61 protein-coding genes (2 of these 61 running past the window's edge) are annotated in these 54,716 nt (G+C 56.3%); 25 read left to right on the forward strand and 36 right to left on the reverse strand.

Going from position 1 to position 54,716, the window contains the following annotated elements:
- From LKO31_RS02730 to rpsL, 8 genes are all read right to left on the reverse strand, one after another.
- Positions 1-25: the start of a 50S ribosomal protein L23 gene (locus LKO31_RS02730; RefSeq protein WP_227688547.1), read on the reverse strand. Its footprint begins 284 nt before the window's first position; the window shows 25 of its 309 coding nt (coding positions 1-25); its start codon is at positions 23-25; its stop codon lies off the left edge, out of view.
- Positions 18-644 (reverse strand): 50S ribosomal protein L4, encoded by a 627-nt coding sequence (gene rplD / locus LKO31_RS02735; protein ID WP_227688548.1) that lies wholly within the window; start codon positions 642-644, stop codon positions 18-20. The genes LKO31_RS02730 and rplD overlap by 8 nt, the downstream gene beginning before the upstream one ends.
- Positions 645-646: 2 nt before the next feature.
- Complete coding sequence (gene rplC, locus LKO31_RS02740; RefSeq protein ID WP_227689548.1) at positions 647-1,387, reverse strand: 50S ribosomal protein L3; 741 nt, start codon at positions 1,385-1,387, stop codon at positions 647-649.
- Positions 1,388-1,703: 316 nt separating this feature from the next.
- On the reverse strand, positions 1,704-2,015 hold the full coding sequence (gene rpsJ / locus LKO31_RS02745) for a 30S ribosomal protein S10 (RefSeq protein WP_227688549.1): 312 nt from the start codon (positions 2,013-2,015) through the stop codon (positions 1,704-1,706).
- A 158-nt stretch (positions 2,016-2,173) separates the two neighbouring features.
- Positions 2,174-3,364, reverse strand: a complete 1,191-nt coding sequence (gene tuf / locus LKO31_RS02750) for an elongation factor Tu (RefSeq protein WP_227688550.1) — start codon at positions 3,362-3,364, stop codon at positions 2,174-2,176.
- A gap of 119 nt (positions 3,365-3,483) precedes the next feature.
- Entirely contained in the window at positions 3,484-5,577 is a 2,094-nt protein-coding gene (fusA, locus tag LKO31_RS02755; RefSeq protein ID WP_227688551.1) for an elongation factor G, read from the reverse strand.
- Positions 5,578-5,682: 105 nt separating this feature from the next.
- The gene (gene rpsG, locus LKO31_RS02760; protein ID WP_227688552.1) at positions 5,683-6,153 is read right to left on the reverse strand and encodes a 30S ribosomal protein S7; all 471 of its coding nucleotides are present in this window, start codon (positions 6,151-6,153) and stop codon (positions 5,683-5,685) included.
- Positions 6,154-6,228: 75 nt separating this feature from the next.
- A complete protein-coding gene (gene rpsL / locus LKO31_RS02765) occupies positions 6,229-6,600 on the reverse strand; it encodes a 30S ribosomal protein S12 (RefSeq protein WP_227688553.1) in 372 nt (123 codons plus the stop codon).
- 309 nt (positions 6,601-6,909) lie between these two features.
- Between rpsL and LKO31_RS02770 the strand changes: the two genes are divergently transcribed.
- From LKO31_RS02770 to dapD, 3 genes are read left to right on the forward strand one after another with little or no spacing between them, the layout of a single operon-like run.
- On the forward strand, positions 6,910-7,434 hold the full coding sequence (locus LKO31_RS02770; RefSeq protein ID WP_227688554.1) for a DNA-deoxyinosine glycosylase: 525 nt from the start codon (positions 6,910-6,912) through the stop codon (positions 7,432-7,434).
- Positions 7,435-7,443: 9 nt separating this feature from the next.
- Positions 7,444-8,109 (forward strand): pyrimidine 5'-nucleotidase, encoded by a 666-nt coding sequence (locus LKO31_RS02775; protein ID WP_227688555.1) that lies wholly within the window; start codon positions 7,444-7,446, stop codon positions 8,107-8,109.
- A gap of 8 nt (positions 8,110-8,117) precedes the next feature.
- Positions 8,118-8,960 (forward strand): 2,3,4,5-tetrahydropyridine-2,6-dicarboxylate N-succinyltransferase, encoded by an 843-nt coding sequence (dapD, locus tag LKO31_RS02780; protein WP_227688556.1) that lies wholly within the window; start codon positions 8,118-8,120, stop codon positions 8,958-8,960.
- 91 nt (positions 8,961-9,051) lie between these two features.
- Here dapD and gpmA read toward each other — a convergent pair whose 3' ends face one another.
- Positions 9,052-9,738, reverse strand: a complete 687-nt coding sequence (gene gpmA, locus LKO31_RS02785) for a 2,3-diphosphoglycerate-dependent phosphoglycerate mutase (RefSeq protein ID WP_227688557.1) — start codon at positions 9,736-9,738, stop codon at positions 9,052-9,054.
- 229 nt (positions 9,739-9,967) lie between these two features.
- Between gpmA and LKO31_RS02790 the strand changes: the two genes are divergently transcribed.
- Complete coding sequence (locus tag LKO31_RS02790) at positions 9,968-10,429, forward strand: Hsp20 family protein (RefSeq protein ID WP_227688558.1); 462 nt, start codon at positions 9,968-9,970, stop codon at positions 10,427-10,429.
- Between the two features lie 82 nt (positions 10,430-10,511).
- Here LKO31_RS02790 and LKO31_RS02795 read toward each other — a convergent pair whose 3' ends face one another.
- The 11 genes from LKO31_RS02795 to LKO31_RS02845 form a co-directional block, all read right to left on the reverse strand.
- A complete protein-coding gene (locus tag LKO31_RS02795) occupies positions 10,512-11,633 on the reverse strand; it encodes a M14 family metallopeptidase (protein ID WP_227688559.1) in 1,122 nt (373 codons plus the stop codon).
- Positions 11,630-12,256 (reverse strand): DUF4136 domain-containing protein, encoded by a 627-nt coding sequence (locus tag LKO31_RS02800; RefSeq protein ID WP_227688560.1) that lies wholly within the window; start codon positions 12,254-12,256, stop codon positions 11,630-11,632. The genes LKO31_RS02795 and LKO31_RS02800 overlap by 4 nt, the downstream gene beginning before the upstream one ends.
- Positions 12,257-12,387: 131 nt before the next feature.
- The gene (locus LKO31_RS02805; RefSeq protein ID WP_227688561.1) at positions 12,388-13,053 is read right to left on the reverse strand and encodes a cell wall hydrolase; all 666 of its coding nucleotides are present in this window, start codon (positions 13,051-13,053) and stop codon (positions 12,388-12,390) included.
- Positions 13,054-13,256: 203 nt separating this feature from the next.
- Complete coding sequence (locus LKO31_RS02810; protein ID WP_227688562.1) at positions 13,257-13,595, reverse strand: DUF1491 family protein; 339 nt, start codon at positions 13,593-13,595, stop codon at positions 13,257-13,259.
- Between the two features lie 45 nt (positions 13,596-13,640).
- On the reverse strand, positions 13,641-14,105 hold the full coding sequence (locus tag LKO31_RS02815; RefSeq protein ID WP_227688563.1) for a PTS sugar transporter subunit IIA: 465 nt from the start codon (positions 14,103-14,105) through the stop codon (positions 13,641-13,643).
- 149 nt (positions 14,106-14,254) lie between these two features.
- Complete coding sequence (gene hpf, locus LKO31_RS02820; protein WP_227688564.1) at positions 14,255-14,827, reverse strand: ribosome hibernation-promoting factor, HPF/YfiA family; 573 nt, start codon at positions 14,825-14,827, stop codon at positions 14,255-14,257.
- A gap of 47 nt (positions 14,828-14,874) precedes the next feature.
- Positions 14,875-15,576 (reverse strand): DNA polymerase III subunit epsilon, encoded by a 702-nt coding sequence (gene dnaQ / locus LKO31_RS02825; RefSeq protein WP_227688565.1) that lies wholly within the window; start codon positions 15,574-15,576, stop codon positions 14,875-14,877.
- A 19-nt stretch (positions 15,577-15,595) separates the two neighbouring features.
- Positions 15,596-16,243: a dephospho-CoA kinase gene (gene coaE / locus LKO31_RS02830; protein ID WP_227688566.1), complete on the reverse strand. Its 648-nt coding sequence runs from the start codon at positions 16,241-16,243 to the stop codon at positions 15,596-15,598.
- A 56-nt stretch (positions 16,244-16,299) separates the two neighbouring features.
- On the reverse strand, positions 16,300-17,118 hold the full coding sequence (gene aroE, locus LKO31_RS02835) for a shikimate dehydrogenase (protein ID WP_227688567.1): 819 nt from the start codon (positions 17,116-17,118) through the stop codon (positions 16,300-16,302).
- Positions 17,115-17,720, reverse strand: coding sequence for a Maf family protein (locus LKO31_RS02840; protein WP_227688568.1), 606 nt, complete (start codon positions 17,718-17,720; stop codon positions 17,115-17,117). Before LKO31_RS02840 ends, aroE begins: the two co-directional genes overlap by 4 nt.
- Positions 17,720-18,529 carry a pyruvate, water dikinase regulatory protein gene (locus LKO31_RS02845; RefSeq protein WP_227688569.1) on the reverse strand — a complete coding sequence of 270 codons (810 nt, stop codon included), beginning with the start codon at positions 18,527-18,529 and terminating at the stop codon, positions 17,720-17,722. Before LKO31_RS02845 ends, LKO31_RS02840 begins: the two co-directional genes overlap by 1 nt.
- A 340-nt stretch (positions 18,530-18,869) precedes the next feature.
- Between LKO31_RS02845 and hemE the strand changes: the two genes are divergently transcribed.
- The 4 genes from hemE (at position 18,870) to LKO31_RS02865 (ending at position 22,385) form a co-directional block, all read left to right on the forward strand.
- Positions 18,870-19,892, forward strand: coding sequence for a uroporphyrinogen decarboxylase (gene hemE / locus LKO31_RS02850; protein ID WP_227688570.1), 1,023 nt, complete (start codon positions 18,870-18,872; stop codon positions 19,890-19,892).
- 36 nt (positions 19,893-19,928) lie between these two features.
- Positions 19,929-20,351, forward strand: a complete 423-nt coding sequence (locus LKO31_RS02855) for a CopD family protein (protein WP_265104526.1) — start codon at positions 19,929-19,931, stop codon at positions 20,349-20,351.
- Positions 20,352-20,642: 291 nt separating this feature from the next.
- The gene (gene rho / locus LKO31_RS02860; RefSeq protein ID WP_227688571.1) at positions 20,643-21,899 is read left to right on the forward strand and encodes a transcription termination factor Rho; all 1,257 of its coding nucleotides are present in this window, start codon (positions 20,643-20,645) and stop codon (positions 21,897-21,899) included.
- 81 nt (positions 21,900-21,980) lie between these two features.
- Positions 21,981-22,385, forward strand: a complete 405-nt coding sequence (locus tag LKO31_RS02865; protein ID WP_227688572.1) for a DUF1489 family protein — start codon at positions 21,981-21,983, stop codon at positions 22,383-22,385.
- 103 nt (positions 22,386-22,488) lie between these two features.
- Here LKO31_RS02865 and LKO31_RS02870 read toward each other — a convergent pair whose 3' ends face one another.
- Complete coding sequence (locus LKO31_RS02870) at positions 22,489-22,890, reverse strand: nuclear transport factor 2 family protein (protein ID WP_320443471.1); 402 nt, start codon at positions 22,888-22,890, stop codon at positions 22,489-22,491.
- Positions 22,887-23,585 carry a dienelactone hydrolase family protein gene (locus LKO31_RS02875; protein WP_227688574.1) on the reverse strand — a complete coding sequence of 233 codons (699 nt, stop codon included), beginning with the start codon at positions 23,583-23,585 and terminating at the stop codon, positions 22,887-22,889. Before LKO31_RS02875 ends, LKO31_RS02870 begins: the two co-directional genes overlap by 4 nt.
- A gap of 90 nt (positions 23,586-23,675) precedes the next feature.
- On the opposite strand from LKO31_RS02875, the gene LKO31_RS02880 reads away from it, so the two are divergent.
- From LKO31_RS02880 to LKO31_RS02905, 6 genes are all read left to right on the forward strand, one after another.
- The gene (locus tag LKO31_RS02880; protein WP_227688575.1) at positions 23,676-23,951 is read left to right on the forward strand and encodes a DUF6489 family protein; all 276 of its coding nucleotides are present in this window, start codon (positions 23,676-23,678) and stop codon (positions 23,949-23,951) included.
- Between the two features lie 11 nt (positions 23,952-23,962).
- A complete protein-coding gene (gene mnmE / locus LKO31_RS02885; RefSeq protein WP_227688576.1) occupies positions 23,963-25,279 on the forward strand; it encodes a tRNA uridine-5-carboxymethylaminomethyl(34) synthesis GTPase MnmE in 1,317 nt (438 codons plus the stop codon).
- An 81-nt stretch (positions 25,280-25,360) separates the two neighbouring features.
- Complete coding sequence (mnmG, locus tag LKO31_RS02890; RefSeq protein ID WP_227688577.1) at positions 25,361-27,223, forward strand: tRNA uridine-5-carboxymethylaminomethyl(34) synthesis enzyme MnmG; 1,863 nt, start codon at positions 25,361-25,363, stop codon at positions 27,221-27,223.
- Complete coding sequence (gene rsmG / locus LKO31_RS02895; RefSeq protein ID WP_227688578.1) at positions 27,220-27,873, forward strand: 16S rRNA (guanine(527)-N(7))-methyltransferase RsmG; 654 nt, start codon at positions 27,220-27,222, stop codon at positions 27,871-27,873. Before mnmG ends, rsmG begins: the two co-directional genes overlap by 4 nt.
- Positions 27,870-28,652 carry a ParA family protein gene (locus tag LKO31_RS02900; protein ID WP_227688579.1) on the forward strand — a complete coding sequence of 261 codons (783 nt, stop codon included), beginning with the start codon at positions 27,870-27,872 and terminating at the stop codon, positions 28,650-28,652. The genes rsmG and LKO31_RS02900 overlap by 4 nt, the downstream gene beginning before the upstream one ends.
- On the forward strand, positions 28,652-29,638 hold the full coding sequence (locus LKO31_RS02905) for a ParB/RepB/Spo0J family partition protein (protein ID WP_227689550.1): 987 nt from the start codon (positions 28,652-28,654) through the stop codon (positions 29,636-29,638). The genes LKO31_RS02900 and LKO31_RS02905 overlap by 1 nt, the downstream gene beginning before the upstream one ends.
- Positions 29,639-29,723: 85 nt before the next feature.
- Here LKO31_RS02905 and LKO31_RS02910 read toward each other — a convergent pair whose 3' ends face one another.
- The 3 genes from LKO31_RS02910 to LKO31_RS02920 form a co-directional block, all read right to left on the reverse strand.
- A complete protein-coding gene (locus tag LKO31_RS02910) occupies positions 29,724-30,980 on the reverse strand; it encodes a cytochrome P450 (protein WP_227688580.1) in 1,257 nt (418 codons plus the stop codon).
- Positions 30,981-31,097: 117 nt separating this feature from the next.
- Positions 31,098-32,387: an ABC transporter permease gene (locus tag LKO31_RS02915; protein WP_227688581.1), complete on the reverse strand. Its 1,290-nt coding sequence runs from the start codon at positions 32,385-32,387 to the stop codon at positions 31,098-31,100.
- On the reverse strand, positions 32,384-33,319 hold the full coding sequence (locus LKO31_RS02920) for an ABC transporter ATP-binding protein (RefSeq protein WP_227688582.1): 936 nt from the start codon (positions 33,317-33,319) through the stop codon (positions 32,384-32,386). The genes LKO31_RS02915 and LKO31_RS02920 overlap by 4 nt, the downstream gene beginning before the upstream one ends.
- A gap of 117 nt (positions 33,320-33,436) precedes the next feature.
- Between LKO31_RS02920 and queG the strand changes: the two genes are divergently transcribed.
- Positions 33,437-34,504 (forward strand): tRNA epoxyqueuosine(34) reductase QueG, encoded by a 1,068-nt coding sequence (queG, locus tag LKO31_RS02925; protein ID WP_227688583.1) that lies wholly within the window; start codon positions 33,437-33,439, stop codon positions 34,502-34,504.
- Between the two features lie 26 nt (positions 34,505-34,530).
- Here the strand turns inward: queG and LKO31_RS02930 are convergent, their stop codons facing one another.
- Positions 34,531-34,941 carry a hypothetical protein gene (locus LKO31_RS02930; RefSeq protein WP_227688584.1) on the reverse strand — a complete coding sequence of 137 codons (411 nt, stop codon included), beginning with the start codon at positions 34,939-34,941 and terminating at the stop codon, positions 34,531-34,533.
- 2 nt (positions 34,942-34,943) lie between these two features.
- The gene (locus tag LKO31_RS02935) at positions 34,944-35,618 is read right to left on the reverse strand and encodes an EI24 domain-containing protein (RefSeq protein ID WP_227688585.1); all 675 of its coding nucleotides are present in this window, start codon (positions 35,616-35,618) and stop codon (positions 34,944-34,946) included.
- 117 nt (positions 35,619-35,735) lie between these two features.
- On the opposite strand from LKO31_RS02935, the gene LKO31_RS02940 reads away from it, so the two are divergent.
- Positions 35,736-36,737, forward strand: a complete 1,002-nt coding sequence (locus tag LKO31_RS02940) for an adenosine kinase (RefSeq protein ID WP_227688586.1) — start codon at positions 35,736-35,738, stop codon at positions 36,735-36,737.
- Positions 36,738-36,838: 101 nt separating this feature from the next.
- Here LKO31_RS02940 and LKO31_RS02945 read toward each other — a convergent pair whose 3' ends face one another.
- The 3 genes from LKO31_RS02945 to tsaD all read right to left on the reverse strand — a co-directional run bounded on the left by LKO31_RS02945 (position 36,839) and on the right by tsaD (position 40,529).
- Positions 36,839-38,356 (reverse strand): lipopolysaccharide biosynthesis protein, encoded by a 1,518-nt coding sequence (locus tag LKO31_RS02945; protein ID WP_227689551.1) that lies wholly within the window; start codon positions 38,354-38,356, stop codon positions 36,839-36,841.
- Between the two features lie 140 nt (positions 38,357-38,496).
- Positions 38,497-39,492 (reverse strand): NAD(P)H-dependent glycerol-3-phosphate dehydrogenase, encoded by a 996-nt coding sequence (locus tag LKO31_RS02950; protein ID WP_227689552.1) that lies wholly within the window; start codon positions 39,490-39,492, stop codon positions 38,497-38,499.
- Positions 39,493-39,494: 2 nt separating this feature from the next.
- A complete protein-coding gene (gene tsaD / locus LKO31_RS02955) occupies positions 39,495-40,529 on the reverse strand; it encodes a tRNA (adenosine(37)-N6)-threonylcarbamoyltransferase complex transferase subunit TsaD (RefSeq protein ID WP_227688587.1) in 1,035 nt (344 codons plus the stop codon).
- A 61-nt stretch (positions 40,530-40,590) separates the two neighbouring features.
- Here tsaD and hemC point away from each other — a divergent pair, with 61 nt between their 5' ends.
- Genes hemC through LKO31_RS02970 form a run of 3 tightly spaced genes read left to right on the forward strand, consistent with a single transcriptional unit; the run spans position 40,591 to position 43,202 of the window.
- The gene (gene hemC, locus LKO31_RS02960; protein WP_227688588.1) at positions 40,591-41,538 is read left to right on the forward strand and encodes a hydroxymethylbilane synthase; all 948 of its coding nucleotides are present in this window, start codon (positions 40,591-40,593) and stop codon (positions 41,536-41,538) included.
- Between the two features lie 4 nt (positions 41,539-41,542).
- Positions 41,543-42,247, forward strand: a complete 705-nt coding sequence (locus tag LKO31_RS02965) for a uroporphyrinogen-III synthase (protein WP_227688589.1) — start codon at positions 41,543-41,545, stop codon at positions 42,245-42,247.
- A gap of 19 nt (positions 42,248-42,266) precedes the next feature.
- Positions 42,267-43,202: an MICOS complex subunit MIC60 gene (locus LKO31_RS02970; RefSeq protein ID WP_227688590.1), complete on the forward strand. Its 936-nt coding sequence runs from the start codon at positions 42,267-42,269 to the stop codon at positions 43,200-43,202.
- Between the two features lie 76 nt (positions 43,203-43,278).
- Here the strand turns inward: LKO31_RS02970 and LKO31_RS02975 are convergent, their stop codons facing one another.
- Positions 43,279-45,414, reverse strand: coding sequence for a S9 family peptidase (locus tag LKO31_RS02975; protein ID WP_407699248.1), 2,136 nt, complete (start codon positions 45,412-45,414; stop codon positions 43,279-43,281).
- 78 nt (positions 45,415-45,492) lie between these two features.
- Here LKO31_RS02975 and LKO31_RS02980 point away from each other — a divergent pair, with 78 nt between their 5' ends.
- The 5 genes from LKO31_RS02980 (at position 45,493) to LKO31_RS03000 (ending at position 50,239) form a co-directional block, all read left to right on the forward strand.
- Positions 45,493-47,319, forward strand: coding sequence for an aminopeptidase P family protein (locus LKO31_RS02980; protein ID WP_227688592.1), 1,827 nt, complete (start codon positions 45,493-45,495; stop codon positions 47,317-47,319).
- 10 nt (positions 47,320-47,329) lie between these two features.
- On the forward strand, positions 47,330-47,788 hold the full coding sequence (locus LKO31_RS02985) for an acyl-CoA thioesterase (RefSeq protein WP_227688593.1): 459 nt from the start codon (positions 47,330-47,332) through the stop codon (positions 47,786-47,788).
- A gap of 261 nt (positions 47,789-48,049) precedes the next feature.
- Positions 48,050-48,568: a hypothetical protein gene (locus LKO31_RS02990; RefSeq protein ID WP_227688594.1), complete on the forward strand. Its 519-nt coding sequence runs from the start codon at positions 48,050-48,052 to the stop codon at positions 48,566-48,568.
- 10 nt (positions 48,569-48,578) lie between these two features.
- A complete protein-coding gene (gene ribD / locus LKO31_RS02995) occupies positions 48,579-49,592 on the forward strand; it encodes a bifunctional diaminohydroxyphosphoribosylaminopyrimidine deaminase/5-amino-6-(5-phosphoribosylamino)uracil reductase RibD (protein WP_265104527.1) in 1,014 nt (337 codons plus the stop codon).
- Between the two features lie 5 nt (positions 49,593-49,597).
- Positions 49,598-50,239: a riboflavin synthase gene (locus LKO31_RS03000; RefSeq protein ID WP_227688595.1), complete on the forward strand. Its 642-nt coding sequence runs from the start codon at positions 49,598-49,600 to the stop codon at positions 50,237-50,239.
- Between the two features lie 30 nt (positions 50,240-50,269).
- Here the strand turns inward: LKO31_RS03000 and LKO31_RS03005 are convergent, their stop codons facing one another.
- The 5 genes from LKO31_RS03005 to LKO31_RS03025 form a co-directional block, all read right to left on the reverse strand.
- Positions 50,270-50,737: an MmcB family DNA repair protein gene (locus LKO31_RS03005; RefSeq protein WP_227688596.1), complete on the reverse strand. Its 468-nt coding sequence runs from the start codon at positions 50,735-50,737 to the stop codon at positions 50,270-50,272.
- Positions 50,738-50,754: 17 nt separating this feature from the next.
- Entirely contained in the window at positions 50,755-51,336 is a 582-nt protein-coding gene (gene ssb, locus LKO31_RS03010; RefSeq protein WP_227688597.1) for a single-stranded DNA-binding protein, read from the reverse strand.
- Between the two features lie 126 nt (positions 51,337-51,462).
- A complete protein-coding gene (gene feoB, locus LKO31_RS03015) occupies positions 51,463-53,343 on the reverse strand; it encodes a ferrous iron transporter B (RefSeq protein ID WP_227688598.1) in 1,881 nt (626 codons plus the stop codon).
- Positions 53,340-53,588 carry a FeoA family protein gene (locus LKO31_RS03020; RefSeq protein ID WP_227688599.1) on the reverse strand — a complete coding sequence of 83 codons (249 nt, stop codon included), beginning with the start codon at positions 53,586-53,588 and terminating at the stop codon, positions 53,340-53,342. The genes feoB and LKO31_RS03020 overlap by 4 nt, the downstream gene beginning before the upstream one ends.
- Positions 53,589-53,693: 105 nt before the next feature.
- A complete protein-coding gene (locus LKO31_RS03025) occupies positions 53,694-54,350 on the reverse strand; it encodes a COQ9 family protein (RefSeq protein WP_227688600.1) in 657 nt (218 codons plus the stop codon).
- A gap of 360 nt (positions 54,351-54,710) precedes the next feature.
- Between LKO31_RS03025 and LKO31_RS03030 the strand changes: the two genes are divergently transcribed.
- Positions 54,711-54,716: the beginning of an alkene reductase gene (locus LKO31_RS03030; protein ID WP_227689554.1), read on the forward strand. 1,077 nt of this gene lie beyond the right edge of the window; only the first 6 of its 1,083 coding nucleotides appear in the window; it begins with the start codon at positions 54,711-54,713; its stop codon lies off the right edge, out of view.

Genomic DNA, 54,716 nt, shown 5'->3' on the forward strand with positions numbered 1-54,716 from the left:
CTTCGATCGTCTTTGCCTTAGCCATTGAAACGGGCCTCCAGCTTTTCGACCGCCGCGCGGGTCAGAACCAGCGTGTCGGCACGGATGATGTCATAGACGTTGGCACCAATCGCAGGAAGCGTATCAACGCCCACGATGTTGGCCGATGCCTGCGAGAAGCTTGCCGCAACATTTTCACCGTCGATGAACAACGCGCGGTTGCCCAGTTCCAGCTTGCTCAACTGACCGACCAAAACCTTGGTCTTGGCGTCTGCCAGTTCCAGCGAGTCCACAACCAGCAGCTTGCCGCCCTGTGCCTTGTCGCTGAGAGCCATTTTCAGGCCGAGTGCGCGGATCTTCTTGTTCAGCGAGTGGCCGAACGTGCGAGCGCGAGGACCATGGGCCTTGCCACCGCCGATGAAGATTGGTGCCTTGCGGTCACCGTGACGAGCCGTACCGCCGCCCTTTTGGCGACCGAACTTCTTGCCAGTGCGCGCAACGTCGCTACGTTCGCGAGCCGCACGAGCGGGGCCGCGACGCTTTTCCAGCTGCCACGCAACAACGCGGTGCAGGATGTCAGCACGGGCATCAACGCCGAAAACATCGTCGTTCAATTCGATGTCAGCGCCGGCCTTGCCGTCGAGGGTCTGTACCTTGACCTTCATGATCAGGACTCCTGTGCGCCGTCGGTGACGACTGCTTCCGCGGCGTCAGACGAGTTGTTGCTGTTAGATGCGCTCTTGATAGCAGCCGGATAGGGCGCTTCAGGATGACGCGGCAGCTTCACCGCATCGCGAACGAGCAGCCAGCCACCCTTCGAGCCAGGGACCGAACCCTTGACGAAGAGCAGACCACGCTCGGCATCCGTGCGAACGATTTCAAGATTTTGCTGAGTGCGATTGCGCGCACCCATGTGGCCGGCCATCTTCTTGTTCTTGAAGACGCGACCTGGATCCTGGCGTTGACCGGTCGAACCATGTGCACGGTGGCTGATCGATACACCGTGCGATGCACGCATACCACCGAAGCCCCAGCGCTTCATAGCACCAGCAAAGCCTTTACCCTGGGTAACACCCTGGATATCGACCATTTGACCGGAAACGAAATGTTCTGCCGACAATTCGGCACCTACGTCGAGCGTGGCATCATCAGCAACACGGAATTCGACGACTTTTGCTTTCGGTTCGACTTCGGCTTTACCGAAGACACCGCGCTGCGGCTTGGCAACATTCTTTGCCTTGGCCGAGCCCGCACCGAGTTGAACGGCTACATAACCGTCACGTTCTTTATCGCGTACAGAGACAACCTGACAGCCTTCCAGGCTCAGGACCGTGACAGGCACATGGCGCCCATCTTCCTGAAACAGGCGTGTCATCCCCATTTTCTTCGCGATCACGCCAGTACGCATGATACACTCCTCAACAGAGGCCGGATGGACCATTCCAACCGGCTTGCGGACCTCAACATCGGCCATAAATGGCGTCGTTGCTGCCCACCCAACCCTTAAATTTGATTGATCGCCCCGTCCGGGCTGGGAGCTACCATGTCAATCATGGCAACAAGACGGGGGACCAAGCCCGACCACTAGTTAATTGGAATATATCCGAAAAACAGGACCGGTGGTATCCACCCTATCGTCGTTCCGAATATGTTTTCGGACACTTCGTCCCATGGGGACTAACGATAGAGACCCCAGCCGTAAAACGACTGGGGCTGCGTCGGCCTTAAGCCAACTTGATCTCTACGTTCACGCCAGCAGCGAGATCCAGCTTCATCAGCGCATCAACCGTCTGCGGGGTGGGCTGCACGATGTCGAGCAACCGCTTGTGGGTGCGAACTTCGAATTGCTCGCGCGACTTTTTGTCGATGTGCGGGCCACGGTTCACAGTGAACTTTTCAATGCGCGTCGGCAGCGGGATTGGTCCGCGAATGAGAGCGCCAGTGCGACGTGCGGTTTCTGCGATGTCCGTCGTTGCCTGATCAAGCACGCGGTGATCAAAGGCCTTCAGGCGAATGCGAATATTCTGCGTTTCCATGACTGTTCCAGTCGAATCCCGTATGACGATGCGAAAGAGCGGAAATGGCCACCCCGTTTTCCGCGCATTTCGCGCCGGAAACCGTGAAGGCCATCAAAAATCTCAAAGCGACAAGCCGCCCGAATCGATGTCCGAATCAGGCGGCTTGCGGCCCTATATTACTTTACGATCGAGGCTACAACCCCTGCGCCAACCGTACGGCCACCTTCGCGAATTGCGAAGCGCAGACCTTGGTCCATAGCGATCGGAGCAATCAGGCGAACCTGCAATTGCACGTTGTCGCCAGGCATAACCATTTCCGTACCTTCTGGCAGAATCACTTCGCCAGTTACGTCGGTGGTGCGGAAGTAGAACTGAGGACGGTAGTTAGCGAAGAATGGCGTGTGACGGCCGCCTTCGTCCTTCGACAGAACATATACTTCCGAGGTGAATTCGGTATGCGGGGTGATGGTGCCTGGCTTCGCCAGAACTTGACCGCGCTCAACTTCATCACGAGCAACGCCACGGATCAGCGCGCCAACGTTGTCGCCAGCTTCACCGCGATCGAGCAGCTTACGGAACATTTCAACGCCGGTAACGGTCGTCTTCTTGGTGTCCTTGATGCCGACGATTTCGACTTCTTCACCAACCTTAACAACGCCGGTTTCGATACGACCAGTAACAACCGTACCACGACCCGAGATCGAGAACACGTCTTCGATTGGCATCAGGAAGTTTTGGTCGATAGGACGTTCTGGTTGCGGGATCCAGCTGTCAACAGCAGCCATCAGCTTCAGAATTGCTTCCTTACCGATGTTGTCGTCGCGGCCTTCCAGAGCAGCCAGAGCCGAACCAGCGATGATAGGAATATTGTCGCCGTCGAAATCGCGCTTCGACAGTTCTTCGCGAATTTCCAGCTCAACCAGTTCCAACAGCTCAGGGTCGTCCAATTGGTCGACCTTGTTCAGGAACACAACCATGGTGGGAACGCCAACTTGCTTAGCAAGCAGGATGTGTTCCTTGGTTTGTGGCATTGGGCCGTCCGAAGCCGACACAACGAGGATCGCGCCGTCCATCTGCGCCGCACCGGTGATCATGTTCTTAACATAGTCAGCGTGGCCTGGGCAGTCGACGTGTGCATAGTGACGTGCGTCGGTTTCATATTCGATGTGCGAGGTCGAAATGGTGATGCCGCGTTCGCGCTCTTCAGGAGCCTTATCGATGTTTGCGAAGTCAACAGCAGCGCCGCCGCTGGCTTCCGACAGAACCTTCGAGATCGCTGCGGTCAGCGAGGTCTTACCATGGTCAACGTGACCGATGGTGCCGATATTGCAGTGCGGTTTCGTCCGCTCAAATTTAGCCTTAGCCATTTAAATGAACCTTCTTGTTCGATGTTTTGGGTTTGATCAGTCGTGGACGAACCCTGCTGAACAGGCTGCGCCCATAATCGTTCTTGCCGCGCGAAGCAAGTCCGCGCGGCAAAGTCCGATCAGGCCATCTTGGCCTTGAGGTCTTCCGCCACGTTGGTCGGCACTTCGTCATAGTGCGAGAACTGCATGGTGTACTGTGCACGGCCCTGCGTGAACGAGCGAAGCTGGTTCACATAGCCGAACATGTTGGCAAGTGGCACAACCGCTTCCACGGCCTGCGCGTTACCACGGCTGTCGGTGCCTTGAATTTGGCCGCGACGGCTGTTCAGATCGCCGATCACGTCACCCATATATTCTTCTGGCGTGACGACTTCGACCTTCATCACTGGTTCCAGCAGCTTAATGCCTGCCTTCGCAGCAACTTCACGCATGGCCGCACGGCCAGCGATTTCAAATGCCAATGCCGACGAGTCGACATCGTGATAGGCACCGTCCACCAACGTGATTTCAAAGTCGATGATAGGGAAGCCAATCATGTGACCATTGTCAGCAGATTCGCGGAAGCCCTTTTCAACGGCAGGAATATATTCGCGCGGAATGTTACCGCCCTTAATTTCCTCCTTGAAGACCACGCCCGAACCACGCTCGCCAGGCTTAACCTGAACCTTCACGCGGCCGAACTGACCGGTACCACCCGATTGCTTCTTGTGGGTGTAGTCCACTTCGACAGGCTTCGCCAGCGACTCACGATAAGCCACCTGCGGAGCGCCGACATTGGCTTCCACTTTGAATTCACGGCGCATACGATCCACGAGAATGTCGAGGTGAAGCTCGCCCATGCCCTTGATGATCGTTTGACCCGATTCATGGTCCGTCGAAACCCGGAACGAGGGATCTTCAGCAGCAAGACGATTGAGCGCGATGCCCATCTTTTCTTGGTCAGCCTTGGTCTTGGGTTCCACCGACAATTCGATAACGGGTTCAGGGAATTCCATGCGCTCCAGGATGATCGGCGCGTTAACGGCGCAGATGGTATCACCCGTGGTGGTTTCCTTCATACCAGCCAAAGCCACGATGTCGCCAGCGCGTGCTTCGTCGATATCTTCACGGCTGTTCGCATGCATCAACAGCATACGGCCGATCTTTTCCTTCTTGTCCTTCACCGAGTTCAGGTAGGTGCCCTTGGTAAGGGTGCCCGAGTAAATACGAGCGAAGGTCAGCGAACCCACGAACGGATCGTTCATGATCTTGAACGCCAGCAGCGACAGCGGAGCATCGTCAGCGGTCGCGCGGGTGTCGGGCTCATCGGTTGCAGGGTTGATGCCCTGAACGTCAGGAATATCCAGCGGCGAAGGCAGATAATCGACAACAGCGTCGAGCAGCGCCTGCACGCCCTTATTCTTGAACGACGAACCGCAAAGAACGGGAACGAACGATTGGTTCAGCGTACCCTTACGGATCAACTTCTTCAGTTCGGGAACCGAAGGAATGGTGCCTTCCAGATAAGCTTCCGTCGCAGCATCGTCTTGCTCAACAGCAAGTTCGACCAGCTTTTCGCGATATTCGGCGGCCTTTTCCTTCATATCGTCCGGAATTTCGACATAGTCGAAATTCGCGCCGAGGCTTTCGTCCTTCCAGACGATGCCGCGTTCGTTGAGCAAGTCAACGAGACCAATGAAGTCGCCTTCTGCACCGATTGGCAGATACAGAACCAATGGCACTGCGCCCAGACGATCGATGATCGTTTGTACGCAATAATAGAAGTTCGCGCCGGTACGGTCGAGTTTGTTGATATAGCACATGCGTGGAACGCCGTACTTTTCAGCCTGACGCCACACGGTTTCCGACTGCGGTTCAACGCCAGCAACGCCGTCGAACGCCGCAACCGCGCCGTCGAGAACGCGCAGCGAACGCTCTACTTCAATCGTGAAGTCAACGTGACCCGGGGTGTCGATGATGTTCAGGCGGTGTTCTGGACCCTGACCATCTTCGGCTTTCCACACGCAGGTGGTCGCAGCAGAGGTGATGGTGATACCACGCTCTTGTTCCTGCTCCATCCAGTCCATCGTTGCGCTACCCTCGTGGGTTTCGCCGATTTTGTAGTTTTTACCGGTGTAATAAAGAATACGCTCGGTTGTCGTGGTTTTGCCGGCGTCGATGTGCGCCATAATACCAAAGTTACGATACCGTTCGAGCGGATGGCTACGTGCCATGGTGATTTCCTTGGACTTAGGGGGATGCCGTGATGACAACCCCCGATATAGGAATATTTGTGACGATTACGAGACGCCGAAGCACCGCAATCGTCACAAGTGGCGTTACCAGCGGTAGTGCGAGAAGGCGCGGTTCGCTTCCGCCATGCGGTGCGTATCTTCGCGCTTTTTCACAGCATTGCCACGGTTGTTCGATGCATCGAGCAATTCACCAGACAAACGAGCAGCCATGGTGGTTTCGCTGCGGTTGCGGGCAGCCGTGATCAGCCAACGAATGGCCAAGGCTTGTGCACGTTCTGAGCGAACTTCCACAGGAACCTGATAGGTCGCACCACCAACACGGCGGCTGCGAACTTCGATGTTCGGACGGATGTTGGCCAATGCTTCGTGGAACACGCCAAGCGGTTCCTTCTTTGCGCGGGCTTCAACAGTTTCCAAAGCGCCATAAACAATCTGTTCTGCAACGGATTTCTTACCGTCAAGCATAACGCTGTTCATGAACTTGGACAGCACCACATCACCGAAACGGGGATCGGGCAGAATTTCGCGACGTTCTGGACGACGACGACGAGCCATGGGAAATTCCTTTTACAACATCATCCCAGCACAGAGTACATGGGATGGAAATAGCCGATAAAGTGGCCGAAATTCTTACTTCGGACGCTTCGCACCGTATTTCGAACGGCTCTGCTTACGATCCTTAACACCTTGGGTATCCAATACACCGCGCAATACGTGGTAACGGACACCGGGAAGATCGCGAACTTTACCGCCACGGATCAGGACAACACTGTGTTCTTGCAGGTTGTGGCCTTCGCCGGGGATGTAGGAAATGACTTCACGGCTGTTGGTCAGGCGAATCTTGGCAACTTTACGAAGAGCCGAGTTCGGCTTTTTCGGGGTCGTCGTATAAACGCGCGTGCAAACGCCACGCTTTTGCGGGTTTGCGTCCATAGCAGGCGACTTGGAGTTCGCCTTCTGTGGGGTCCGGCCCTTGCGGACCAGCTGGTTGATCGTGGGCATGAATGCTTCACCTTCAATTGCCCGCCCATAAGGGCGAACGGTTACTGTACTGCGGTGGATGGTGCTTCGTATCCCTGCCCCGCAAAACGGAACAAACGACCGACCTTGTAACAGCAAAAGACCCCGACAGACCCATAGGATCTTTCGGAGGCTCCATCCGCGCCAGCAATGTTCAAGCGCTGTTGTGACCGAAAAAAGATACAATGATCCCATCTCGAGCCGCGCGCCCACTATCGGGGATTCTTCTATGGGTCAAGGCCGAAAGCCTCTTGCGAAGCGGAAATCGGCTTTCTATCCAGCCTTGTGCCTATGCTTCGTCACACCAGCTTCGCCCCCATTTGGGATGAAAATTGCCATATCTTGATTTTGGGCAGCTTGCCGGGTGCGAAATCCTTGGCCGCCGGCCAATATTATGCCCACCCGCAGAATCAATTTTGGCGATTATTAGATCATGTCTTGCGACTCCAGCTATCACCATCAAACTATATAAATCGACTCGCCATTTTGTTAGAAAATGGTGTGGCGCTGTGGGACGTCATCGAAAGCGCCCAGCGGCACTCGAGTTTAGACAGCGATATCAAGGCCGTAGCGCCGCAGGATTTGCGGACGATACTCCCTGCCCTGCCCGCGCTGCGGGCCATTGCCTTTAATGGCAAAAAAGCCAGTGCCTTGGGGCGGCGTATTTTACACGCGCGCGGTGATTGGTTGCAGGATGGTGGTTCTTACCCCATCCGCTTGCTCGACTTGCCGAGCAGCAGCGCCGCCAATACCCAGCGCTTTGATGATAAGGCGGCGGCCTGGTCCGCCCTTGCACCTTATGCCCGCCCCGCATAGGCAGGGGCCATGACTCCATCGCTAGACCATATCACCCATTGGATTTTCGATCTCGACAACACGCTATATCCGCCATCGACGCGGTTATTTGATCTGATCGACATCCGGATGCGCACTTTCATCATGCGCTTGCTGGATGTGAGTGAAAGCGAAGCCCATGATGTGCAAAAAGATTATTTTCACCGCTATGGCACCACCATGGCCGGCTTGATGCAGCATCATGGCGTGCCGCCCGAAGATTTTCTGCTGGACGTTCATAATATCGAATTGGACCGGCTGAGCATCGACGAACGGCTGCGCGAAACTTTGAAGCGTCTGCCCGGTGAACGCTATATATATACCAATGCCGACGCCGATTATGCCGCCCGCGTGCTTGAGGCACGTGGGCTGAGCGACCTATTTTCCGGCATTTGCGATATTCGCGCGACGGATTATCAACCTAAGCCTGTGGCCAGCGCCTATGATGTGATGGTCCAACATCTGGGCGTCGATCCCACGCGCAGCCTGTTTTTCGAAGATATGGCGCGGAATCTGACCCCCGCAAAAGCCTTGGGCATGACCACGGTGTGGCTGGACAATGGCAGCGAAAGCGGCCATCGCGACCATGTGCCTGCCCATGTCGATTTTCATATCCATGAATTGACCGACTGGCTGGAATCGCTGCCTTTCAATTGAGGAATATCATGAGCACCGATCTGCAATCGACCATTGAATCCGCGTGGGAATTCCGCGAAACGCTGGGTCTGGATACCCAAGGCGAAGTCCGTGATGCTGTAAATGCCGCACTCGCTGGTCTGGATGACGGCAGCCTGCGCGTGGCCGAACGTGACGCCGACGGCAATTGGAACGTCAATCAATGGCTGAAGAAAGCGGTTCTGCTGTCCTTCCGCATCAACGATATGGAACCCATGTCGGGCGCGCCCAATGGTTCATCATGGTGGGATAAAGTTCCAACCAAATTCGAAGGCTGGACCGAAGAAGAGTTTCGCGCCGCTGGTTTCCGCGCTGTTCCCGGTGCCGTCGTTCGCCGCGGCGCACATGTCGCCAAGGGCGCGGTGTTGATGCCCAGTTTCCTGAACATCGGTGCCCGCGTTGGCGAAGGCACAATGGTGGACACATGGGCAACCGTGGGCAGTTGCGCACAAATTGGCGCGAACGTCCATATTTCGGGCGGCGCTGGCATTGGCGGCGTATTGGAACCCTTGCAGGCTGGCCCTGTGATCATCGAAGATGGCGCGTTCATCGGGGCCCGTTCGGAAGTGGCCGAAGGCGTGATCGTGCGCGAGGGCGCAGTTCTGTCGATGGGTGTGTTCCTCGGCGCATCCACCAAGATTGTGGACCGCGCAACCGGCGAAGTGTTCATCGGCGAAGTGCCCGCTTATTCGGTCGTCGTCCCCGGCTCCCTGCCCGGCAAGCCCCTGCCCGACGGCACCCCTGGTCCATCGCTCTATTGCGCCGTGATCGTAAAGCGCGTGGACGCACAAACCCGCAGCAAGACCGGCATCAACGAATTGCTGCGCGATTAATCTTCGCCGCATTTGGCTTCGAAAATAAAAAGGGGGCTGGTTCATCACGAACCAGCCCCCTTTTCTTATAATCAACTTGAAGCAGAAGCGATCAACGCTCGCTCAGATAATAGCGTTCACCCGCCGTCAAATCATCGGCCAGATCATAAACAATTGGCTGCCCCGTTGGGATTTCAAGGCTGGTGATTTCATCGTCCGAAATGTTCGACAAATGCTTGACCAGCGCGCGCAAACTGTTGCCATGGGCCGAGATCAGCACGGTCTTGCCGGCCTTCAATTCGGGCACAATATGCGCTTCATAATAAGGAAGCACGCGCGCGATGGTGTCTTTCAAACTTTCGGTCGCAGGCACGTCGATGCCAGCATAACGTGGATCCGACGCCAGATCGAATTCCGAACCCGCGTCCAGTGGCGGCGGCGGAATGTCAAAGCTGCGGCGCCAGATCTTCACCTGATCTTCGCCATGCTTGGCGGCCGTTTCCGCCTTATCAAGGCCGGTCAGGCCGCCATAATGGCGTTCATTCAAATGCCAATCCTTGGTCACCGGAACCCACAAACGGCCCAAAGCTTCCAACGCCAAGTTCAGCGTCTTGATCGCGCGGGTCTGCAAAGAGGTGAAGGCAACGTCAGGCGTGATGCCCTTTTCCTTCATCAATTCGCCAGCGGCGCGGGCTTCGGCGGCGCCCTTTTCGGTGACATCCACGTCCCACCAACCCGTGAAACGATTTTCCAGATTCCATTGCGATTGGCCGTGGCGGATTAAGATGAGCTTTGGCATCGATATTCCTTCCTCTGTGCAAGCCCCTATGGGCAAGGATTGGCCGCGCCATAGCGCGCCTTACCCAAAAGGGCCAAGGCCCTTTGACCCAGCTACATAAAAGTTTCTGCCCCTTGAAAGGGCCATCGGGCTTCCCAAATCTCCATCATCCGGTCGCCACATGGGGCCGGTCAGCGGGCCGACATGGCCGCTGCAAGACAGACTTCGCTTGGAATAAGGAAGAATGAAGATGCGTAACGCTTTTGACTGGACCCCCTATCGCCGCTCGACCGTGGGTTTTGATCGCTTATTTGAATTTTTGGAAAATAGCGGTTCGGGCGCGGAAAATTATCCACCCTTTGATATTGAACAATTGTCGGACGACCAATTCCGCATCACCATTGCGGTGGCTGGATTCAAGCAAGACGAAATTGACATCACCGCCCAGCAAAATCTGTTGTTGGTATCGGGCCGCAAGGCCGCGCCAAAGGATGGAACGGAACGCAACTTGCTGTACAGCGGCATTGCCACCCGTGCCTTTGAACGGCGATTCCAATTGGCCGATTTCGTGCGCGTCCAACATGCCGATCTAGCCGATGGCTTGCTGAGCATTGATCTGGTGCGCGAAGTTCCCGAAGCGATGAAGCCGCACAAGATTGCCATCGGGGCAGCCACACCGACTTTGGTCGGCACCGACCGCGACGCCGCATAAGCGCGCGCATCCCCCTACAATAAAAAAGGGTCCGGCCTGTTACAGGTCGGACCCTTTTTTATTGTAGAGGAATAGTCGGCAATCAGATCATCTGATTCAAGGTCGCCAAACAAGCATGGGCCAACAGCTTGGACCGTTCCGGCGACCAACCCTGTTCTGGGTCGGGCAAATCGCGATTATCCTTGAACGGCATTTCCAACGTCATCGCTACCGCGCCAAAACGCTGGGCGACTTGGGTGGTCGACAGCGTCAAATTGGCCTGACCGGGGCCAGATTTTTCATAGCCAAGCTCTGTTTGGAAATCAGGGCTGTTTTTGGCCAGCAATTGTTCAAAAGCTTCATAAGCCTCCATCTGTCCTTCGCGGATATGGGGGATCCCCTCAAACCCAGCCAAGAAAACAGCGGGAATGGCTTCATCACCGTGAACGTCCATCGCCCAATCCACGCCCGTTTCGTCCATCGCCGCCAATACCGCTTTGACCTCGGGGCTGCGTTCGTCGGTTGGGTTTGCCCATTCGCGATTCAGATTCACGCCCGCATAATTGCTGCGCAAATGGCCCATGCGCGAACCATCGGGATTCATATTTGGCACAATATGGAAACGGCATTTTTGACGCAGCGCGCGGGCGTTGGGGTCGGCGGGGTCGGTCAGCATTTCCAATGCCCCTTCCATCCACCATTCTGCCATGGATTCACCAGGGTGCTGGCGGCCATAGAGCCACACCTGCTTGTCCCCTGTCCCCAAGGACAAACAGTCGATCGGCTGACCATCCAAGCTTTCGCCCAAGCAGCGATAGCTGACACCGTCCATCAAGCTGACGGTCGATACCAGATGGTGATGACGCTCCATCGAATAAGGGGCAAAATAGGCCACCCACAGAAGCGGACCTTCGGCGGTATGACGAATGGTCAAGGTGCCATTGTCGAGCCCTGCGTCATAATCGGTTTCCAGACGGAACCAATGTTCGCGGTCATAGCTGGCGGCGGCGGCATAGCCGTCCCATCCTTCGGGAAAAGCGGACGCCGCCAGATCGCTTATCGACAATTCCAGCGCATCCCCAATGTCGCAGGCGACGCGGAAGTGGAACCATTGATAAAAATCAGACTCGCGGTCTTTGTGAATCGTCAGGCGTGCACTCGTTCCCGAAATGCTGCTGACAGCGATGTTGCCGCTGTCAAAGGCGGCGTTGATGCTGATGCTCATGGAACGGTAATAGTCCGTCCGGATTGGCCAGGAAAGTCCTTGAATAAGGCTTCGGCCAATTTTGCGGCGGCCAAACTTGGTTGCGATGCCGGAGCTTTAGAGGGCATAGCTGTGATCGCGCGCCCTTCCCACACAGCTTGACCTGTGTTGGCATCATCCAGACGTACGAACAGGCTTAATTCTTGGGTTGGTTTTGGACCGCCGCCCAAATTAAACCCAATACCAAGGCCCACGCCGGAACCATAGCCGCCCGTGGAACCGCCAACGCCCACCGATACCGGAGAGCGTTTTCCAGCGGCAGTGCGTTCATAACGATCAAAGCCAATGCGCAGTTTCAGCGGCGCTGATGCGCCATCGGGTGCCGCTGCCAAGCCCTGCAATTGCAACTGACGTTCCACCGCCGCGCGATAGCTGTTCCACTCGAGCGAAGACGCAGAGGCACCGACGCTTTGGGACGGGTCCGTCAAAGGCACCGTATCGACCACATAACGCGATCCCGCCTGCCATGCAGCCGGTTGGTTGGTGTGAAAGCGGGTTACCTCGACAGGGGGAACCGCAGTGGCACAGGCACCAAGCATCAGACTGGCCGAGCCTAGCAGCACAAAAGAGAGAGAGCGCATCATCCGCCCATCATGCGCTATCCCATCTCAAATGGCAATTAGCCCCTGCGCGCCCCATTCACAGATGCCACCGCCTTGCATAGATCATCACCACGATCCCCAATGACATGGGTAGCGATGATCATCAGCATGAATCAGCGATAGAAAATGTGATTGTCGATTTGCGCAATCCGCTTCTTACCCCAATTGGGCGACACATGACGGGCATGAAAATATAATGCCCCGCTGGCGTGACTTTTCCAACTATCGTCCATCGCGATCTGGGCAATGGCCAAGGCATTGGACCATTGGCGGCCTTCGCGCACGCGCGGCATTTTTCCGCTGCGGATAAAGCTGAACTGGCTGGGCTGATAGACCACGCCGCACAGGCTGGCAGGAAAGCGGCCTGACTCTGAGCGGTTGATAACCACATGAGCGACGGCCAACTGGCCCCGCAACGATTCACCACGTGCTTCGAAATAGACCGTGCTGGCTAAGCAGCGCAGTTCCGCATCAATGCGTGAAGGAATGCTGGTTTGTGATACCAATTCGGCCAAGGAAGACGCAGACACCAATGGTTCAACATCAGCCTGCTCATCGGCAGTCCCATCAAGGATGGGGGTTTGCGCTGGGGCCAAATCCGTCTGGGTTGTTTCCATAACGGTCGCATCATCCAAAATCTCTGTTTCGGAAATCAGCAGCTTTGGCGCGGCAATATCGGCACCTAAATCCGTTGCGAAGCCTGGCTCCGCGACAAAAACCGTTGTGGCGGCAACCATGGCAATGGCAGCCACACCGGCAGCACTATAAAAACGACTCATATAGTCCGTCAAAAGGGCGGCTGATGGACCAAATCAAAACAAACAGGTGGTGGGGGCATATCGCAAAACCCAAAACCACCTGCGGCCATCATCCGACTGCGTGTCCAGACTGGTCATAGAGTTTTTTCGGATATCCGATGGAACTCACAGCCCGACCTACGCGTTAAAAAGCTGTGCGCCCTTTATTGCGCATAGTCGTCGTGTCAAGCATTACTTAACCATGTCACGACGAGTTGCGCAGCATTTGGGATGTCTAGTTCGACGACCCACAAGTCTGGATCATTACGCAATCGCTTGGCGATATATTCATTTTGCTGTTCTTCGCTGGTCGATTCCAACGGGCCGACAGCATCCCAAATCACGCCTCCAACCATCGTCCAGCGCCGTTCCATCAAGGCAGAAATTTGGCCGCGATCACGGCATTGCACCATCAACCCACCGCCATGTTCATCGCCTTTGTGGACGATCGTGGCAAAGCCGCCTTCGGCCTGCGCCTGCCGTAACAGCAGGTCGACCTGAAAACGGCTGGTCAGCCGTGCCATTTTAGACAGATCATATTGAGGCAGCCCATAGAGGCCCGCACTATATTAAGCAGCGTCGCGGGCGTCGCTGTCCGACAGCAAGGCATATAAAGCCTCATCTGATTTGGCGCCGCGCAGGCGGTCCGAAAAGCTTTCGTTGCGCAGCATCCGCGACACACCCGCTAAAGCTTTCAGATGGTCGGCGCCAGCGTCCAAAGGCGACAAAAGCACGAACAGCAAATCAACGGGCAAGCCATCCACGGCATTAAAGTCGATGGGACGCGCCAATTGCAAAAAGATACCGCGCACACCGGTCAGCCCAGGCAATTTGGCATGGGGAAGCGCAATACCGCGCCCAAAACCCGTCGAACCCAAACGTTCCCGCTCCAGCAACGCTTCGCTCACTTCATGGGCATTCAGACCCAAAGCTTGGCTGGCAATGTCGCCAACCAGCGGGAATAGCGCCTTTTTGGCATCAAGTGCCACATGACCACGAACGGTTGCGGGATAAAGGAGGTTGGTCAAGTTCATCGTTTCATTCAAATCTGGTTTGCCGTCGGACGCTTACTCAGCGGTCCGTCAGCGATGACGATGCTATAGGGGAATACCAGTCCCCGCAAACCGGCATAAAATAGCTTTGGGCGCGCCCAATAGGCCGGATTGCGGGGAAAATCTAGTCTTTATTGCGGCTCCACCCAGCCGATGGTGCCATCATAGCGGCGATACACCATATTATGGGCTTGGGTTTTGCTGTTCACAAACAGCAACGCATTGGTATCGCGCAGATCCAACATCATCACCGCGTCAGACACGCTGCTTTCCGGAATATCAACGCGCGTTTCCGCCACAATCAGCGGTGCATCGCCCACGTCTTCTTCCTCGGCGGCGACGTTAAACACCGTATAGCTGGCATTGTCGGGCACGCTGGCGTCATAGGCTTGTTGTTCCACAACATTGTTGCGGTCCTTCAAGCGGCGCATATAGCGGCGCAATTGCTTTTCAATGCGATCGGATGCGGCCTGAAATGCGGCGGGTGCTTCTTGGGCTTGACCATGGCCTTTCAGGATCAGGCCCTGCATCACATGGGCCACAATATCGCACTTGAAACTGTCGTGCGGCCCTTTGCTAAACACCACATTGGCCCCAATAGCGCGGGAAAAATATTTATCCGCGATCGCGTTCATCCGGTCGGCTACACGCTCTTGCAGAGCTTCACCGGTTTCGATCTGGTGACCAGAGACGCGAATTTCCATCTGTCTTACTCCTTCCAGAATGTGAACGCTGGCGGGAATATCCCGCCTTACGCCCCTTCGAGCCAAATCGCCTGATTGAGACTGGCTACGAATTCATTGTGACGCGCCAATTCCGCCGGTGTGGCGGCATGGGCCCGTGGTTCACGATACGCACGCTGCGATGCCCCATCGCCGCCGGTGACGAATGAAGGGCTGGGCTGCGCGACCTCGCGGTTGCCGGTCAGCCCCAATCCAATTTGGCGGCCGCCCGTCATCTCAATATACAGGTGCATCAACAGCTCTGCGTCCAGCAAAGCGCCATGTTTCACGCGGTGGCTGCGATCAATACCATAGCGGGTGCACAGGGCATCCAGCGTATGCTTGGCACCGGGGTGCATTTTGCGCGCCATGTCCTGTGTACAGATCATGCGATCCATACTGATTCCGGCGCGCCCAGCACGGGCCATTTCCGCGTTCAAGAAGCTGAAGTCGAAACGCGCATTATGCGCGACCAATTGGGCATCCCCAACAAAGGCCAAAATCTCATCCGCTTTGTCTGCAAACAAAGGTTTGTCGGACAAAAATTGGATGGACAGCCCATGCACAGCCTCGGCCTGAGCGGGCATGTCGCGTTCTGGGTTGAAATAAATGTGCAGGGTGTTTCCGGTTTCCCGCCGGTCCACCAACTCCACGCAGCCGATCTCCACCATTCGATCGCCGCTTTTTGGATCAAAGCCCGTGGTTTCCGTATCGAAAATAATCTCTCTCATACAACACCTAATCTGGACCCTATTGCTGGCCGAGACAAGTGGTGATCCGTCTTATTTGACGGAGCGTGATGCTTTTCGGGCGGCCGGTGTCGATGATGAAATCGGCTAAAGCGCGCTTCACATGGTCATCGACCTGCAAATTGCGAATCTCTTTTAATTTCCGCGCCGTCATATTGGGGCGGCGCATGACGCGCTTTCCCTGCATCCATATCGGCGCGGACACCACCGCAATCGCCCCGACTCGGCGCCATCCGCCTTTTTCAAACAACAAAGGAATGTCCAGAATCACAAAAGGACGGGCGCGGTGGCGCAGCAGAAATTGCTTTTGCGCGCGGCCAACGGCGGGGTGAATCAACCGCTCCAGCGCCTTTAACTCTTCGGGTTTCCCCAAGACCAGCGGACCCAATTTTTGGCGATCCACGCCGTGCGGGCCGGTGGTGCCGGGAAAGCGCGCTTCAATGGCGGGAACCAGCGCCCCTTTTGGCCCTTGTAATTTATGAACCTCTGCATCCGCATCAAAAACGGGAACACCCATTTGGCGGAACATCGCCGCGACGGTGCTTTTGCCCATTCCGATCGAGCCCGTCAGGCCCAAGATAAAGGGGGTGCGCTGCCGTAAAAATGGACGATGTGCGGGACGTTTTCCGGCTTTCAACACCTGTTTCATTCCCCCTTATATATTGTCCGTCAAATGAAGTTTTGAATCAGGGCCAAATAGCCAAATCAGGCGGTCAGCAGCGCGCGCAGTTCATCATCTTTGTCGGAAGGCGGCGGCGCGCCAAAAAATAATTCAAAGGCCATCGCGGCTTGGCCGATCAACATGTCCAGCCCATCAATCGTCGCCAAATTGCGGGCGGCAGCGGCGCGGAGCAAGCCGGTTTCCAGCGGCGCATAAACCAGATCATACACAATCGCATCATCGGGCAGGGGGGACAGATCAACCTCTAGGGCCGGTTGGCCCTTCATGCCCAAGCTGCTGCTATTCACCAACAAAGCGGCGGGCGGCAAGGCGGCGTCCAGCGCCAACACATTGCCCTTGAGCCCGAATTTGGCCAGCAAACCCATGGCTTTCAGCGGGCTGCGATTCAATATCGTTACCTCGCCCACACCAGCCCGCGCCAAGGCAAAAAGCACCGCACGACAGGCCCCGCCTGCGCCAATCACGACCACCGGTGCGCCATCCAGATTCACGTCGGAAATGGGCGCAAAAAAGCCTGCCGCATCGGTGTTGGTGCCGATTAATTCCCCATCGGGTTGGCGGATGATAGTGTTCATCGCGCCAATGCTATCTTTCACCCCGCCGGGATCACAGACATGATCCATCACCGCCACTTTATGCGGAATGGTAACATTACACCCCCGCCATTGGAGGTTTTCCTGACGCTCTGCGATAAAGGCGGGCAGGGCATCGCTCGTTACATGGGCCAAGCGGTAATCGGCATCCATGCCCAAGGATTTCAACCAGAAATTGTGAATCAAGGGCGATTTGCTATGGGCAATCGGGTCGCCGATCACTTCGGCGAAAGGACGCGAATCGTTCATATTTTGGCACTTCCTATTGTCCGAAGCCATTGCAGCAAAGGCAGCATGGGCAAACCAATGATTGTCCACGGATCCCCTTCGACCCGATCGAACAATTGCACACCCGCGCCTTCGATTTCATAGCATCCCACGGTCCAGCGGATGCTGTCCCAATTTTGTTCCACATAGGCGTCGATGAAGCTGTCGGACAAGGCGCGCATCGACAATTTGGCGACATCGACATGTCGCCAAATGGCTTGTCCGTCCCGCGCTGCGACGACCGCGCTGAACAAACGATGGCGTCGCCCCGCCATGGTCCGCAGCTGTGCCTTGGCGTCGTCCTTGTCGTCCGGCTTGGCCAGCATGACGCCGTCATCCAGTGCCAACACGCTGTCGGCGCCCAGCACAATCACTCCCGGCAGACGCGATGATATTTTAATCGCCTTGGCCTCCGCGAGCGCATCCGCAATGTTGCGCGGGCTTTGCCCTTCGGCTTGCAGGGCCGCTGTCAGCCCCTCTTCGTCGATATGCGCAGGGGATGTTTCAAAGCTCAGCCCCGCCGCCCGCAACATATTGGCGCGCCCCGCGCTTTGGGACGCCAGCAACAAATGAATATCAGCCATTATGCGGTGCGATCCTCGAAAAAGCGAATAACCGCGGCGGCCGTTTCTTCAATGCTGCGGCGGGTAACATCGATCACCGGCCAATCATTGTCCGCAAACATCCGCCGTGCATAGGCCAGTTCCGCCTTCACATGGCCTTCCTCAATATAAGATGTTTCAGCCTGTTGATTCAGCGACAATAAGCGATTGCGCCGCACCTGAACCAGCCGGTCAAAGGAGGTTGTTAACCCCACCACCAAAGGCTTTTTCAAACGGAACAACAGGTCGGGCGGCGGCGATTCCGGCACGATCGGGATATTGGCTGTCTTGAACCCACGATTGGCCAGATAAATGCTGGTCGGGGTTTTCGAAGTGCGCGATACGCCTGCCAGAACAATATCAGCCTGTTCCCAATTTTCCCACGCAATGCCATCGTCATGCGCCACGGTGAATTGAATCGCATCGACGCGCGCAAAATAAGCGGCATCCAACACATGCTGCCGCCCTGGGCGCGCTTTGGCTTGTTGACCCAGCACCCGTTCCAATGCGTCAGATACGGCATCAAGGGCAGGGACCAGCGGCAATTTCAGCTCTTCGGCGCGGCGTTCCAAGCTAGCGCGGAGTTCACCGGATACCAAGGTGAACAAGATCATGCCGGGGCTGGCCTCGACTTCTTTCATAATGCGGTTGAGGTGGGATTCCGAACGCACCATCGGCCAAAAATGCCGGATAAGCTCAACATCATCAAATTGCGCGATGGCGGCTTTGGCAATATTTTCCAACGTCTCGCCGGTTGAATCGGAAATCAAATGAAGATGTAAACGAACCATCCGCCTTCCTTCTCTTGCCCCCACAAAAAAGGCAAGCAAACAAGCGCGCTCATGCCTGTGGATAAGTTTGTGCATAACCTATGGGATAAGATCGGGACAGAAAATCCATCCCCATCATCACCGATTCCACTCTGTCGCTTATCCACATGGGATAAAAGTTATGCACAGACTGTGGATAATCAGGATAAGTTTTCACGACTCTTTAGGAAATGGCGGAATCTGGGGAGTCAATCTGTTGGCAAATCAGGCAGCCACGCCTAGAACCCCGCTATTCACAGACCAACAAACAACCACTATTTTTATAAATATTTATAATAGTAGATAGAAAGAGGCGCTGCTCATGGGCTCACCGAAACACCTGCTCGCTACGTTGCAAGGGGCTAAGCAGGATCGTCCGCCCTTGTGGATGATGCGTCAGGCGGGACGCTATCTGCCCGAATATCGCGCCTTGCGGGAAACCAAGGGTGGGTTTCTGGAGCTATGCTATGACAGTGATGCCGCCGCTGAAGTGACATTGCAGCCCATCCGCCGCTTTGATTTTGATGGCGCTATTTTATTTTCCGACATTTTGGTCGTGCCCCATGCCTTGGGCCAAGATTTATGGTTTGAGGCGGGCGAGGGTCCGCGCTTGGCTCCCACATTGATCGATACGAGCCTATCTGCCCTAGAAGCGGCGCCACAGCGGCTAAACCCGATTTATGATACCGTGGCTAAGGTTGCAGCGGCTTTGCCGTCCCACACCACCTTTCTGGGCTTTATCGGCAGTCCGTGGACCGTGGCGACCTATATGGTGGCGGGGCAGGGGTCGAAGGACCAAAGCTTGGCTCGCCGCTTGGCCTATCGTGACCCCAAAGCCTTTCAGGAAATCATCGACGCGATCATCGATGTCAGCGTCACCTATGTGTCCGGCCAGATTCAACAGGGTGTTGAGGCGGTTCAACTATTCGATAGCTGGGCCGGCAGTCTGTCCCCCGCCCAATTTGACCAATGGGTGATCGCCCCGAACGCAGAAATTATTCGCCGCGTAAAGGCGTTGTATCCCGACACGCCGATTATCGGCTTTCCAAAGGGGGCAGGCAGCAAATTATTGTCCTATGCTGCCCAGACGGGGGCCGACGCGATTGGGCTGGATGAAACGGTGGATCCCCATTGGGCCCATGCCAATTTGCCAGCTGAATTGCCGGTGCAGGGGAATCTAGACCCATTGGCCTTGGTGACGGGCGGCGACGCGCTGGACCAAGCCGTGGATCATATTTTGGCGGCTTTTCCTGACCGCCCGCATGTGTTTAATCTGGGCCACGGCATTGTGCCCGATGCGCCTATCGCGCATGTGGAACAATTGATCAGGCGTGTTCGCGGTTAAGCGAGGTGCAAGATGATAGGATTTTTGGGAGTCACTATGCTGTGGGTTAAGGCAGGACATATTATTTTCGCCATTTTCTTGATGGCGGGATTGTTCATGATGCCGCGTTTCTTTGTCTATCATCATCAATGTGCGGTGGGGTCGGATGAAGACCGTAAATGGATAGAACGCGAAGATCGTTTACGCCGGATCATCTTAAATCCGTCCCTGGTTATCATTTGGGTGTTGGGGTTGATGCTGGCCGTCAATGGCGGTTTTTTTTCACAAGGATGGTTCCACGGAAAATTTTTGCTGTTGATCCTGTTGTCCGGCTATCATGGTTGGACGATCAGCTACTGCAAGAAATTGGCCAAAGGCTTGCGCCCCATGACGGAAAAGCGTTTGCGATTGGTCAATGAAATTCCTGGTGTTTTGGCGGCGATGATTGTGATTTTGGCTGTCGTGCGTCCGGGTTTTTAAACTTAGCACATCCTAATTTTCGCCCGATAATATCCAAAGGGTCGTCACGTCTGACGGCCCTTTTTCATGGGGTTGCTTCCTGCAATTTCTTGACGCTTTCCCGCATTTCGCGTAAAAGCATGTCACACCCGTTTCTTCGGGGACGGCGCATATTTGGCGCCGACACTATCAAAGCGATCCATGGCGGGCATAAATTGCAGCTGTGGATTGGTGAAACAGTCTTCCCCAGACTGGATAGGCACCGACCGGTGCGGCCTTATTTCCCAGATATATTCATGATTTGGATATCCCATGCATCTTAAAGAACTTAAACGTAAGTCGCCTGCTCAACTGGTCGAAATGGCCGAAGAATTGGGCGTTGAAAGCGCGTCGACGCTGCGTAAGCAGGATCTTATGTTTTCCATCCTCAAGGAATTGGCCGAAGAGGGTGAAGAAATTATCGGTTCGGGCACCATTGAAGTGTTGCCGGACAGCTTTGGCTTTTTGCGCAGCCCCGAGGCCAATTATCTGGCTGGTCCCGATGATATTTACGTGTCCCCCAATCAGGTCCGCAAATATGGCCTGCGCACCGGCGACACGGTCGAAGGCGAAATTCGCGCCCCCAAGGATGGCGAGCGTTATTTCGCGCTGACCAAGCTGATCAGCGTGAACTTCGACAGCCCCGAGGTTGTTCGCCACCGCGTGAATTTTGACAATCTCACGCCGCTATATCCGAACCAAAAATTGTCGTTGGATACGCTGGATGCGGCCAGCAAGGACAAGTCGGCCCGTGTGATCGATTTGGTCAGCCCGCAAGGCAAGGGCCAACGTGCCCTGATTGTCGCGCCGCCGCGCACGGGTAAGACCGTATTGTTGCAAAATATTGCCAAGGCGATCACCGACAATCACCCCGAAGTTTATTTGATCGTCCTGTTGATCGACGAACGCCCCGAAGAAGTCACGGACATGCAGCGCAGCGTGAACGGCGAAGTGGTGTCGTCAACCTTTGATGAACCCGCGACCCGCCACGTGCAGGTGGCCGAAATGGTCATCGAAAAGGCCAAGCGTTTGGTGGAACATAAAAAGGATGTGGTCATCCTGCTGGACTCCATCACCCGTCTGGGCCGCGCTTATAACACCGTTGTTCCGTCATCGGGCAAGGTGCTGACGGGTGGTGTGGATGCCAACGCCCTTCAACGCCCCAAGCGCTTCTTTGGTGCGGCGCGTAACATAGAAGAGGGTGGTTCGCTGTCGATTATCGCCACGGCCCTGATCGATACGGGCAGCCGTATGGACGAAGTGATCTTCGAAGAATTTAAGGGCACCGGTAACAGCGAAATCGTTCTGGACCGCAAGGTTGCGGACAAGCGCATCTTCCCTGCCTTGGATGTTGGCAAGTCCGGCACCCGTAAGGAAGAATTGCTGGTCGAGAAGAACAAGCTGTCCAAGATGTGGGTGCTGCGCCGCATCCTCATGCAAATGGGCACGGTCGACGCGATGGAATTCTTGCTCGACAAGATTAAGGACAGCAAAACCAACGAAGATTTCTTTGATTCTATGAATCAATAATCTTGGCAGGCTAATGGAAAATGAGGCTGGTCCTGAACATTCAGGGCTGGCCTTTTTTCTTGGCCTTCCCATTTAGGGTGGATGACACGCCTGAACCTAACCCGACCCGCGGTCGGCTGTGCAGATTATCCTGCTTTGGCCGAGCGGTTGAAATTTCTGAGCAATGATGCGGGGGAGATTGCCATTCCCACCCGCAATCGGCCCAAACAAGCCGAGCAGTTGATTGGCGGCGGCCTATATTTCATCATCAAACATATGCTGATGGGCAGGGTGGAGATATTGCGCTTTGACGACCGCCCCGACGGACGGATCGACATTGTCTGTCGTTTGCCGCTTCAGCGCGTCCGTGCGACGCCAAAAAGGGCGCATCAGGGTTGGCGATACCTGTCGGCGTGTGATGCGCCTCCTGTGATCGCTGAGGGCGATATGGGCGATGAATTCCCACCCCAATTGCTTAAGGAATTATCGGCCCTGATGCTGATTTAGGTTAATATGGTTTTTACGGCCATCCATTGTTCCACGCGAAACAATGGATGGCAGTTTTTACGATGGGGCAGGGACCGCTTGCCAGCACCTGTCACGACGGCCGTTAAGCCTGTGTCTGGCTCGCCAACATAGCGGCCATTTTTTCCCACACTTTGTTGATCGCTTTCAGCGGGCGCACCATGACCTTGAAATCGTCGATCAGGCCGTCGTCGTTCCAGCGAATAATATCGACGCCATTGATGTGTATGTCGTCAACTTTGCAGCTAAACTCGAGCATCGCCTGCTGCCCATCCACCAATTCGCGGACATATCGAAAATCATCGCCGCCCAGAACATGGCTGGCAGCGAACAAATAAGCGAAGACTTTGTCTTTGCCTATTTGCGGGCTGTGGACGACCGGTGAATGAAAAACCGCATCCTCAGCCAACATGGCTTTCAGGGCAGCGGGATCGCTACCCTGAGACATGAAGTCATGCCATGCGGTGATACCCGCCGAGGCGCTCACCCCAGATGATCCGCAAAGAAGGTACGGGTGCGTTCGTCGGCCAATTGGGCGCCTGCTTCATCACGGCGGTGGCCCATGGTAGCGGCAAAGCCATGATCCAGACCCTGATAGTCGTGAAGGGTCACTTTGCTATTGCCGTCCAACGCTTCGTGAATCTGCTTTTGTGCGGCATGGTCGACGAAATGATCTTCGGTCGGAATGTGCAGCATTAGCGGGTTGGCGATGGCATGGGATTCATCCAGCATGGTGTTGATCATCACGCCATAATAGCCAACCGAGGCATCAATGTCGGTGCGGGTCGCGGCCATATAAGCGAGGCGCCCACCCAGACAGAAACCGACGCAGCCAATCTTTTCCGCACCTTCGCTACGCAGCCAGCGGATGCTGGCTTCCAAATCCCTGACGCCGGCGTCGGCATCATATTGACCGAAATATCCCAAGGCTGTTTGAAATTCCGATTCAATGTCGGGGTTCAGTTCAACGCCCGGTGCAAAGCGCCAGAAAATATCTGGGGCCACCGCCAAATATCCCAGTGCAGCCCAGTCATCGACTTTTTTGCGGATACCGCCGTTCACACCGAAAATTTCTGGAATGACGATGATGGCTCCTTTGACGTCGCCAGCGGGGCGCGCCGCATAGGCGGGAATCTGTCCTTCGTCATTCAGGGCCTGAATTACTACATTGGTCGCCGACATTGAGCGTCTCTCCTGACTCTTGCTTATTACCGTTTAAAAAGCGAAGTTAGCGGTGGTTGCCTACAGGCTCAAGTCTGGGAGGAGAGTAAGATGAAATTCCATATCGAGATTGACTGCACCCCCGAAGAGGTCCGGCGCTTTATGGGCTTGCCGGACATGGCATCTGTGCATGAAAGCTATCAAAGCCAAATGAAGGATATGATGGGCAAAGGCATAACACCGGACATGGTGGAAACTATGGTGAAAAGCTGGTCGCCATTGGGACAAAATGGTTTGGATTTGCTGCGTTCTGTCATGTCTCCCTTCGCCGAGGGGAAAGAAGGCGGGGCAAAGGATAAGACGCAGCGGCCCGATCGAAAGAGTTGAATTAGGATTTTATGAACGAGACTATTTTTGCATTATCCAGTGGCATGCCACCGGCGGCCATTGCGGTAATACGGATTAGCGGACCATCAGCGGGCGTTGCTTTACAAGCTTTGGCTGGACGTATGCCAAAGCCCCGTCAGGCGTCTTTGGCGCTTTTGAAGGATCAAGATGGTCAGGCCTTGGATCATGCACTGATCCTGTGGTTCCCAGGTCCTGCGACCGCAACTGGCGAAGATTTGGCAGAACTTCATCTTCATGGTGGCCGCGCGGTTGTGGCGGCTGTTGAACGGCGTTTGGAGGAAATGGATGGGCTGAGGCCTGCACTGGCAGGCGAATTTACGCGTCGTTCTTTCATGAATGGCCGCATCGATTTGGCAGAGGCGGAGGGGCTGGCGGATCTGTTATCCGCTGAGACGGAGAGCCAAAGGGTGCAAGCGTTGGCGATGGCAAGCGGGCATATATCTCGCGCGGTCGAACAGTGGCAGGACAGGCTGTTGATGCTGATGGCCTATGCCGAAGCGGAGTTGAATTTTTCGGACGAAGACGATGTTGATGGTGGTGACATTGTCTCGACTAAGATCGTCCATGGTATGAAGGATCTGGCTTCTGAATGGAATGCTTGGCTGTCGCGACCTGTCGCGGAGATTATCTCCGAAGGTTTATCGGTGGTCATAGCAGGACCACCCAATGCCGGAAAATCGACATTGATCAATGCTTTGGCGCAGCGTGAACTGGCGATTGTATCGCCAATCGCAGGCACCACGCGGGACGTTGTGGAAACCACTTTGTCACTGGGCGGTATTGCGATGCGCTTTTCGGATACGGCGGGAATCCGTGCTGAGGCCGCAGATGCGATTGAGACCATCGGTATTGACCGTGCAAAGGCAGCGGTGGAGCGTGCCGATATTTTGCTGTGGCTTGGGGACGGTGGAGACGCACCAGCCCACGACCAATTGGTGCGCGTTGCGGCGCAATCGGATCGGCGCAGCAAGCAGGAAAATTGGAGCGAGATAGAAGCCCAAGCGGACATTGTGATTTCAGCAGCGACGGGTGAGGGGCTGGAGATGCTGCATGACCATATCGTCGCACTCGCCCGCAATATATTGCCCAACGAAGGGGAGGCGTCCCTTCGGCGGCGGCAACGAGCGGCATTGCTTCAAGCGCGGCAATGGTTGCAAGTACCCAGCGATAGTCGCGAGTCCAATGACCTGATTTTGCTTGCGGAGCGCCTGAGACTTGCATCGGTCAGCCTCAGCGAATTGACGGGCGGAAATGGTGTCGAAGCGATGCTGGATGCATTATTTGGTCGCTTTTGTATCGGAAAATGAAGCATCAGTTGCCGTGATGTTCCACGTGAAACATCGCGGCAGTAGACCAATGGGTCGACATCGGATATGGGCGATGTTGAGATGAACAAACCCCAAAATTATGATGTGATCGTCGTTGGCGGTGGTCACGCCGGAACCGAAGCTGCCGCCGCCGCTGCCCGCTTGGGTGTGCGCGTTGCGTTGGTCAGCTTTGACCCCCAGGTCATTGGTGCCATGTCTTGCAACCCTGCAATCGGAGGGCTTGGCAAAGGGCATTTGGTCAGGGAAATCGATGCGCTTGATGGCATGATGGCGCGGGCTTCCGATGACGCGGCTATACATTATCGGATGCTCAATGCGTCCAAGGGAGCGGCGGTTCAAGGACCACGTATCCAAGCCGATCGCAGTCTGTATCGCGATAGCATCCAGCGACAGCTCGCAGCCTATAGCAATTTGGATATCGTGGCTGGTGAAGCGGCGGCGCTTCACTTGGATGAGACTGACCAGATTGTTGAGGGAATTATTCTGGCCGACGGGCGTAGCTTGCTAGCGCCCAACGTCATTCTGGCAACTGGTACTTTCTTGGGCGCGCGTATGTTCCGAGGGGAGGAGCAGCATGATGGCGGCCGTGTTAATGAAGCAAGCTCGCATCGTTTGGCTGAGCAACTACGGGAAAAAAATCTGCCGATGGCACGGCTGAAAACGGGCACGCCACCACGTCTGGATGGGCGAACCATCGATTGGGCGCGGCTGGAGGTTCAGCCATCGGACGGCGAGCACTGGACATGTTCCACGTGGAACAGTGAGCGGACGGTTCCGCAAATTTTCTGCGCAATAACCCGTACCAACCCACGCTCCCACCAGATTATCCGCGATAATTTGCATCGGTCGCCCTTATTCACGGGAGCGATTGGCGCAAAAGGGCCGCGCTATTGTCCGTCATTGGAAGATAAGATTCATCGCTTCGCGGATAGGGACAGCCATCAAATATTCTTGGAGCCAGAGGGGCTGGATACACATCTTGTTTATCCCAATGGCGTATCGACATCGTTGCCCCATGAGGTTCAGGTTGAACTTTTGCGGACGATGGAGGGGTTAGAAAAGGTTGATATTGTGGTGGCGGGTTACGCTGTCGAATATGACCATATTGATCCGCGCGCCCTCGATCGGACGTTGCAACTTCGTGCCATTGATGGGCTTTATTGTGCGGGCCAGATTAACGGAACCACTGGATATGAAGAAGCGGCCGCGCAAGGTTTGATCGCCGGAACAAATGCTGCCTTGCGAGCCATGGGTCGGAGTCCTTTTGTTCTTGACCGCTCCATCAGCTATATTGGTGTCATGATCGACGATCTGGTCTTGCAAGGGGTGACCGAACCTTATCGCATGTTGACGGCCAGAGCCGAATATCGTTTGCGTTTGCGTGCCGACAATGCGGCCACCCGATTGACCAATATCGGCATTGCCGTGGGCTTGGTTGGACCGGAGATTGCGTCGGTGCATCAGGCCCGCCAAGCGCAGCGGGCTGCTATTATTCGCTTATTAGAGGTGCCCGTTTCGACGGCGGATTATCGCACCTTGAATCTGACACTTCCGGCAGACGGAGTTGTTCGCAAGCGAGTCGAGCTTTTGCGGTTTCCGAATATGACGATGGACATGCTTGTTCAAATTGCGCCGGAGTTGGCGGAGATGGATAAGTTTCTGTTGGCGGAGGCAATAGAGGATGCGCATTACGCACCCTATATTGCGCGGCAGGAAGCCGAGCTGCGTTCACTGGCCGCCAATGAAGCTGTGATGTTGGATGCCGCAATGGATTATAATGAAATCGGGGGCTTATCTCGCGAGATGGTAGAGCGTTTGACAATGGCCAAGCCAGAGACATTGGGGCAGGCGGCCCGTATCGAAGGGGTCACGCCAGCGGCGTTGACAGCGATTATGGTCCACAGCAAGCGTCGTGCAGCATGACTGACATTTTAGGCAGCGAGGAATCTGCGCAGCAATGGTTTCGGGATCGATTTGCGCTGGCGCCGGAGCGCTGGGGCCAGTTGGAAGAATATGGGCGGCTGCTGACCGAAGAGAATGAACGGCAAAATTTGGTCGCTGCGTCAACGCTGCCCAATTTATGGGTGCGACATTTGGCGGATAGTGCTCAATTGCTGAATCATGTGAACGGGCCGATCCATTCTTGGATGGACTTGGGAAGTGGCGCTGGCTTGCCAGGCCTCGTCATTGCTATTTTGAGTGATGCACCAGTCTATTTGGTTGAGTCCCGTAAGCTGCGCTGCCAGTTTTTACGGGATGTCGCTGAAAAGCTGAATCTGCCCAACGTTCATGTTATGGAATCACGGCTAGAGCTAGTTCCATCACAGCCGATCTCGGTCATTAGTGCTCGTGCTTTCGCGCCGTTGGACAAGTTGATGGGTCTGGCGCGCCGTTTTGCTACGGAAGAGACCGTCTGGTTGTTGCCAAAAGGGCGAAATGCCCAAATCGAGCTAGCCACAATGCCGCAACGCTGGCAGACTATGTTTCACGTGGAACAAAGCCTAACGGACGCTGACAGCCGGATATTAGTGGGACGGGGGCAGTTTCCGACAACGAAGCGAGAAAAGAAATGATACGCATCGCTGTAGCGAACCAAAAAGGCGGGGTAGGGAAGACAACGACGGCGATCAACCTAGCCACAGCCTTGGCTGCCACGGGCTGGCGGACGTTGATTATCGATCTGGACCCGCAAGGAAATGCCTCAACGGGATTGGGCATTACCAAAGCCCAGCGCGAATTGACCAGCTATGAATTGCTTCGCCGTGAAGTTAGCTTGAGCGAAGCCTTTGTTCGCACCGCTGTTCCGCGTCTCGATATCATTCCGGCGACCGTTGACTTGTCTGGTGCAGAGATTGAGTTGGTTGAATTTGGTGACCGTCTTCACCGTTTGCAACAGGCGTTAACCGAAGCAGATTCTGCACAATGGGACATATGTTTGATCGACTGCCCGCCATCCTTGGGTATGTTAACACTGAACGCATTGATCGCGGCAGAGGCATTGGTCGTCCCACTGCAATGTGAATTTTTTGCGCTGGAAGGGCTGAGCCAGTTGCTGACCACCGTGGAACGGGTACGGGCGCGGTTTAACCCAGAATTGACGATTTTGGGTGTCGCGTTGACGATGTTTGATCGCCGCAATCGATTGACCGATCAAGTAGCGGACGATGTTAGGGAATGTTTGGGCCCTGTGGTGTTCGAAACGGTTATTCCCCGTAATGTGCGCTTGTCAGAAGCCCCTAGTCACGGCCTGCCCGCGCTAATTTATGATCATCGTTGCCCCGGCTCGGCGGCCTATATTGCATTGGCGCGTGAACTGATTGATCGCCTTCCCAGCTTAAGTGAGGCTGCATGATGTCTGACACGGAAAAGAACACAGCATCCGTTGTTCCACGTAAGCGCCCATCGGGTTTGGGACGTGGGCTGAGCGCCTTGTTTGGCGACGCTGCGGTGGAATCCCCGGTACAGCCTGTCTCCACCCCGCAAGTGAGTACGGGATATGTCGAACGGCCCGCCACTGCTGAAAATAATAGAGCGACGGGGGATAGTGTTCAGCATGTTCCGGTGAATGCTATTCATCCATTACCCGGTCAGCCCCGCCGAAAATTTGATGAAACCGCCATTTCTGAATTGGCTGAGTCTATCAAACTGCGTGGTGTCCTCCAGCCGATTATCGTGCGGCGTTCACCGGATGGCGATGGGTATCAGTTGGTGGCCGGTGAACGGCGTTGGCGGGCATCGCAAAGTGCGGGCTTGGACCATGTACCTGCATTGGTTCGCGATCTTGACGATGCGGCGACCTATGAAATTGCGTTGGTTGAAAATATTCAACGCCAAGATTTAAATGCCATCGAAGAAGCCAGTGCTTACCGTAAGCTGATCGAGGATTTCGGTCATAATCAAGAAGCGCTGGCGCGATTGGTGGGGAAATCACGCAGTCATGTCGCTAATTTGATGCGCTTGTTGGACTTGCCAGATTCGGTTCAAACATTGGTAGGCGACGGCGCATTGGCCATGGGCCATGCACGCGCGCTCATTGGTGTTGAATCCGCGGCTGATATTGCCCAGCGTGTGGTCAAAGAGGGGCTGTCTGTTCGGGCCGTTGAAACATTGGTTCGTGAAGGCAAAGGTGCGTCCACGACCAAGGCCCCGCGTGCCGAAACTATTCCAGCGGAACGGGACGCCGATATTCAGGCTGTAGAATGCCATTTGTCGGAGTTGCTGGGCATTGCGGCGAGCATTCAATATTTTGGTGACGGCAAAGGTGCCCTGACCTTAAAATTTGGGACACTGGATCAACTGGATATGATTTGTCAGCGATTGTCTGGGGAATCGATCTAAGTTTCGGGCGTTCAGCAGTAGAATATATAAAAAGGGGGCAGAGCATCACAGCACTGCCCCCTTTTTGTTTCACGCGAAGCGCTGATTAATAGCGTTCAAGCTGAACCGGCAAAGATTTATATCCATGCACAAAGCAAGCATGAACCCGTACAGGTTCACCCACAACATGGGCACGCAGGCGCAGGCGCTGCATTTCGGAAATCAGCGTGGTTAGTTGAAGTTCGGCAATACGCGCGCCCACACAGCGGTGAATGCCATAGCCAAAGGCCAAGTGACGGCGTGCATTATGGCGATCGACGATGATCTTATCGCCTTCGGGAAAAATACTCTCATCCCGATTGCCAGAGGCGTACCACAAAGCCAATTTGTCGCGTTTGCGAATTTGGTGACCGAAGAGCTCGACATCTTCGGTTGCAGTGCGGCGCATATGGGCCAATGGGGTTTGCCAACGAATGATTTCGTGCATGGCATTAACCGCCAGATCGGGTGCGTGATTTTCCTCTAATTTACGGCGTTCGTCAGGGAATTGGTCCAAGCCATAGACAAAGGCCGACATGCTGTTGCGCGTGGTGTCATTGCCGCCCACAATCAACAAGGTCAGATTGCCCATAAATTCTTGTTCGCTCATATGCTTCATCGCGTCCGAGCGTAACATCATGGAAATCAGGTCATGTTCGCCTGGCTTTTGAATCTTTTCTTCCCATAACTGGCGAAAGGCCGCGCCCATTTCAAAGGCCTGAAGAAGGCGCGCATGACGTTCTTCGTCGCTATGCATCGTTTCCACATCGCCCAAAGCGTCCGACCAGTTGGTGAGATTATGGCGCGTTTCCCATGGAAAATCGAACAAGATGGCCAACATCTGTGTGGCCAATTCTTTGGAAACAAGTTCGACCCAATCGAAGGTTTCGCCCAAGGGCAGAGATTCCAGCAACTCGCGTGTTCGCATCAATGTGTTGCTACGCAGGCGTTCAATTTCTGCTGGGCCAAATGCTGGTGCCACGGTGCGGCGCTGGGCGCTATGTTGCGGCGGGTCCATCGCAATGAACATGGGCATGGCGATATCGCCTTCCTTCATATGTTCAATGCCATCGCCAGCCACCGTAATGCCGCCATATTCCCAAGAGGATGAGAAGATTTTTGGCAAAGCTTCGACATGCTGAATCGGTTGATAGGTTGTGACGGACCAATAAGGCCCAAATTTTGATTCAGGCGTGTAGTGAATGGGGCTGTTGGCGCGTAGATGCGCCATAGGTTCTTGCCAGCGATCCTCGCTCCACAATTCGGCTCTACTGACGTCAAGGGGATCTAGAACGGGGGATTCTACACGATATTGGGTCGCCATAGGGGCACTCCTCTCCTTTGCCGTCTTGTGCGGCCGATAGGTTTTAGAATGCCACTATTTACAATTTTGTCAACGGCGCTCGCAATGGAATATAAATTGTCATGAATAGCAGGGAAATCAGCGGGATACAGCCCGCCAAAACCGCCAATCCCCGCTTCCCAGCACCCCACGACGGAACAAGCGGACAGACAAGTTGATCATCACGCCAATCCAGATCATTTGCCACATAAGGGCGAGTCCATGGACCCATAAATTGCTGTCCACCGCTGCGCGCCCCAGCATGGCATAGGGTGTGGTAAAGGGGATAATCTGGGCCAACAGACCCATATGTCCGTCCATGCCGCCAGCCACGCTGGATGCGGCCAACATAAAGGCCATCATTTGCAAAATGACGAGTGGAAAGCTGAGCATCTGGACCTCGCGGGGGGAGGAGGCGAGGCCGCCCATGCCCAGAAATAGCGATCCGTAGAGCAAGAAGGTGCATATGGTATAAGCCATAGCCAAGAGGGAATAGACCGCCCAGCCAACCGCTGGTGCGACATTTTGTGTCAAAGAGTGTTCATGTGTCAGTGGGGCTTGCAGCGCGGCGCCTTGCAATGCTGCGCCGTCGCCGCTGAGGATCTGGGAAAAGGCAAAGGCCGTGCCGCCCAAACTGCCTAGCAACCCCCAAAAGACAACAAAGATGACCCCAACCCCCATCATCGCCAATAATTTTCCCAGAAACACGCTTTCCAGCGGAACTGCGGCGGCCAAAATTTCGATGACTTTATTGGCCTTTTCTTCGGCGATGCCGCTGGTGGCTTGGGACACAATGAGCAGCGTCAGCATGAAAATGGCCGTGATGCTGAGCATGGCGATCATTTTCGCACTATTGAAATCATGCCCATTTTTGGCAGAGGCTGGAAAGGGGACAACGCGCAATTCTGCCGTGGGTGTTTTTACTGCCCCTAGGCCGCGTTCCAGCACCGCTTGTCGGGCCAGCAACCGCAGATATTCACCAGAACGCGAATCCCTGCGGCGATCGAGAATCTGGGGCTTGTCCAAACTGCCATACAGCATGGCAGTGCGCTCACGGCCAGATTGGTTGAATATGGCATCATAATTCGGCTGAGCGGAGGGGGGAACCCGATATTCGATGCGGAGCGGCTGCGAATCTGCTGCCATATTGGCGCGCAGCAGATCGTCTGATCGCTTGGCCAACATCAACTCTTGATGCGGCAAGACCACTGCCAGCATCTCCTTGTTGCGTTCGGCTTGCATGATGCTGGAACTGCCAAGAGTGGAAAATAAGCCCAATCCCATGAAGAATAAGGGCGCGAGCAGGAAAAGAAGGAAGCTGGGCGTGGCAACAATGGCCATGAAGTCGCGCCGCGCCACGGTAATGCTGTTCCAGAAAAACATCTTCATGCGCGAAGATTCCCATCATCAGTTTCGGCTTGTTGGACAATATGCACAAAGGCTTCATGCAGCGCAGGGTGATCGATCGACAGTCCGGCTATGCCAAAGGGCGTGGCCAATAATCGGGTAAGCAGTGGCTCAATATCGGCTTCTGCCATGGTAAAATGCCAGCGGTCGGAGCGCCATATGGCACCTTGTGGTAACAGCGCCTCTTGTTCCGCCAGCCTGTCCTTCATGCGGGGGGCATAGCTGAGCTGCATGGGCAGCAAAGCGCGGGCCTGATCCACGCTGCCCTGAAAACGGAGGCGCGACTTGGCGATAATGCTGATTTGGTCGCACAAACGCTCGGCATGGGCCATGACATGGGTGGAAAATAAGATCGTCGCGCCGCGTTGCTGTTCGCGCAAGACCAAGGATTCCAGCCGGCCTTGGTTGATGGGGTCCAGACCCGAAAAAGGCTCGTCCAGCACGATCAATTCCGGCTGGTGGACAATCGCCCCTAGCAATTGCACCATTTGCGCCATGCCTTTGGACATGTTTTTGATTTTCAGATCAATGGCGTGATCCAGCCCTACCTCGTCCATCAAAGCGGCACCGCGTCGGCGACCTTCCTTCCATGGCAAACCGCGCAGGGCGCCTAGAAAGCCAATGATATCGCGCGCCTTCATATTGGCATACAGGCCTCGCTCCTCCGGCAAATAGCCAACCGCATGGCGCACGGACGCTGGATTCTGGCCGCCCAACAGGGTGGATGATCCCTGATCTGGGTCAATGATACCCAAGGTCATGCGAATGCTGGTGGTTTTACCCGCACCATTGGGGCCAAGCAGGCCGTAAATACTGCCGCGTGGAACTTGCAGGCTGAAATCATCAACCACCGTTTTGCCATTGAATATTTTCGTCAAACCGCTGGTTTCGATACTGAAATCCTGCAATGCCATGCTCTCGCCCTAAATGGTTCTGACGTCGGTAACGATCAGTTGCGGGTACTGGCGGATTACCAGTTTCATGACGGCAAATATGGCACAGCCGCAAAGCTGCTGTATAGGACGAAGATCATGTCGACTTCATCCCAAACCATCATGACGCCTTCGCTCGAGAGCCGTCTAGAAAGCGCAGCGCGTGACCTCGGCTTTGTCGCCTTTGGGATAGCCGATGCGGATGCTGCGCCGCATACGGTCAAACGCTTGGCGCAATGGCTGGCTGATGGTTGCCATGGCGACATGATCTGGATGGAAAGCCGAGCGGAACAACGCGGTTCGCCCAAGGGACTATGGCCCGATGTGCAATCGGTCATCAGTCTGGGCATGAGCTATGCGCCCACTGAGGACCCTATGGCATTGGCGCAACATGCGGATATTGGGCGTATTTCTGTTTATGCGCAGGGCGCCGACTATCATGACATTGTCAAAAAGGCGCTGAAAGCCTTGGCGCGCTGGATGGTGACGGAGATTCCCGATCTGCAACTCAAGCTGTTTGTCGATACCGCGCCCGTCATGGAAAAACCGTTGGCCGAGGCGGCGGGTTTGGGATGGCAAGGCAAGCATAGCAATTTGGTCAGCCGAGACCATGGCAGTTGGCTGTTTTTGGGGGCGATTTATGTCAGTGTGGCGCTGAAGCCCTCTGTGGCCGGGCGCGACCGCTGCGGCAGCTGTGATGCGTGTCAGCGCATTTGCCCAACCAACGCCTTTCCCGCGCCTTATCAGGTCGATGCACGGCGCTGTATTTCCTATCTGACCATCGAACATGACGGCCCGATTCCTGAAGAATTGCGCCAAGGCATTGGCAATCATATTTATGGCTGTGACGACTGCCTGAGTGTGTGCCCGTGGAATAAATTTGCCCAAAGCGCCCATCGGCACCGTGCCTTTTTGCCGCGCGCCGAATTAAGTGCGCCGGAATTGGGTGATATTTTACCCTTGGATGACCCAAGCTTTCGCCAGATTTTCGCCGGATCACCGATTAAGCGCATTGGCCGCAATCGCATGGTGCGCAATGCGGCCATCGCGGCCGGAAACAGCGGGAATAATAGCTATATCCCGATTTTGACGCAATTATGCGGCGATGAATCGGCGATGGTCGCGGACGCCGCGACATGGGCCTTGGCGCAATTGCGGCGTCGTTAAGTCGTTAGGCGGCCGCCTGCGCCGGTTCAGCGCCGCTGAAGCGATTGGGCGCAGCGATTGATATCGGCATCGCGGCCATCGGGGCTGCGGGCATCGACATGAGTTGCCACGGGGGCGGCACCATTGCTGGGGGGATAGATATAGACATCCATCACGCAGGCCGCGCCAACAAATTGCATTTTCCGGCCTGCGCCTTCTGTTACGTCCAAACGGGGGCGTCCCATGGATCGGCTGAGGGCATCGGCGCTTTGACCAATCAGCATATTATGCTGGACGGGGCGTACCACGGGCACTGGGGTGGGCGTGGTCACCACTGGGCGCGGCGGAATTTTCCCCGTGTGGCCGCCCGAACGGGGAATCGCGGGGCCAGCACAGCCCGCCAGAATCACGGATAGCAAGGCAAGGGACAGGCTGGTCCGGATGGTGGGACGGTTCATAATCATGCCTCGTGACGCAGGTGGAAGAGATGGGTTGCCATAGCCGCGCTCATCAGCGGGGCCAAGAAGTTGACGACAGGAATAGAGAGGCTTGCGGCAGATAACAGACCAAGCCCCCACCGTGCTGGCGCAGCCAAGGGTTTCGCATGGGGGTGGCGTGCGCGCACCATGGCTTCCAAATCATGGCCCAGCAGCCATGCGTTGACCAGCAAGACCAGAATCGGTGTTCCTACGCCCGTTGGTAATAAAATCAGATAAGCGGGCAGGGCGATAATATTGACCCCCAAGAATCGCCCCGCAGACCGCAAACCCAATATTATGCTGCGCCGATAGCCCACCGGAACGGCAGTCATGCGGGCGGCGGGGTAATGGCGGTCCTCGACATCTTCGACAATTTGGTCGGTAAACAGGCCGATGACAAAAATGGCGATACCGCGAAACAGCAGCCACATGACGAATATCGCCGCCAAGACCATCAGTATCTCGGCCATATTTTGGGTGTTATGATCCAATAATCCGCTATGCAGCGTCAATTGCCGGAGGCCCCAAAAGAGCATCGCCCCTACCATCACAAGGATTAACATGGTCAGCGCGATGCTGCGTAACAATAAGCGAACAATATGCGGGCGCGGCAAATCGCGCAGCGCCAGCAACAGAGCTTTAAGAACAGGGACCATCCCCAAGAAATGAATCGATAAAGCTCGCTGGTCAAGCGCGGCGCTTGCGTAACGGACAGGCGGCCATTATGGGCTGGGGGCAAGAACTCCCCCATATTCCCATATATAGGATACCATATGTCTGCGTCCGCCCGTTTTGACGTCTTGGCGATAGGCAATGCGATTGTCGATGTGATCGCCCGCGCCAGCGATGAAGTCATTGAATCCGAAGGTTTGCTCAAGGGCGGTATGCGCCTGATTGATGCGGACGAAGCCGATCGCCTTTATGGCTTGATGGGCCCTGCCATTGAAATGTCGGGCGGATCGGCGGCCAATACTTTGGCAGGCATGGCGGCATTGGGCCGCAAGACCGCCTTTATTGGCCAAGTTGCCCAAGACCAATTGGGCGAGGTGTTCACCCATGATCTGCGCGCTTTGGGTGTTTCTTATGAAACACCCGCCTTGAGCGAAGGCGCGCCAACCGCGCGTTGCTTGATTCTGGTGACGCCGGATGGCCAGCGCACGATGAACACCTTCTTGGGTGCCAGCCATTTGCTGGACCAAGCGATGATTAAGGAAGAATGGATCGCAGACGCCGCCATATTATATCTGGAAGGCTATTTGTGGGATCCCCCACTGTCGCGTGCCGCGATGCGCCGTGCCATTGATGTGTCGCGTTCCGCAGGCCGCAAAGTGGCCTTCACCTTGTCCGACGCCTTTATCATCGACCGTCATGGCGATGATTTGCGCGGCCTGATCCGCGAAGGGCTGTTTGACATTTTGTTCGCCAATGAAGTCGAAATCTGCGCCTTGGCTGGCAGCGATGATTTTGACGCAGCGGTGGCGTCGGTGGCGGGCCAAGTGCCGTTGCTGGTGGTCACACGCGGCGAAAAGGGCGCGATTGCGGTGGTCAATGGCACCGAGGATATCAGCGTGGTAGCCGAAGCCATTGACGATGTGGTCGACACCACGGGTGCGGGCGATTTGTTCGCTGCCGGTTTCTTGTCGGGGCAAGCCGAAGGCCGTAGCATAGCGGATTGTTTGAAAATGGGTGCGATTTGCGCCCGTGAAATCATCGCGCAGGTCGGCCCGCGCGCCCAATGCGATTTGAAGGCAGAGGTTGCCGCCAAGCTGGCTTAAGCGGCCGCGTCAAAATATCGACATTCCCAAAAAAGGCCCTGTTCGACCAATCGAACAGGGCCTTTTTTATGCGTTTCCGGTGCATGATGACCGCGCGGATATTAGGTGGCAGTTTGACCGTTGGGTTGCTTTCGGAACAATTCGCGGTCTGCCGGACCAAAGCCGCGTGTCCAAATCAGCCATGCATAAATGGCAAGAATGATTGGAACGCCGATCAGCAATTCCGCCCATTCGGGCAATTTGGTCGCGCCCCAGCCCAGAATCGCGGCCCCAGCGGTCGCCCACACCAAGGCCCAGCGCAGGCTGTTGACCGGCGCATTCAGCAGGCGCGACAGCAAGCGTGATTTGACGACAGATGCGAAGCCCAGCGCCAGCATCAAGCCCAGCGCCACAGCGGCGGCATAAGTGATTTCGGGCAAATCGGCCCATTTGCAGGCCAATACCAACAAGATGCTGAAAAGGGCTTGAACGGCCAAGGTGCTGATGCTGACCAACAAATTTCGGATGCGGGCGATATAGACCAAGGCGGCTTCGCTGACGACGGCGGTGGCCGCGACCACTTCGGCGGCCAGCAAAAAGCCAAGCGCAGCGGCACCGACGACAAATTCTGGCCCTACCAGACCCATGATCGCTTGGCCCGGAATGCCCAAGGCGAGCGCGACGCCCGCTTGCGCCGCGATAATCCAAAAACCGACTTGGCTGACCTGCGCCGCGACCGCGCCCAAGCGGTTTTCAGCCAAATTGCGGGTGATGACCGGACCCAAAATCGGTTCAAAACTGGTTTTCAGCTTTTGCGGAAGCGACGCCACCTGCTGGGCCATATAATAAATGCCGCAGGTCGAGGTGGATGCAAATTGCCCCAGAATCAATAGGTCCAGACGGCGCGTGCCCCATTCAATGGCGTCCGCCGCCGCCAAAGGGGCGTTGCGGCGTGCCACTGCGATGAGGGTCGCCGGACGGGGGCGCCAGCCACGTGGACCGCCATAGTGGCGCACCATGGGCACCAAGGCCGTCAAAAAGGTGCAGATCATCGCTGCGGCATAGGACAGCATCAATCCATCGCGCACCGATACATACCAGAATCCGGCCGCCGCCCCGCTGATCACCCATGGTTCCACCACGGCGCGGGCGCGAACACTGGCGCCAATGTCATATTTATAGGCGCAGGCCGCCAAGGATATTTCGGTGCCCGCAATAAAGAACACCAAAAAGGCCAGCCAGCGGTCGACGCCGCCAATCTCAGCATTGGGGAACATCAGTTGCGGCACAAAAAACAACAAAGTGGATCCGATGGCCGACGCCAACAGGGCAACGAACATGCCGTCCCACACCACGGTGCGGTGATCGGCATTGGGCACGCTTAATTGTTCGGCCAAACCACGTTTCAGCCCCAAAGTCGCCAATTGCGCGACCAATTCGATGACCAGCACCGCAAAGGCAAAGCGCCCGACCGAGTCGGGGCCATACCAACGCCCTGCAAAATAGAGGAAGGGCATACGCGCGACCAAACGCAGCACAAATCCGAACACATTGGTCCGGCCGCCCTTGGCCAAGGTTGCTGTGTCGTTGTTGGTACGCGCAGCGTCATCAGCATGGCTTGTGGCATCGGTAGAGTCCATGATGCCAGAACCGCTGGGGTGCGCATGATCGGGATTGTTCGTCAAGCAAGCGGCCCTTCGTTCGCACCAACCCCGTAAAGGCTAGTCGATTTCGATGACATGGCAAGCTTTCTGGTCACGAAGCTGATGCTGCCCATGGGTTAGCGTCCCTCTGCTCGCAGCGGGCGATTCAGTAGGTCTTGAATGGCGTCGGCAACACTGATCTTGCCCGCCACCAAATCGGCCACGGCAGCGGTAATCGGCATATCAATGCCTTGGGCCTTGGCGGCGGCCGCGACCACAGGGGCACTGTGCGCGCCTTCGGCAATGGTGCGGCGGTCGGCCAGCAGGCTGTCGGCGCTGACCCCGCGTCCCAAGCCTTCACCCAGTGAAAAATTGCGCGAGTTGGACGAGGTGCAGGTCAGCACTAAATCGCCAAGGCCGGCCAGTCCTGCCAATGTTTCGGCCTGCGCGCCCCGCGTCATGCCAAAGCGAGTCATTTCGGCAAATCCCCGGCTGATCAATGCGGCGCGCGCGTTGAGGCCCAGTCCGGCCCCCTCGACGATACCGCACGCAATGGCCAAGATATTTTTAACTGCGCCTCCAATTTCGGCGCCCATCACGTCGGTGGAAATATAGGGGCGGAAATGCGGACGGGCGATGGCCTGTGCCAGCGCTTGCGCCAAATCGGCTTGTTCTGCGGCCAATGTCACAGCCGTGGGCAGGCCCGCTGCCACTTCATGGGCGAAGGTTGGCCCCGACAGCACTGCACAGGGGCGCTGCGGGAAAATATCCCGCGCAATATCGACTGGGAAAGCAAAACTGCCGGTTTCCATGCCCTTGCTGCACAATATCAACGGGGCGGGACTGTCTGGCAGCATGGCCAATGTAGAGCGCATGAACGGAACGGGAACGACGATCAGCAGCGCGTCCAAATCAACCATATCCGCCAAATTATCGATGGCGCTAAGCGATGGTGACAATTGGCTGTCTGGCAAAAACAGGGGGTTGCGATGGTCGGCGTTGATGGCGCTCACCACCTCTGTCTCGCGCGCCCATAAACGAACGGGGTCGCCCTCGGCGGCTAGCAATTGCGCCAAGGCGGTGCCCCATGCGCCGCCGCCCACCACACCAAAGCGAGAAAAATTCATACTCATGTTCATGCTTTGACTCCCGCGCCGCGTACGGTTTCGGCATTGGGGTCCAAGGGCCAGCGAGGACGCGCCGCGACGTCCAGTTCGTTGGTCAGGCCCTTGGCGAAACGCTCTGCGCCAGCCCATGCGATCATGGCGCCATTGTCGGTGCACAGCCACAAGGGCGGCGCGACAAAATCCTTGCCATATTCGGCAGCCAAGGCCGTCAAACCGGTTCGTATGGCTTGATTGGCCGCAACACCGCCCGCCACCACAAAGGCGGTGGCTTCAGGGCACGCGGCCAACGCCATGCGGCTGCGGTCGATCAGACAATCCACCACTGCTTGCTGAAAGGATGCCGCCAAATCTGCGGGGCTATGCTCCCCTGCGGCGACCGCGCGGGCGACGGCGCTTTTCAGTCCGGCAAAGGAAAAATGCGGTTCTTTGCTGCCCAGCAAGGGGCGGGGGAAGGGCACCGCCTTGGGGTTGCCGCCTTTGGCCAATGCTTCCACCGCTGGACCACCGGGATAGTCCAGCCCCAATAATTTGGCGGTTTTGTCAAAGGCTTCACCGGCCGCATCGTCAATGGTGGTTGCCAGACGGCGATAATCATCCACGCCGTTCACCAACAATAATTGGCAATGACCGCCCGACACCAGCAACAACAAATATGGAAAGGCCAGATTTTCATTGTCCAAACGGGGGCTGAGGGCATGACCTTCCAAATGATTGACCGCAATCAACGGCTTATTGGCGGCATGGGCCAAAGCTTTGCCCGTAACCAGCCCCACCATCACGCCGCCAATCAAGCCGGGGCCAGCGGTGGCGGCAATGGCGTCTACATCATCCAGCGTTAAACCTGCGTCGGCCAACACCCCTTGGACCAGCGGCGTCAGGCGGTCGACATGGGCGCGGGCGGCAATTTCCGGAACCACACCGCCAAAGGGGCGATGTTCTTCCTCTTGCCCCGCAACACGATGGGCTAAAATGCGTCGATTGCTGTCGACAAGTGCGGCTGCGGTTTCGTCGCAGCTTGATTCCAGGCCTAGGATAATAGTCATAATATAAGGCTTCCTTTACCCGCCCCTTTATCGAGAGAGCAAGTCACGCTAGCAGCATGGCATGATGCAATTGCCGAATCCCGAAAATCCGCTGCGTATTGGGACCCGCGCTTCCCCTTTGGCGATGGCTCAGGCCAATATGACGGTGGCGGCACTTATCGCAGCCCATGGATTGACGCCAGAGTCTTTGCAAATTGTGCCGATGACGGCAACGGGCGACCGGATTTTGGATCGCGCCTTGGCCGAGGTGGGCGGCAAAGCCTTGTGGACGCGGGAATTGGATTTCGCGCTGGACGGGCACCAGATTGATATTGCCGTGCACAGCCTGAAGGACGTCGAAACCGAACGCGATGCCCGCTTTGCCTTGGGTGCGATGCTGGAACGTGCCGATCCACGCGACCGTTTGGTTGTGCCAGCCGGTCAGACGGCGGCATCGATTCTAGATTTGTCGGCCGGAACACGTCTTGGCACCAGCAGCCCGCGCCGCGCCGCGCAGGTGCGCCGGATTCGCCCTGATATTCAAACCAAATTGCTGCGCGGCAATGTCGCCACCCGTTTGTCGCGTTTGGCAGAAGGAGATGTGGACGCCACCTTGCTGGCGGCTGCGGGGTTGGACCGTTTGGGTATGTATGGTGTCGGCCATGTACAAGAACGGCAGTTGCTGCTGCCTGCGGCGTCGCAGGGCGCGATTGGTATTGAATGCCGCTCGGACGACAGCGACACTTTGGCGTTGATCCATGCCATCAACCATCAACCCACTTATGCCGCCGTCGCTGCCGAGCGCGCCTTTTTGGCGGGGCTGGGCGGTGATTGCCGATCACCTGTGGCGGCGCACGCGCATTTTATGGACAATGGGGCGTTGTGGTTGGACGCCGAAATTTACGCCGCGGATGGTAGCGACTGCGTTGCCAACAGCACAGTGGTGCAAGATGAGAATAGCGCCAAGGATTTGGCACGGCAGATGTTGGACGCCGCATCGACTGATATTCGCGCGCTATTTGGGGGCTGACGTCATGGCCCCCATCTTGTCTGCGCCCTCCCTGCCTTTGCTGATCATCCGTCCGCAACCCGTCGCAGAGCAAAGCTGCCAGCGCGCTCAGGCTTTGGGACTGGATGCCCACAGCCTGCCATTATTTGCCGCACAGGCGATACGGTGGGCGGTGCCAGATATCGCGCCCTATGACGCATTATTGGTGACCAGCGCCCAAGCCATGCGCTTGGGCGGTGCTGGTTTGCAGCAATTGCTGCCGCTGCCTGTCTATGCGGTGGGTGCGGCGTCTGCCGATGCAGCGCGCGCCAAAGGTTTTCGCGTGGAACAAGTGGGCGACAGCGATGGTCAAACCTTGTTGGGCGAGATGCAGACCAAGGGAATTCGCACGATTCTATGGTTGAACGGGCGGGACCATAGCGTCTTGGATGGTGGATTGGCGCAATTGCACCGTCTGCCTTGCTATGCGGTGGACCGTATCGCGCCGCCGCCGCAATGGCATGATTTGGTGAAGAACGAGGCGGTGCTGATGGCCCATTCGACACGGGCTGCGGAATATCTGAATGATCTTGTCCCAAGCCCGCGTGATCACCTAACTTTGATCGCGATCAGCAGCAAAGTTGCGGCTGCCGCAGGGGCAGGATGGGGACAAATGCTCGTCGCTGATCATCCCACCGATGCGGCAATGTTGGCAGTGGCGGCGAAATTATGCCACAAGCAGCCCCATTAAGGTCGCTTGAAAGTCATGCATGTCCGTTGAACCTTTAGAAACACCAACTCCGCAAACCCCGCCGCCGCCGCGGGGCCTTTCCGCACGGACCGTCGCTTTTGGATCTTTGCTGATCTTGCTGCTCGGCGTCTTTGGCGGCGGTTGGGCGGTGAATTATTTGGTCAATGACGGCAAAATGCCCGATGTGACCAGCGATATTTTGGGCCAAACCCCTACGTCCGACACGGCTGCGCCCACACCGTCGATGGTGATGCCGGTGGCCAATGGTACGGCATCCCCCAATGATGAAGCCGCATTGGCTGCGCGGGTGAATGATTTAGAACATCGTCTGGCGCGTATCAGCTTGGAAGCACAATCGGCATCGGGCAATGCCACGCGTGCCGAAGGGTTGCTGGTGGCGTTTGCAGCGCGCCGTGCCCTCGATCGCGGATTGCCGCTGGGCTATTTGGACCCGCAATTGCGTCTGCGCTTTGGGGATGCCCAGCCGAATGCGGTCAAAACCATCATTGATGCGGCGCGTGACCCGATCACCATCGAGCAATTGCGCGGCGAGCTGGAGGCCTTGGTTCCCCAGTTGATGGGGCAGGTCGGCGGCAATAGCGAAAGCTTTTGGACGGCTGTACGCCGCGAATTTGGCGAATTGGCCATTTTGCGTAGCGCCAACAGCGTACCGACCAGCGGCAAAGAGCGGTTGGAACGCGCCCGTCGCTATCTGACGGCGGCGCAGGTTGATAAAGCCATTGCCGAAGTGGAAGCGATGCCGGGGGCCAAGGCGGCCAGCGAGTGGCTGATCGACGCCCGCCGCTATCATGAAGCGCGCCGTGCACTGGATTTGGTGGAAACGGCGGCGATTCTGGAACCACGCGAAAGTACCTCTGTGTCCGCTGCGGCAGCGGACGAAGGCACAGATCCCGCTGGGGCCGATGGCGTTTCTGCGCGGGCCGCAAGACCTTGAAGATCGATAAAGTGCAAAGGCATAGATAAAAAAAAGGGGGCAGGGACATCTAATCCCTGCCCCTTTTTTTAATGGCTTATTGTTCCACCCCCAATTGGGACAGGATGAAGGCATAGCTTTCTGCGGTTTCACGCAGCGATGACCAGCGACCTGATTTGCCGCCATGGCCCGCGCCCATGTTGGTGCGCAAAAGCAGCGTGGAGTCGTTGGTGCGGGTTGCGCGCAGCTTGGCTACCCATTTCGCGGGTTCCCAATAGGTTACGCGGGGATCGTTCAGTCCTGCGGTCACCAGCATTGGCGGATAGGCCTTGGCCGTCACATTTTCATAAGGGCTGTAGGAGCGGATATAGTCATAAGCCGCTTTGTCGGTGATCGGGTTGCCCCATTCGGGCCATTCCCCGGGGGTCAAAGGCAGGTCTTTGTCGATCATCGTGTTGACCACATCGACAAAGGGCACATCGGCCAGCACCGCGCCCCATAATTCGGGCGCTTCATTATATACCACGCCCATCACCTGACCGCCAGCGCTGCCGCCTTCGATCGAGATTTTGCCCGCGCTGCTATATTTGCGGTCAATCAAACCGCGCGCTGCGTCGATGAAATCGTTGAAGGTGTTTTTGCGTTGGTTGGTCTTGCCCGCCAGATACCAACGCCGACCCAAATCATCGCCGCCGCGCACATGGGCGATGGCATAGATCATGCCGCGATCCAGCAACGACAGGCGCGTTGTCGAAAAGCCTGGCGATACGCGATACCCATAGCTGCCATAGGTATAAAGGTGCAGCGGCGCGCTGCCGTCCAATTTTGTGTCTTTGTGATAGACCAAGGACACGGGAATGGTCGCACCATCGCGGGCGGGGATGCTAACCCATTCGGTTCGATATTGTTCGGAATTGTAACCGGATGGGATTTCCTGAACCTTCAGCGTTTCCAGCTTTTGCGTTGCCAAATCATAATCATAGACCGTATCGGGCGTGATCATCGATTCATAACCGATGCGCAATTTATCCTGATGATATTCGGGATTGTCGCCCAGACCCGCGACATAGGTTGCTTCGGGAAAGGCGATGCGGCCTGGCGTCAGCGGTGTTTCATAGCGGCGGATATCAATTTGATCCAAGCCGCCTTCGCGGGTCTCCAGCACGAAATAATCGCGGAAAATTGCCAAATCTGTGATGTAGACATCATCCGATCCGGCAATCAACGTGCTCCAATCATTCGGCTTGTCGATGCTGGCTGTGGCGACGCGGAAATTATCATGGTCATCATTGGTCAGAATATACAGACGGCCATCGCGTTCATCGACGCTATATTCGCGGCCTTTCTTGCGGGCCGACACCAGCATCGGCTTGGCGGTCACATCATTGGCGGGCAATAAATAGGCTTCGCTGGTTTCATTATCGCCTGTTGCGATGACGATATAATTATCCGCGGCTGTTTGCCCAATACCCACCGCAAAGCCGATATCCTGTTCTTGGAACAACAGCTTATCTTCGCTGACTGGTGTTCCCAATTTGTGCATCCGCACATTGTCGGTGCGCCAATTTTCATTGGCCAGACCATAAAGAACCGTATCATTTTGTGCATTCCACACAATGGCAGACAAGGTTCCGGGAATGACGTCGGGCAGCAATTCTCCGCTTTCCAGATCGCGGAAGCGCACCTCAAAGCGTTCGGAGCCATTATCGTCATAACCATAGGCCAAAATTCGCCCATTGGGGGAAATAGACGCCTGACCCAGACGGAAATATTCTTTGCCATCCGCCAAGGCGACTTCGTCCAATATCAACTGGGTGTCACCGCCCGCGACGGGTTTGCGGTACCATTTCTTATATTCCGCACCCTCTTCATATTCGATCCAATAAAGCCAATCGCCATCCTTTTGCGGAACGCTGCTGTCCGCTTCTTTGATGCGGCCCTTCATTTCCTGAAACAGCGTTTCCACCAAGGGCTGATGCGGCTTCATGACGGAGTCATAATAGGAATTTTCGGCGTTCACATAGGCCAGCACATCTTTGTCATCTACGGTGGGATAGCTTTGATCGCGCAGCCAATGCCATGGGTCTGACACGGACTGGCCATGCAGTTCAAATTGATAGGGGCGCTGTTCGGCGACGGGTGCCGCAGGCAGGGTGGTCAATTTTGATTCTTTCTCATGGGCATTTGCGCCCGTTGTTATGACAAGCGGGGTAGCAATTGCGGCTAAAAACATCCAAATAGGCAGCATCATTGTCACTCCCGCATTCACGGTCAATGGTGGTTGAGTGAGCTTAGGAACAAGGAAGTCCGCATGTCTAGCCCCGTTCACGCCCAGCGCCTTGCTGCATTGCGATCAAATCTGCACGCAAAAGGCCTTGACGGTTTCATTGTCCCGATCAGCGACGAGCATATGAGCGAATATGTCGGCGACTATGCCCAGCGTTTGGCATGGTTGACCAATTTCGGCGGTTCGGCGGGAAGCGCGGCGATTTTGCCTGAAAATGCCGCCGTTTTCGTGGATGGGCGCTATGCCGTGCAAGTACGCGAACAGGTTGATGGCACCCTATATGACCATGTCGATGTGCCCGCATCCAATATGGGGCTATGGTTGGCGGCGCATGTTCAGGCAGGACAGCGCATTGCCTATGACCCTTGGCTGCATGGCGCCGACTGGGCGGCCCAAATTTCGGCTATTTTGGCCAGCAAAGGCGCGAGTCTTGTCGCGGTGGATGAAAATCCGATTGATGCCATTTGGGATGACCAGCCCGAACGCAGCCTGATTCCGCTGCGCGTTCATGACCTGTCGTTGGCGGGGCAAGCCGCCGTCGACAAGCGCCAGATGATTGCCGATTGGCTGAGCGATGAGGGGCTGGATTGCACGGTGATGACCGCGTTGGACAGCATTGCATGGACGTTTAACATTCGCGGCAGCGACGTCGATTGCACGCCGGTCGGCCTGTCTTTCGCGATTTTGCATAAGGATGCCACGGCCGACCTCTATGTGGCGCTGGAAAAAATGACCGACGACGTGCGCGCGCATTTGGGCAACAGCGTCCGTGTTCATGATCGCGCCGATCTGGATGCCGCTTTGGCTGCGCTGGGCGGGCAAAAGGTGGCGGTGGACCCCGAACGGGCCGTCGCCGCAATCTTCGTCGCGCTGGACGCGGCGGGTGCGCATATTGTGCGCCGCCGTGACCCTGCTGTGCTGCCCAAGGCGATTAAAAATGATGCGGAACTGGCGGGCACACGCGCGGCCCATGTCCGCGACGGTGTGGCGGTATCACGCTATTTAAAGTGGATGGACGACACGGCGCATTTGGGCGGCTTGGATGAACTGTCGGCTGCGGCCCAGCTCAAGCGCTTTCGCGAGGACAGCGGCTTGCTGCTCGACCTCAGCTTTGAAACCATCTCGGCGGCCGGTCCCAATGGGGCTTTGCCGCATTATAAGGTGGATGAGCGCAGCAACCGCGCCATTGAAAGCGGAACGCTCTATTTGGTCGACAGTGGCGGCCAATATGCGGACGGGACAACCGACATCACCCGCACCATAGCCATTGGCGAACCAACCGCCGAAATGCGCCGCCGGTTCACCCAAGTCCTTAAAGGGCATATCGCCTTGGCACAGGCCCGATTTCCATTGGGCACGCGGGGCAGCCAGTTGGATATTTTGGCCCGCCAATATTTGTGGGCCGATGGTGTCGATTTTGCGCATGGCACTGGGCACGGCGTGGGCAGCTATTTGTCCGTTCACGAAGGGCCACAGCGCATTGCCAAGCCATCGGGTGGCCAAGCTGGCACCGAAGAGCCTTTGCATGCGGGTATGATCCTGTCGAACGAGCCGGGCTATTATAAAGCGGGCAGCTTTGGCATCCGGATTGAGAATCTTGTGGTTGTGGTCCCTGTCGACATTGCGGATGGCGAACAACCGATATTGGGATTTGAAACCATTACTTTTGTGCCCATTGCGCAAAACCTTATCGATCACACCATCCTGACCGACAGCGAACGGACATGGCTGAACGACTATCATGCTGCGGTATACGACAAATTGTCCCCGACAATGACTGGCGATGATTTGGCATGGCTGGCGACGGCTTGCGCGCCCTTGGACGCGACCATCGCTGTGGCGGCGGAATAGGGCGGGGCGCATGAATCCAGATTATCTTACCGTCCCCCGCGATGCCTTTCGGGTTCATGAGCTCATCCGTGTCCGGTTCAACGAGATTGATGGGCAGAATATCGTCTTTAATGGCAATTATCTGATCTACGCAGATATTGGCATTACGGAATATTTTCGTGCGTTGGGTAATGTCCAGCCGGGACCGTATTTTCACCAATATGGTACAGACATTCGCGAGCAGCATTGCGAGATTGTTTATCATGCATATGCAACCTTAGATGACCAAATCACCATAGCAGCCCGTGTTGCGGAATTTGGGCAGGCCCATTTCACGCTGCATTGTGCGATGTTTCGGGGGGATGATCGGCTGACGGATGTGGCTATTCGTTATGGTCACATGGATTTGGACACGCAGCGCGAAGCGATTCTGCCAGGCAGTTTTATCGCAGAAGTGCGCCGATTCGAGCGAATTACGCCGGATCAATAATTTGGAAATATCATAGGAATGGCGGTTTTCCGTCATTCCTAACCAAATTAGTCGAAAAAAAGGGCCACCCGAGGGTGGCCCGTGAAAGTTTTGGGAGAGGATGCCTAAAAGGCAAGTGTGATATTGCACTGCACAATGATTTTCGCAAGTAGTAAATTGCTATTTGAAGTTGCAGTTTTTGCAATCGTGCATCCAAACTGGCACGAAGATCATGGCAATCCTTCTCTCGCATATTCCATGGAATTGGCTTAGGCAGCGTATATGAAGATGTTTGGCAAAGTGGATATCGGCGGCGGTCTGTCTGATTTTTGGACCTATATACGCCAGCCTAGGCCCCATCGCTGGCCGCTGATTGGCGTGTCAGCCGCGTTGGTATTTGTCATTTTCTATGGTTTTTCCAAATATTTAATCCCTGTCGAGCGGCCCAAGACGGATATCATCTATTTCGACAATTGGGCCGAGAACCGCGATGATAGCGCCGCCCGCGAAGCATGGGTGGAACGAGCGAAGGAAACGACTCGTCGCAACGCTTTGCGCCGCGCGGAATATCAAAAGCTCGCGAAGCTGTTGGGCGTGGAATATGATAGCAGCGAAGCGGACAAAGTGACGCGGGAAACATTGGGCGATGCCGCCGACGACCTGAACAAGCCGGTCGAACGTCCACGTTCGACGCTGGCAGAGCGCGCAGCGGGTAAGGCGAAGACCGAATCGCATAGCGAGTCGGCGGCGAATCCGTTGACCGATACCGCTGGCACCAAAACATCCGCCACCGCGCAATAAGGGGCAGGCGATGCAAATCGGTCATGAAGAATCGCCGAGTCCTGAGATATTGAAACGCGATCGGCTGTGGATGGCGGCCTGTATTGCTTTGTCCCAGCGTGCGCGCCCTGACAGCGCACCCAACCCCAATGTTGGCTGTCTGATAGTCAGGGACGGGCATGTTGTGGGCCGTGGCTGGACACAGGCGGGTGGACGCCCCCATGCCGAGGCTATGGCCCTGCAACAAGCGGGCAGGCGGGCGCAGCGCGCTACCGTTTATGCGAGCTTGGAACCATGCGCCCATATCAGCGCACGCGGACCAAGCTGTGCCGATTTGCTGATACAGGCTGGCGTTGGGGAAGTGGTGATTGCCACCCAAGACCCAGACCCCCGCACCAACGGACAGGGCATTGCACGGTTGCGGGCGGCGGGCATCCTGGTGCGCCTGTCCTGTATGCCGGACGAAGCACGTCGGGCCATGGCACCATGGTGGACCCGCCAACTGCGCCAGCGCCCCTATATCAGCTTGAAATTGGCGACATCGCTGGATGGCTGCATCGCTATGGCGGATGGTAGCAGCCGCTGGATTACCGGCGATCGCGCCCGCGCCCATGGCCATTTGGAACGGGCGCGGCATCAGGCGATTTTGGTAGGGCGCGGAACCTATGACGCGGACGCGCCGACATTGGATGTCCGCTTGGCGGGCATGGAACAACGTAGCCCCAAGCGCCTGATGCTGACCAGCCAGCCTGCGCCAGATGGATGGACCGCGCTGGCATCGCCTGACGCTCTACGTGACCTAGAAGGCGTGGATTCGCTGTTGATCGAGGGGGGTGCCAAAGCGGCGGCTGCCTTTTTACAGGCGGATATGGTGGACCGGCTGCTGCTATATCGCGCACCGATTTTGCTGGGCGGGGGGCGGCCTTGTCTGGCGGATATCGGCCTTGAGCAATTGGCTGACGCGCATGGATGGTGGCAGCATCGCAGCCAGCACAGGCTTGGCAGCGATCAGTTGGACGTTTATGAACGGATCAGGAAGGATTAAGCGCCATGTTTACAGGAATCATCACCGATATCGGCCGGATTCGTAGCCGCGAAGATCGTGGGGATACGCGATTGGTGATTGCCACCGTTTATGACCCTGCAACCATCGATATGGGCGCTTCCATTGCGTGTTCCGGCGCCTGCCTGACGGTGGTCGACAAGGGCACGGACGATAAAGGACATTGGTTCGCCATTGACGCCAGCGCCGAAACCTTGGCCTGCACCGCCGAGGGCATGTGGGATGCGGGCCGCCGGTTGAATCTGGAACGGGCGATGAAAATTGGCGACGAATTGGGCGGCCATATTGTGACCGGCCATGTCGATGGCGTGGGCCAAATGGTGTCGGTGACCCCCAGCGGCGATTCCGTCATCATCACCATCGCTGCGCCTGCCAGCCTAGCGCCCTATATTGCGGCCAAAGGGTCTATTACGGTGAATGGCGTGTCATTGACCGTCAACAGCGTGAGCGATCAAGCCAATGGGGACGCGCATTTCACACTGAATATCATTCCTCACACCCAAGAAATGACCACGCTGGACGAAGCGGCAGCGGGCGTTTTGGTGAATTTGGAAATTGATATTTTGGCCCGCTACCTCAGCCGGATGAAAGATCGTTTTGCCGGCGGTTCCCTATCGCTAGCAGCCTGACGCCCCGAAAGCGGACGAACAGGCCGTTCATTATATATCGCTAAGTGGCGGCACCAGCGTAGGGTTGATGACCTGCATGTGCCGCCGCATGGCTGTGCGGGCCAAGCGTAGCCACTCGGCCTTGCGCCGTGCAGCCGGCAGGGGATGCAGCGTGGCTGGGCGAACAATCGCCGCTTCATAAGTATTGGCGACAATCAGGCCAGATCGGCTGGGCAGATAGGCTTCGCTATCCAATATGTCGGCGTTCAGGCCAGCGGGCAGGGCCCAGTAAAATTTGTCGCAATAGTCCAGATATTCGGGCCATTTTTTGTCCGAATGCAGGTCCGCTCGGCTGACCTTAATTTCCACGATGATGATTTGCCCCTTGGAATCCAGCGCCGTGATGTCGCTGCGCCGCCCGTTGGGCAAGGGCACTTCGGGTAAAATGACCATGTCGTGAAGGGCGAATAGCCGGCCAACCCCGCGGGCAACATCGGCGGCTGTTAACCGGCTATCCATTTATCATATCTTGATGATCAGAAGGGCACATCATCATCCAAGTCGGAATCAAATGGCGCACGGCCGCCGCCGTTGCCGCCGCTCGATCCGCCACCTTGGTTCCAGCTGCTGCCGCCGCCGCCTTGGTTCCAGCCGCCGCCGCTATTGCCGCTGCTGCTGCCCCAATCGTCACCGCCGCCGCCGGTGTTGCCCCAGTCCGAACCGCCACGATCCCCGCCGCGCGAGCCACCGCCGCTGCCGCCGCCCGATGGGCCGTCCAACATGGTCAGCGATCCGCCCATGCCAGCGACCACCACTTCGGTGGTGTAACGGTCATTGCCGTCGCGGTCTTGCCATTTGCGGGTGCGCAAATTGCCTTCGATATAGACTTTGCTGCCCTTTTTCAAAAAGCGTTCCACCACGCCGACCAAGCCGTCACCATTGATGACGACGCTGTGCCATTCGGTGCGCTCCTTGCGCTCGCCAGACATGCGGTCTTTCCACTGTTCCGACGTGGCAATGCGCAAATTGGCGATTTTACCGCCGTTTTGGAAAGACTTAATTTCAGGATCGGCGCCAAGATTGCCGATCAAAATGACCTTGTTGACGCTGCCAGCCATTGCCGCTTCGCTCCGTTCAAAATGCCCGAATGGGAAAATATAGGGCCGCGAGCATAAAGCGCACGACCATATATTAAAGACTTGTCTGCCCTAAACGGGAAAGCGCGAATAGCCAAGAAATTTGGCTTAGCCCAAACCGAAGCTGATCGCCGTCCAATACGTGATGCCCGCAGCAATATAGGCCAACGCGAACAAATAGCCGACCATGAACATCGGCCATTTCCAGCCATTGGTTTCGCGGCGCGTGATGGCGATGGTCGACACGCATTGCGGGGCAAAGATAAACCAAGCCAAAAAGGCAAGGGCGGTGGCCAGCGACCATTTGCTTTGCAACCGTTCACCCAGCGATTGCGCCAAGGCTTCTTCGTCGTCGCCAACCTCAATCGCATTGGCGGTGGCCATGGCCGAAACGGCGACTTCGCGGGCGGCCATGGCGGGTATCAGGGCCAAAGCAATGTCATGGTTAAAGCCGATGGGGGCGACGACCACTTCGATACCAGAGGCGATGCGCCCTGCTACGCTATATTCCACTTGGCTGACATCCGCGCCCTCTGGGGCCTTGGGATAGGATAGCAGCAACCACAAAGCGACAGTGGTGGCGAAAATGATGGTGCCAGCGCGGCGCAGGAACAGCCATGCGCGTTGCCACAGGGCAAGCAGGACGTCGGCCATGCGCGGCCATTGGTAACGCGGCATTTCCATCATGAAGCCAGTATTATTGCCCTTGGCCAGCGTGCGGCGTAGCACCAGCGCCACCAACAATGCGCCGACGATGCCCGCAATATACAGGCAAAAGAGCACAAAGCCTTGCAAGCCAATGATCGTGCCGCCAACGGGACGCGCCGGAATGAAGGCGCCGATGATCAATGTATAAACGGGCAAGCGCGCCGAACAGGTCATCAGCGGGGCGATGAGAATGGTCGTCAGACGGTCCTTGGGGTCAGGAATAGCGCGGGTCGCCATAATGCCCGGAACCGCGCAAGCAAAGCTGGACAGCAGCGGAATGAAGCCACGGCCCGACAAGCCGACCTTGGACATTAAACCGTCCATCAAAAAGGCGGCGCGGGTCATATAACCCGTCGATTCCAAAAGCAAAATGAACAGGAATAGGATCAGAATCTGGGGCAAAAAGACGATTACGGAACCGACGCCGCCCAAGGCACCCTCGATGATCAAATCTTGCAGGAATCCGGCTGGCATATTTCCAGCCACCCATGTTTGGGCAGCGGCAAAGCCATCCTCAATCCAGCCAATGGGCGCTTCGGACCATGCGTAAACGGCTTGGAACATCAGGAACATCAGTCCCAATAATATTGTCAATCCCGCCACGGGGTGCAGGAAAATAGCATCAAACCGCTGGGTCCAACGCCGCACGGGCGTTTCCGAAATAATCGCGGCTTTGGCAATGTCGCGCGCGCGGCGGCGAACATTTGCATCCGATGAATGAAGTTGGGGTGCCACCAGATCGGGCTGTGCGGATGGGGTCTGTGCGGCGCGCGTAGCGGCATCCACCGCCTCTAGCAAATCATCCAGACCGCGCTTTCGCACAGCGACGGTCGACACCACCGGAACGCCCAAATCAGCGGACAGCTTGGCTGGGTCCAGCATCAATCCGTCGCGTTCAGCCAGATCCAGCATGTTCAGCGCGACGATGGTGGGCAGGCCAAGGTCGATCAGTTCCAACGCAAAGCACAGGTGATTTTCCAAATTGGCCGCGTCGACGACGACAACCAGTGCGTCGGGCCGCGCTTCACCCGCTTGGCGGCCCAAAATCACATCGCGTGTGACTTGTTCATCGGGGCTGCTGGGGTCCAGACTATAGGTGCCGGGCAAGTCGATCAGTTTGACCATGCGGCCGTCGGCCAAGGCCGCCATGCCAGCTTTGCGTTCCACCGTGACGCCAGGATAATTGGCGATTTTTTGGCGTGCGCCAGTCAGTGCATTGAATAGGCTTGATTTTCCGGCGTTGGGGTTGCCCGTCAACGCGACGATAGGGGCGCTGTTCATGTGGCGGGCACCACTTCGATGGCAGCGGCTTGACCCGCACGGATGATGACTTGCATGCGGCCAATCGTCAGCGCCAACGGGTCCCGCGAAAAGATGCTACCCCGATGGGCGGGGGTGACGGTGACCCCTTCGTCCAAGCCAAATTCGCGCAAACGGCGGCCTTCTTCGTTGGACAAAATATCCCAATGAACGCGGGTGATGCGGAAAGCGTGGCCCAAAGGCACCTGATCAAGCCGGATAGTCATTGCGAGCGATTATCAATATCGTTCGCTTTGCGCTACCCCTCTGCTCATTTTCGATTAAACTTTTTATGGGGATGGGGTCTGGGACAGATTTATACGCCCCAAAAATCAGCTCGGATAGCGCAAACGCCCAATAAAACGGACCAAACTGGGGCGCTCTGGTCGATTGGCGGCGCGGCGGTGCTTCCATGTTTCAAACCGCATAACCTGATCGATGCGGCGCGCCAGAAATGCCTTGGTATCAGCGAAATCATCGCTGTCGTCGTTCAAAAATACCGACATGGTAGCGGCGTAAACACTGCCCAAAATCATACGCTTGCTGTAATGATTATAATCGGTCGCCGTGTCGCCTGCGAGCCGCCACATATGATCGGCGGCGCGCCACGTTAATTTGGCTGCAAAGGCGGCGTTTTGCGGCATGGCCAAGATGGACAAGGCGCGGCGCAGGGCCTCACGGTCTTTGGCGACCAAGGCGATGCGCTTTTCGACCAAAGCAGTAATTCGCTGGCGGATTTTCATGCTCGCCAAAATTTCGGGTGTCAGTTCGGCTTCCATTTGGATGTCGATGGCAGCGAACCATTCGGCGATCATGCCGCGCGGCCCATCCGGAAAGGCGATGCGCGCAACGTCGACGTCCAAACCAAGCTTGTTGGCGGCATCGTCCAAGGCCCGCTGACTGAAACCGTCAAAGGCCGCAGATGCGGCAATATGCGGCGCCAAAGCAGCGCGAATTTCGTCGATGGTCGGATCAGCAGGAAGAAGCATGGCCATGACCCCTAGATAGGCGAGGGGGCACGGTTCGGCAACTGCTTCGCGGACGGTAGGCGCAAAAGGCGCGGCGCTTGGACACACGGACCACCTGGGGCAGGGTGACGGGACTGTTTGCTGCGGCGATGATCATTGCTGTAAGCCGCAAGGCGTGGCGGCCCCATGGGGTGGATCATTAAAAATAGTAGCAAAAAAAGACTTATTCCTTGCGAAGAAAAACTAGCGACTCTAGCCATTGTGGGGAGGGGGACGGCTGCATAGCTTGTCCAATATGTTCGGGGGCGGATGCTTGGGCGCTTTGGACCCGAATTATGACTAGATCATATCCATTCAGAACGAACGGAGCGGAAAAGCATGATGAAC

The sequence above is a fragment of the Sphingopyxis yananensis genome, from assembly GCF_020687785.1.
Lineage (GTDB): Bacteria > Pseudomonadota > Alphaproteobacteria > Sphingomonadales > Sphingomonadaceae > Sphingopyxis > Sphingopyxis yananensis.

What these genes read in the sequence shown, in the direction of transcription:
- LKO31_RS03025 (WP_227688600.1), bottom strand. Translation starts at nt 54,350, where the DNA reads ATGCTTCTTCCTGCTGATCCGACCATCGACGAAATTCGCGCTGCTTTG.
- LKO31_RS03000 (WP_227688595.1), top strand. Translation starts at nt 49,598, where the DNA reads ATGTTTACAGGAATCATCACCGATATCGGCCGGATTCGTAGCCGCGAA.
- LKO31_RS02770 (WP_227688554.1), top strand. Translation starts at nt 6,910, where the DNA reads ATGCTTCGTCACACCAGCTTCGCCCCCATTTGGGATGAAAATTGCCAT.
- LKO31_RS03020 (WP_227688599.1), bottom strand. Translation starts at nt 53,588, where the DNA reads ATGACTATCCGGCTTGATCAGGTGCCTTTGGGCCACGCTTTCCGCATC.
- rplC (WP_227689548.1), bottom strand. Translation starts at nt 1,387, where the DNA reads ATGCGTACTGGCGTGATCGCGAAGAAAATGGGGATGACACGCCTGTTT.
- LKO31_RS02975 (WP_407699248.1), bottom strand. Translation starts at nt 45,414, where the DNA reads ATGTTTTTAGCCGCAATTGCTACCCCGCTTGTCATAACAACGGGCGCA.
- rpsG (WP_227688552.1), bottom strand. Translation starts at nt 6,153, where the DNA reads ATGGCTCGTCGTCGTCGTCCAGAACGTCGCGAAATTCTGCCCGATCCC.
- coaE (WP_227688566.1), bottom strand. Translation starts at nt 16,243, where the DNA reads ATGAAACAGGTGTTGAAAGCCGGAAAACGTCCCGCACATCGTCCATTT.
- LKO31_RS02965 (WP_227688589.1), top strand. Translation starts at nt 41,543, where the DNA reads ATGGCCCCCATCTTGTCTGCGCCCTCCCTGCCTTTGCTGATCATCCGT.
- ssb (WP_227688597.1), bottom strand. Translation starts at nt 51,336, where the DNA reads ATGGCTGGCAGCGTCAACAAGGTCATTTTGATCGGCAATCTTGGCGCC.
- rsmG (WP_227688578.1), top strand. Translation starts at nt 27,220, where the DNA reads ATGACTGACATTTTAGGCAGCGAGGAATCTGCGCAGCAATGGTTTCGG.
- LKO31_RS02800 (WP_227688560.1), bottom strand. Translation starts at nt 12,256, where the DNA reads ATGATGCGCTCTCTCTCTTTTGTGCTGCTAGGCTCGGCCAGTCTGATG.
- gpmA (WP_227688557.1), bottom strand. Translation starts at nt 9,738, where the DNA reads ATGCCAAAGCTCATCTTAATCCGCCACGGCCAATCGCAATGGAATCTG.
- ribD (WP_265104527.1), top strand. Translation starts at nt 48,579, where the DNA reads ATGCAAATCGGTCATGAAGAATCGCCGAGTCCTGAGATATTGAAACGC.
- LKO31_RS02815 (WP_227688563.1), bottom strand. Translation starts at nt 14,105, where the DNA reads ATGAACTTGACCAACCTCCTTTATCCCGCAACCGTTCGTGGTCATGTG.
- LKO31_RS02945 (WP_227689551.1), bottom strand. Translation starts at nt 38,356, where the DNA reads ATGGACTCTACCGATGCCACAAGCCATGCTGATGACGCTGCGCGTACC.
- LKO31_RS02985 (WP_227688593.1), top strand. Translation starts at nt 47,330, where the DNA reads ATGAATCCAGATTATCTTACCGTCCCCCGCGATGCCTTTCGGGTTCAT.
- LKO31_RS02930 (WP_227688584.1), bottom strand. Translation starts at nt 34,941, where the DNA reads ATGAACCGTCCCACCATCCGGACCAGCCTGTCCCTTGCCTTGCTATCC.
- LKO31_RS02915 (WP_227688581.1), bottom strand. Translation starts at nt 32,387, where the DNA reads ATGAAGATGTTTTTCTGGAACAGCATTACCGTGGCGCGGCGCGACTTC.
- LKO31_RS02810 (WP_227688562.1), bottom strand. Translation starts at nt 13,595, where the DNA reads ATGGCACGGCTGACCAGCCGTTTTCAGGTCGACCTGCTGTTACGGCAG.
- LKO31_RS03005 (WP_227688596.1), bottom strand. Translation starts at nt 50,737, where the DNA reads ATGGATAGCCGGTTAACAGCCGCCGATGTTGCCCGCGGGGTTGGCCGG.
- LKO31_RS02845 (WP_227688569.1), bottom strand. Translation starts at nt 18,529, where the DNA reads ATGGTTCGTTTACATCTTCATTTGATTTCCGATTCAACCGGCGAGACG.
- dnaQ (WP_227688565.1), bottom strand. Translation starts at nt 15,576, where the DNA reads ATGAGAGAGATTATTTTCGATACGGAAACCACGGGCTTTGATCCAAAA.
- queG (WP_227688583.1), top strand. Translation starts at nt 33,437, where the DNA reads ATGTCGACTTCATCCCAAACCATCATGACGCCTTCGCTCGAGAGCCGT.
- LKO31_RS02880 (WP_227688575.1), top strand. Translation starts at nt 23,676, where the DNA reads ATGAAATTCCATATCGAGATTGACTGCACCCCCGAAGAGGTCCGGCGC.
- LKO31_RS02805 (WP_227688561.1), bottom strand. Translation starts at nt 13,053, where the DNA reads ATGAGTCGTTTTTATAGTGCTGCCGGTGTGGCTGCCATTGCCATGGTT.
- hemC (WP_227688588.1), top strand. Translation starts at nt 40,591, where the DNA reads ATGATGCAATTGCCGAATCCCGAAAATCCGCTGCGTATTGGGACCCGC.
- mnmG (WP_227688577.1), top strand. Translation starts at nt 25,361, where the DNA reads ATGAACAAACCCCAAAATTATGATGTGATCGTCGTTGGCGGTGGTCAC.
- LKO31_RS02970 (WP_227688590.1), top strand. Translation starts at nt 42,267, where the DNA reads ATGTCCGTTGAACCTTTAGAAACACCAACTCCGCAAACCCCGCCGCCG.
- tsaD (WP_227688587.1), bottom strand. Translation starts at nt 40,529, where the DNA reads ATGACTATTATCCTAGGCCTGGAATCAAGCTGCGACGAAACCGCAGCC.
- hemE (WP_227688570.1), top strand. Translation starts at nt 18,870, where the DNA reads ATGGGCTCACCGAAACACCTGCTCGCTACGTTGCAAGGGGCTAAGCAG.
- LKO31_RS02905 (WP_227689550.1), top strand. Translation starts at nt 28,652, where the DNA reads ATGTCTGACACGGAAAAGAACACAGCATCCGTTGTTCCACGTAAGCGC.
- mnmE (WP_227688576.1), top strand. Translation starts at nt 23,963, where the DNA reads ATGAACGAGACTATTTTTGCATTATCCAGTGGCATGCCACCGGCGGCC.
- LKO31_RS02900 (WP_227688579.1), top strand. Translation starts at nt 27,870, where the DNA reads ATGATACGCATCGCTGTAGCGAACCAAAAAGGCGGGGTAGGGAAGACA.
- aroE (WP_227688567.1), bottom strand. Translation starts at nt 17,118, where the DNA reads ATGAACGATTCGCGTCCTTTCGCCGAAGTGATCGGCGACCCGATTGCC.
- LKO31_RS02790 (WP_227688558.1), top strand. Translation starts at nt 9,968, where the DNA reads ATGCGTAACGCTTTTGACTGGACCCCCTATCGCCGCTCGACCGTGGGT.
- LKO31_RS02875 (WP_227688574.1), bottom strand. Translation starts at nt 23,585, where the DNA reads ATGTCGGCGACCAATGTAGTAATTCAGGCCCTGAATGACGAAGGACAG.
- rplD (WP_227688548.1), bottom strand. Translation starts at nt 644, where the DNA reads ATGAAGGTCAAGGTACAGACCCTCGACGGCAAGGCCGGCGCTGACATC.
- dapD (WP_227688556.1), top strand. Translation starts at nt 8,118, where the DNA reads ATGAGCACCGATCTGCAATCGACCATTGAATCCGCGTGGGAATTCCGC.
- LKO31_RS02950 (WP_227689552.1), bottom strand. Translation starts at nt 39,492, where the DNA reads ATGAGTATGAATTTTTCTCGCTTTGGTGTGGTGGGCGGCGGCGCATGG.
- LKO31_RS02935 (WP_227688585.1), bottom strand. Translation starts at nt 35,618, where the DNA reads ATGGTCCCTGTTCTTAAAGCTCTGTTGCTGGCGCTGCGCGATTTGCCG.
- tuf (WP_227688550.1), bottom strand. Translation starts at nt 3,364, where the DNA reads ATGGCTAAGGCTAAATTTGAGCGGACGAAACCGCACTGCAATATCGGC.
- LKO31_RS02910 (WP_227688580.1), bottom strand. Translation starts at nt 30,980, where the DNA reads ATGGCGACCCAATATCGTGTAGAATCCCCCGTTCTAGATCCCCTTGAC.
- LKO31_RS02920 (WP_227688582.1), bottom strand. Translation starts at nt 33,319, where the DNA reads ATGGCATTGCAGGATTTCAGTATCGAAACCAGCGGTTTGACGAAAATA.
- fusA (WP_227688551.1), bottom strand. Translation starts at nt 5,577, where the DNA reads ATGGCACGTAGCCATCCGCTCGAACGGTATCGTAACTTTGGTATTATG.
- LKO31_RS02775 (WP_227688555.1), top strand. Translation starts at nt 7,444, where the DNA reads ATGACTCCATCGCTAGACCATATCACCCATTGGATTTTCGATCTCGAC.
- LKO31_RS02795 (WP_227688559.1), bottom strand. Translation starts at nt 11,633, where the DNA reads ATGAGCATCAGCATCAACGCCGCCTTTGACAGCGGCAACATCGCTGTC.
- LKO31_RS02980 (WP_227688592.1), top strand. Translation starts at nt 45,493, where the DNA reads ATGTCTAGCCCCGTTCACGCCCAGCGCCTTGCTGCATTGCGATCAAAT.
- LKO31_RS02840 (WP_227688568.1), bottom strand. Translation starts at nt 17,720, where the DNA reads ATGGCTGATATTCATTTGTTGCTGGCGTCCCAAAGCGCGGGGCGCGCC.
- rpsJ (WP_227688549.1), bottom strand. Translation starts at nt 2,015, where the DNA reads ATGGAAACGCAGAATATTCGCATTCGCCTGAAGGCCTTTGATCACCGC.
- LKO31_RS02990 (WP_227688594.1), top strand. Translation starts at nt 48,050, where the DNA reads ATGAAGATGTTTGGCAAAGTGGATATCGGCGGCGGTCTGTCTGATTTT.
- hpf (WP_227688564.1), bottom strand. Translation starts at nt 14,827, where the DNA reads ATGGAAATTCGCGTCTCTGGTCACCAGATCGAAACCGGTGAAGCTCTG.
- rho (WP_227688571.1), top strand. Translation starts at nt 20,643, where the DNA reads ATGCATCTTAAAGAACTTAAACGTAAGTCGCCTGCTCAACTGGTCGAA.
- rpsL (WP_227688553.1), bottom strand. Translation starts at nt 6,600, where the DNA reads ATGCCCACGATCAACCAGCTGGTCCGCAAGGGCCGGACCCCACAGAAG.
- LKO31_RS02940 (WP_227688586.1), top strand. Translation starts at nt 35,736, where the DNA reads ATGTCTGCGTCCGCCCGTTTTGACGTCTTGGCGATAGGCAATGCGATT.
- LKO31_RS02855 (WP_265104526.1), top strand. Translation starts at nt 19,929, where the DNA reads ATGCTGTGGGTTAAGGCAGGACATATTATTTTCGCCATTTTCTTGATG.
- feoB (WP_227688598.1), bottom strand. Translation starts at nt 53,343, where the DNA reads ATGAACAGCGCCCCTATCGTCGCGTTGACGGGCAACCCCAACGCCGGA.
- LKO31_RS02865 (WP_227688572.1), top strand. Translation starts at nt 21,981, where the DNA reads ATGACACGCCTGAACCTAACCCGACCCGCGGTCGGCTGTGCAGATTAT.